This is a genomic window from Kitasatospora sp. NPDC090091 (genome assembly GCF_044747365.1).
Lineage (GTDB): Bacteria > Actinomycetota > Actinomycetes > Streptomycetales > Streptomycetaceae > Kitasatospora.
The window spans coordinates 402,128-456,444 of sequence record NZ_JBIVDY010000003.1; the positions used below are offsets into that span (position 1 = coordinate 402,128).

A 54,317-nucleotide genomic window follows, 5' to 3' on the forward strand; every position below is an offset into this window, starting at 1 on the left:
GAAGGCCGGCATCTTCCTGTCGCACCGCACCTGGGAGTCGACGATCGTCGAGCAGGTGCCCGACGAGCTGATCGTCTGGCGTTCCAAGGGTGCGAAGGGCCACGTCGACGGCTCGGTCACCTTCCACGAGCTGGCCCCGAACCTCACCAAGATCCTGCTGTGCCTGGAGTACCACCCGCAGGGCCTGTTCGAACGGACCGGCAACCTGTGGCGTGCCCAGGGCCGCCGGACCCGGCTGGAACTCAAGCACTTCCGGCGGCATGTGATGACCCGCACGATCCTGGACCAGGACGGCGTGGAGGGCTGGCGCGGCGAGATCCGCGACGGCGACGTCGTGAAGACGCACGAGGACGCCCTCGAAGAGGAGGAGCAGGCGGACGAGGAGCAGCCCGAGTCCCCGGAGGACGGGGAACCCGACGACGGCGAGGAGGACGACCGCGCGGCCGACGACGAGGCGGAGGACTACGACGACGAGGCGGAGGAGGACTACGACGACGAGCCCTACGACGAGGACCGCCCCGTGGAGTCCTACGACGAGGACGAGGAGGAGTACGACGAGGGCGACGAGTACGACGACGAGGGCTACGCGGACGAGCAGGACGAGCAGAACGAACGCCCCGCCCGCCGTAGGCAACTCGCGCGGAGCAGGTAGTCGGAGGAGCGGGACGGGCACAGGCCGCGGAGCGGCCCGACCTGAGGAGGAGCCCTCATGACCGATCCCTCGTGGGGCGGACCGTACCCGCCGGCCCGCCGTCCCCCGGACGCCCCGCAGCCGGCGAACCTCGCCGATCTGCTGGAGCGCGTGCTGGACAAGGGCATCGTGATCGCCGGGGACATCCGGGTGGATCTTCTGGACATCGAGCTGCTCACCATTCGGATCCGCCTGCTGGTGGCATCCGTGGACCGGGCCCGCGAGATGGGCATCGACTGGTGGGAGCACGATCCGAGCCTCTCCTCCGGGGCCCGTGACCTGGCCGCCGAGAACCGCCGGCTGCGCCGTCGGATCGGCGAGCTGCAGGCGGCGGACGGCGGCGGGCCGGACGGCGGGCCGGCCGAGGATCTCCCGGCGGAAGAACCCCGGGACCGCTCAGCGGCACCCCGACGAACGGCTTCGGCCGCCCCGCGGCGGACCCGTAGCGCCCCCGCCGGGCCGGCCGAGAAACGAACCCGGGGAGCCGACCCGCCATGACCCCGACCCCCAGCACCGACGCCACCTGGCTGTACGCGGTGGCTCCCGGCGGCGTCGCCGTGCCCGCCGGCCTCACCGGGGTGGCCGGCGAGCTGCCGCACACCGTCACCGTTCCCGGCCTCGCCGCGGTCGTCGGAGCCGTTCCCCGGGCCGACTTCGACGAGGAGCCGCTGCGCGCCCGGCTGGGCGACGCGTCCTGGCTCGAACCGGCCGTGCTCCGCCACCACCACGTCGTCGAGGTGCTGAGCAGCACGTCGGCGACGCTGCCCGCGCGCTTCGCCACCCTCCACCGGGACGACCGGCGGACCGCCGTGGTACTGCGCGAACACCGGGTGGAGCTGCTCGACGCCCTGCGGCGGATCACCGGACGCGCCGAGTGGGGGGTCAAGGCCCACCTCGGCACCACGGAGGCCCCGGACGAGCCCGCGGCCGGCGGTGCCGACCAGGAGCGCCCCGGCACCGCGTACCTGCTGCGGCGCCGCGACCGGCGCCGCGACCGGGAGGCGGAGCTGCAGCGCGGCTACGAGGCCGCCGAGGCCGTGCACCGCGTGCTGGCCGAAGCCGCGGACGAGGCGGTCTCCCACCCCCCGCAGCCCGCGGAGGCGTCGGCCGGACGCGGGCCGGCCGTGCTCAACGGGGCCTACCTGGTCGACGGCGAACGGCGGGCCGCGTTCGAGGCCGCGCTCGACGACTGCGCCGGGCGGTTTCCCGGGCTCCGCCTGGAGTTGAGCGGCCCGTGGCCGCCGTACTCCTTCGCCGGCCCGCCCGGAGCCTGGAGCCGGCCGTGATCCCGCCGCCGCCACCGGCCGGCCGGTCCGTCGTCCGCAACGAGAACGTGGCCCTGGTCGACCTGCTCGACCGCGTGCTGGCCGGCGGCGTGGTGATCGCCGGCGAGATCACCCTCTCGATCGCCGACGTCGACCTGGTGCGGATCAGCCTGCGGGCCCTGATCTCCTCCGTCCGGGCGGCCGCCCGCCCCGCGGAACCGGACCGGGAGCCGTCGTGACCGCGCCGCGCCGCCGGGGCCGCGAACCGTCCACCACCCGCGGCGACCGCTCGGTGGCCCGCCGGGTGGCGGTCGACCCCGAGGGCGTCGGCCGGGACCTGGCCTGCCTGGTGCTCACCGTGGTCGAGCTGCTCCGCGAACTCATGGAGCGCCAGGCGATCCGGCGGGTGGACGAGGGCGGGCTCGACGAGGAGCAGGTCGAGGCGATCGGGCTCACCCTGATGGCGCTGGAGGAGCGGATGGCCGAGCTGCGCGACCACTTCGGCCTCGAACCCGGCGACCTCAACCTCGATCTCGGCCCCCTGGGCCCGCTGCTGGCACCGGAGCATCCGGGCTGAGTCGGGTGTGTGAATTCCGCCGTCCGGGGCAGACGCTCGGGACGGAAAGGCAGTCCCGAAGTGGGAGGAGTCCGCAGTGAGCACCGCCAAGAAGATGCGCAACATGGGCGAGAAGGCCAAGGGCAAGGCCCAGGAGACCACCGGCCGAGCGATCGGCGACCCGGTCGCGACCGCGAGCGGCAAGGGCAAACAGATCAAGAGCGACCTGAAGCAGGCCGGCGAGAAGGTCAAGGACGCGACCAAGCACTGAACCCCTCGCCCCCGCCCGCCGGCCGTCACGGCCGGCGGGCGGTTTCGCGGTTTCGGAGGCTTCGAGAGGCTTCGGGTACCGTCCGGCTTCCGGCCTCAGCGCGCGGGCCCGCCGCCCGGGCCGGGCCCGGCGTCCGGTGCGGGGAGGGTAGGCGCGGCCCGGGGCACAGCAGCAGCGGCCGGTGCCATCGTGGCCGGAGCGGGCGCCGACGGGGCGGGCGCCGCCGCTGCGCCTTGGACCACCGCCGGGGTGGCGGCCGGGGCCCGGCCGGGCAGGGCCAGGCGGGCGACGACCGCACCGAGGAGGCAGACGCCCGCGCCGACCAGGCAGGCGAGGTGGAAGGCGTCCATGAAGGAGGTCTGGACGGCCGCCAGCAGGTCCCCTCGGCCGAGGGAGGCCGCCGTGCCGAGCGCGGAGGCGACCGAGCCCTCGGCCGCGTCGGCGGTGTGGGACGGCAGGGCGGCGAAGGGGCCGTCGGCGAGCCGGCTCGCGTAGAGGGAGGTGAAGACGGAGCCGAGCACCGCGACGCCGAGCGTGCCGCCGGCCTCACGGGTGGCGTCGTTGACCGCCGAGCCGACACCCGCCTTGGCCGGTGGCAGCACGCTCAGGATCGACTCGGTGGCCGGGGCGGTGGTGAGCCCGAGGCCCAGGCCGAGCAGCACCATCTGGCCGACGACCTGCGGGTACGGGGCGAAGGTCGACGAGGCGGCGATCCACGCGAACGAGGTGCCGAGCAGGGCGAGGCCGGCCGTGACCACGGCGCGGGTGCCCACCCTGGTCGCCAGGGCGACGCCGCCGAGCGAGCCGAGCGCGATGGTCAGCGCGACCGGCAGCACGCGGACGCCGGTGGAGAGCGTGCCGTAGCCGCGGATGAACTGGAAGTACTGGGTCACCAGGAAGATGAACCCGAAGAGGGCGAAGAAGGCGAGGGTGACCGAGCCGCTGGCGGCCGAGAAGGCCGGGGTGCGGAAGAGCGTCACGTCGATCATCGGATGGGCCCGGCCCCGCTCGATGACGATGAACGCGGCGGTGAGCGCGACCGCTGCCGCGAAGCCCGCCACCGTCGCCGGGGCGCCCCAGCCGCGGCTGGGCGCCTCGATGATCGTGTAGACCAGGACGCCGACGGCGGCCGAGGACGTCACCAGCCCGGGGACGTCCAGCCGCGCCGAGCTCGGGCTGCTCGACTCGGGCACCCAGGCCCAGGCCGCCACCAGGGCGACGAGGGTCACCGGCACCAGGGCGAGGAAGACCGAGGGCCAGCCGAAGTGGGCGAGCAGCAGGCCGCCGGCGACCGGGCCCACCGCGACGCCGAGTCCGGTGACGGCACCCCACACCCCGACCGCCTTCGCGCGGGAGCGGCGGTCGGGGAAGGTGTTGCTGATCACCGACAGGGTGGTCGGGAAGATGGCCGCCGCGCACGCGCCCATCGCGAAGCGCACCGCCACCAGCGCGGCGGGCGAACCGACAGCGGCGCCCACCGCGCTGGTGGCGGCGAAGCCGGCCAGCCCCAGCAGCAGGGCGGGCCGGCGGCCGAACCGGTCGCCGAGCGAGCCCGCCGTCAGCACCAGCGCGGCGAAGGCCAGGTTGTAACCGTCGACGACCCACTGCAGGTCACGGGTGGTGGCGTCGAGCTGCCGGCTCAGGTCGGGCAGTGCGACGTTGACGATCGTCGTGTCCAGGTTGATCGCGAACGCCGCCAGGCAGACCGTGGCCAGGACGAGAAGGCGTCGGCGAGGGGTGAGGGCGGGCATGAGGGGCTCCATCCGCCAGGCATGTTGACAGTGGGAACATGCTGTGGTTGACACGCTTCCACCCGAAGTGGACACTGTCAACACACGGTAGGAAATGCGGTGAAACCTTGGAGAATCGGACATATCACCACGGCAACCTCCGCGCGGCCCTGGTCACCGCCGGCGTCGCCCTCGCCCGCACGGGCGGGCCGGACGCGGTCGTGCTGCGCGCCGCGAGCCGCGAGGCGGGCGTCTCCCACAACGCCGCCTACCGGCACTTCGCCAACCACGAGGACCTGCTCGCCGCCGTCGCCGCCCGCTGCATGGAGCAGCTCGGCCGACTGATGCTCGAACGCACCGCCGAGGCCACCGCGGCCGAACCCGAGGCCGGACCCGACGCCCGCGCCTGGGCCCGGCTCGAAGCCATCGGCCGCGCCTACGTCGACTTCGCCCTCGCCGAGCACGGCTGGTTCCGCACCGCCTTCTGCGGCGCCGCCCCCGACCCCGAGCGCCTCCCCCCGGCGCGCCCCGAGCCAGGCACCGACCCGTACCTTCTTCTCTCCGCCCGGCTCGACGAACTCGTCGACACCGGCGCCCTCCCGCCCGAGCGGCGGCCCGGTGCGGAGTACGCCGCCTGGTCCGCCGTCCACGGGCTCGCCCACCTGCTCACCGACGGGCCGCTGCACGACCTGCCCCCCGAGGAGGTCCGGCGCGCCGTGGACACCGTCCTCGCGAGCATCGCCCGCGGCCTCTGACCGGGCAGCCGGCGCCCTGCCGAGCGGTGCGTCCGCGCCGTCCGGAGCCGATCCTGCCGGGCCGGCGCACACAGTCGGCCGGGCCCGCCTTGTTCTTGAATGATCATTCATGTACGTTGTCCGCATGCCACGACCGCGGGAGTTCGAACCGGAGCAGGTCCTGGAGGCAGCCATGCGGCGCTTCTGGGAGCGCGGCTATCGGGCCACGTCCATCGAGGACCTGGTGAAGGCCACCGGAGTCAAACCGGGGAGCATCTACAGCGCCTTCCCCGGCGGCAAGCGCACGCTGTTCCTGAAGTCGCTGGAGCGCTACTCCAAGCTCGTCGTACCGCAGAAGCTCGGCGAGCTGGACGCCCCCGGCGCCTCGGTGGCCGAGGTCCGCGGCTACTTCGACGGACTGGTCCGCGACCTGCTGAGCCCCGAGGGTCGACAGGGCTGCCTGCTCGTCAACACCGCGATCGAGAACGCCGCCGAGGACGACGAGGCAGCCGCGGTGGTGCGCGGCCACCTGGCCCGACTGGAGCACTGCATGACGCGCGCGCTGGAGACCGCGGCGCGGCGCGGCGAGGTGCGGACCGGGCTGGACCCGGCCGGCGCCGCCCGGCTGCTGGTCGCCACCGCCCAGGGGCTGATGGTCGTGGGGAAGGCCAACCCGGACGAGGCGGTACTGCGGGCCATCGTCGACAACGCCTTCACCAGCCTGGCCTGACCCCGCACCCACCACCGCAGACCTCAGCACCGACCCGGTCGACCGGGCCCTCGGCCCGATCGTCGACCCCTGCGGCCGCCCCACCCCGTGGCGGCCGCTTCTTCGGCCCAATAGATGAATCACCATTCAAGAACGGAGACCGATCATGCGCGCCATCGTCATCTCGACCTACGGCGACCCCGAGGTGCTCACCCTCACAGAGCTCCCCGACCCCCGACCCGCCGACGGCGAAGTACTGGTGCGGGTTCGGGCGTTCGGCCTCAACCACGCCGAGACCTACATGCGCAGCGGCGCCTGGGGCGCGGTCGCCCCGGTCACCGGGATCGAGTGCGCCGGCACCGTCGAACACGACCCCAGTGGACGGCTCGCCCCCGGGACGGCGGTGGTCGCCCTCCTCGGCGGTATGGGCCGCACGCGCAACGGCAGCTACGCCGAGCTCGTCACCGTCCCCGCGAGCAACGTGGTGCCGGTCCGCACCTCGCTGCCGTGGTCGGACCTGGCCGCCGTCCCCGAGGTCTACGCCACCGCGTGGAGCGCCCTGCACGGCAACCTCGCCCTGCGCCCCGGCGAGACGCTCCTGGTCCGCGGGGCGACGTCCTCGCTGGGCCAGGCCGCCGTCAACCTGGCGCGCGAGCACGGCGCGACGGTCGTCGCCACCACCCGCGACGCGGGACGGGCCGACCTGCTGCGGGAGATCGGGGCGTCGGAGGTGCTGGTCGACGACGGCCGGCTGGCGCCACAGGTCGGGGCCCGGGGGATCGCGGTGGACGCGGTCCTGGACATCGTCGGCAACAGCGTGCTGCGAGACTCCCTGACGGTGGTGCGCCCCCGCGGGCGGGTCTGCCAGCTCGGGTTCCTCGGCGGGCTCGACCCGGTCCAGGACTTCGCTCCGCTCACCGACCTGCCCTCCGGCGTCCAACTGAGTTTCTTCGGTAGCGCGTTCGTCCTGGGCACGGAGGAGTTCCCGCTCTCCGCGGTGCCGTTCGACGCGATCCTGGCGAAGGTCGCGGACGGCACCCACCGGGCGCGTCCCGTGCGGGTGTTCGGGTTCGACGAGATCATCGAGGCACACCGATTGATGGCCTCCGGCACGGCGCTGGGCAAGCTGGTGGTGACCGTGGACTGAGCACCGCCCCGGCGCGTCCGCCCCCGCCGGTCATCCGGACGCGGCGCCGGCTCCGGTCACCGAAGCCGTGAACTCGGCGAGCCCGGCGCGCAGTTCCTCGCGGGGCACGCCCTGCTCGCCGGCCAGGTACCCGATCAGGTCGGCCCGGGTGGCGGCGAGCAGGGCGTGCGCGGCAAAGTCCGCCGGGCCGGCGCCGGCCCGCCCGGGCAGCTGCTCCAGGAGGTCCCGGAGCAGGGCGTGCCACTGCGCGTAGTGCTCGGTGCGGTAGGGGCTGTCCGCGCCGTCCTGCTCCAGGGCCAGCGCGAGGTGACGGTTGTCCAGCTTGAAGCAGAGCAGCGCGTCGAGCAGGGCCGGCACCCGCACCGGTGGCGGGGTGCCGGGCCCCAGCGGCGGCGGGCCCTCCGCGACCGCCGTCGCGAGCGGTTCGAGCCGCGCGGCGTACAGCGCGCGGATCAGCCCCGTGCGGTCGCCGAAGGCGCGGAAGAGCGTCCCCTTCCCCACCCCGGCCGCCGCCGCGATGTCGGCCATGGTGACCTCCTCGGGGCACGCGCAGTCGGTGAAGAGGGCGTCGGCGGCCGCGAAGACGGCCTCCCGGTTGCGGGTCGCGTCCTTCCGCGGCTTGCGCTCGGTCATGGGGCACCTCCGGTTGCGATACGGACCGGCGGTCCGTATCGTTCGAGAAGCGGACCGCTGGTCCGCATCTTACGGGGCGGAGGACCCCCATGCCCGAACACGCCTCCCCTGCGGAGCTCTACCGCCACAGCCTGCGCCTGCTCCTGGCCAAGGACATCCCCGGCTGGGTCGGCCTGTGGGCCGAGCACGGCGTCATGGAGTTCCCCTTCGCACCCCCGGGCCGGCCCCGGCGGCTGGAGGGGCGCGCGGCCGTCGCCGACTACATGCGCGACTACCCCGACCACATCGACCTGCACGACTTCCCCGACCTGCGGATCCACGAGACCACCGACCACGCGACCATCGTGGTCGAGATGCGCGGTGTGGGCCGCGTGGTGGCGACCGGCGCCCCCTTCGACATGACGTACATCGCCGTGGTCACCGTCGAGGACGGCCGCTTCACCTCCTACCGCGACTACTGGAACCCGCTCGCCGTCCAGCAGCCCGGCCTGGACTTCACCGGGAGCAGCACGCGATGACCGACACCACCGACTCCCCCGCCGGCACCGCCCCGGCTGCCACCGCCCTGGTGGTCGGGGCCACCGGGACCACCGGCCGCCGCACCGCCGCCGGGCTGGTCGCCGCCGGGTGCCGCGTCCGGGCCGCCGGCCGGAACGCGACCCCGCTCCCGGGCACCGAGCCGGTCCGCTTCGACTGGTACGACCCCGCCACCCACGCCGGCGCCCTCGACGGCGCCGACCGCGTCTACCTCGTCCCGCCGGTCGGCGATCCGGACCCGGCCGCGGTCATGCTGCCGTTCCTGCAGCGGGCCCGCACCGCCGGCGTGCGGCGCGCGGTGCTGCTCAGCTCCTCGGCCGTCCCCGAAGGGGGCCCCGCGGTGGGCCTGGTCCACGCGGCGCTGCCCGGCCTGTTCGACGCCTGGGCGGTGCTGCGGCCGTCCTGGTTCATGCAGAACTTCACCGGCACGCACGCCCACGCCGAGAGCGTCCGCTCCCACGGCACCTTCCTGACCGCCGCCGGGGACGGCCGGATCGGGTTCGTCGATGCGGAGGACATCGCCGCCGTCGCGGTCCGGGCACTGCTCGACGACCGGGCACCCGACACCGACCTGGTGCTGACCGGGCCGCAGGCGCTCAGCCACGACGAGATCGCCGCCGTGCTCACCGAGGTCACCGGCCGCCCGGTCGCCCACCACCGCCTGTCGTACGCGCAGTTGCGGGACCGCCTGGCCGGGCAGGTGGCACCGGAGTTCGCCGCGATGCTGGCCGGCATGGACCTCGCCATCGCCGAGGGCGCCGAGGACCGCACCACCGACACCGTCCTCCGCCTCACCGGCCGCCCGCCGACGGGCTTTCGCGCCGTCGCCGAACGGGAGTTGGCCGCCCGCAGCTGACCCGGTCGGCGGGCCCGGTCGGCGGGCCCGCCGTCCGCCTCGGCCCGCGGAGGGGGACGGCGGCGTGACCGGCCGTCAGTCCCGGTAGGCCGCCGCGGCGATCCGGACGAAGGAGCGGACCAGCGGGTTCGGGTCACTCCGGTTCCACGCCACGACCACCCGGCTCGGCGGCATGTCGACGACCGGCACCACGGCCAGCTCCCCGGGCGGGCGGTGCCCGAGCGGGGTCATCCCGACGGTGCCGTTCCAGAGCACCGCCTGAAGGCACTCCTGGACGGCGTGCACCACCGGACCCTGCCGGGGCGCTCCGCCGTGCCAGTACGCCTGCCAGAGCGGATCGGTGCCGTCCGGGAACCGGAACCAGCGCCGGTCGGCCAGGTCAGCCAGGTCCAGGCGGGGACGGCGGGCCAGCGGATCGTCGGCCCGCAGCACCGCGCCGACCGGGTCGGCCCGCAGCTCGTGCACCTCCAGGCCGGTCCCGTCGAACGGAGCCCGGGTGAGCGCCACGTCGACCGGGCCGGCGCGCAGCCCGCAGGTCGGATCGGTCAGGTCGGTCTCGCGGATGCGGACCTCCACGCCCGGGTGCCGCCGGCGGAACGCGGCGGCCAGCCTGGCCACGCCCGTGTCGGAACTGTCGCCCAGGATGCCGATGGTGAGGGTCGCGGGCCCGGCCACCGCGGCGATCCTGGCGCGCACCCGCTCGGCCCGGTCGAGCAGCTCCCGCGCCTCCTCCAACAGCGCCGCGCCGGCCGGGGTGAGCGTGACGCCCGTGGTGGAGCGGTGCAGCAGGACGGCGCCGAGCCCGGTCTCCAACTGCTTGATCGCCCGGCTCAGCGGGGGCTGGCTCATGTGCAGCCGGGCGGCGGCGCGGCCGAAGTGGAGTTCCTCGGCCACCGCCACGAAGTACCGCAGCGTACGTAGCTCCATGCTGCGACGATACCCGTACGGTATCGGCGGCCGCGGAACAGGTCTTGGACGGCCCCCGCGCCCCGGCGGTGCAATCGACCCATGACCGACGAACCGAACACCAGCGCACCGCCGCCCGCCCCCGCCGTCTCCGTGGTGGGCCCGGACGAGGGCGAGACGATCCTCCTCGGCACCACCCGGATGCGGATCCTGGAGGACGGCAGCACCACCGGGCACCGCCTCGGGATCGCCGAGTCCGTCCTCGCCCCGCACACCCCCGGACCGCCGCAGCACCGCCACGCCGCACACGACGAGGGCTTCTACATCGTCTCCGGCGCGGTGCGGTTCACCGTCGGGGACGAGGACCACGACGCGACCCCCGGCACCCTGGTCATGGTCCCGCCGGGGGCTCCGCACACCTTCGCCAACCCGGGCGACGAACCGGCCGTCATGCTCAGCACGTTCACGCCGGACCTGTACGTGCAGTACTTCCGGGACCTGCGGGACCTCTACGCGGGCGACGGCGGGGTGACGCCGCAGGCGCACCTGCGGGTGATGGGCCAGTACGCCACCGAGCCCGCCGCCGGCGCGGACCGGACGTCGTCGTGACCGCCGCGTACTGGGTCCTCGTCACGCCGCTCGCCCTCTTCTACCTCTACGCGGGCGGGTTGAAGGCGCTGCGGAGCCGTGAGCAGCTGCTGCCGATGATGGCCTGGGTGGGCAGCACGCCGATGCCGGTCGTCAGGGCGCTCGGGGCGATCGAGGTGCTCGGCGCGGCCGGCCTGGTCCTCCCGCCGCTGACCGGGATCGCCCCGGCGGCCGCCCCGGCCGCGGCCGTCGGCTTCGTGCTCCTGCAGGTCGCCGCGACCGGCGTCCACCTGCGCCGCGGGGACCGCCGGATCGGCCTCAACGCCGCCCTGCTGCTCGTAGCCGTCGCGACCGCCGCGTTGGCGACCACCTGGCTCTGATCCCGGGCGCGGTTCCGGGCGCGGTTCCGGGCGCGGTTCCGGGCGCGGTTCCGGCCGGCGGCCCGGCGCCTCAGACGGTGGCGCGGGCCGGGAGGTGGTCGAGGGCGAGGGCGATCGCGCCGTGCAGGGAGGCGTCGGCGGAGAAGCGGGCCGGCCGGACGGCCGGCGGGAAAGGCACGGCCCGGGCGAGACGCCCGGTCAGGGCCCGGAGGATCACCGGCCCGGCGGCCATCATGCCGCCGCCGACCACGACCCGCTCCGGGTCCACCAGGACGGCCATGTTGGCGACGGCCGTCGCGAGGGTGTCCAGCGCCTCGTGGGCGATCCGCCGGGCGACCGGGTCCTCGCTGGTGAACAGCCGGTCCGCGGTCAGCTCCTCGCCGAGCTCGGCGGTGCAGCGCTCGGCGAGCGCCTTGCCGCCGACCAGCTCCTCCAGCGGCGCGTGGCCGTCCGCGAAGGTGGCGGCCGGGGTGCCGGCCGGGTGTCCGGGGTCCAGGTAGGCGATCTCGCCGGCCGCCTGGTGGGCACCGCCGAGCACCCGGCCGCCGATGGTGAGCGCGGCGGCGATGCCGGTGCCGAGACTGAGGTAGACGCCGGGGTCGGCGCCGCGCAGGGCGCCGAGGCGCAGCTCCGCGAGGGCGCCGGCGCGGACGTCGTTGGCCACGGCGACGCTGTCGACGCCGAGTTCGAGCGCCAGGCGGTCGGCGAGGGCCAGGGTCTCCCAGCCGGGCAGATTCGGGGTGAGAAGTATCCGGTCCGGCTGGATCACACCGGGGCTGACCGCCGCGTGGGCGGCGACCGGCACGCCGAGGGCGGTCCGGGCGTGGTCGGCGAGCTCGCGGGCCGCCGCACCGGCGCGGGCGAGGACCTGGTCGGGACCGTGCTCGGCCCGGGTGGCGAACCGGATCCGCCGCACCGGGGTGCCGGCGGAGTCGGCAAGCGCGACCTCGGTCTTGGTGCCGCCGAAGTCGATGCCGATGACGGCGGCCTCCGGGCGGGCGGGCGAGCGGGTGTCGGCGGTGTCCGGGATCAAGGAGTGGTCCTCACATGGTTGCCGGCCGGCGGGTGGTGGCGGTGCGACGCCACCGCCCGCCGGCCGGGGGTCGGGCGTGAACGGGCGGCCGGCTACCCGGCCTGCGTGCTCACGGTGTCGGCGGGCTGGACTTCCAGGAAGGCCTCGCGGATCTCCTTCGGGCCGAACGGCCAGGCGCCCTCGACCTTGGACCAGATCAGGTAGGCGGCACAGCCGAGGGCGACCCAGGCCAGCGACCATTCGATCGGGTGGACGCCGGGGTTGGCCTTGTCCGCGTAGCCGTAGATGACCAGCCAGCCGATGGCGGCGACGATGCCGGGCAGCGGGTAGAGCCACATCCCGTACGGGCGGGCGAGGCCGGGCTGGCGCTTGCGGAGCACGGTGACGGCCGCGATCTGGGCGAGCGCCTGGACGATCACCATCACGCTGGTGAGCAGGGTGATCAGGACGGTCAGCGGCGGGTGCTCGGCGGCGTTGCCGATGTGGCGGGCGAACAGGAAGCCCGCGGCGGTGATGGCGCCCATGGAGACCAGGCCGACCACCGGGAACCCGTGCCTGGGGTGCAGCTTGCCGAACGAGCGGAAGAACATGCCGTCCCGGGCCGCGTCGTAGGGGACGCGGGAGCCGCCGAGCAGGCCGGCGTAGACGGAGGCGAAGGCGGTGACCAGGATCAGGACCGTCACCGTCCGGGCCGCCCCCTTGCCCCAGGTCTGCTCCAGCACCGCGGAGGCGACCGACTTGGCGGCGATGTTGTCGGGGTCGAGCATGTCCTGCCAGGGGATCACGCCGAGGACGCCGATCTGCATCAGCAGGTAGACGGCCATGATGGCGATGATCGAGAAGATGATGGCGCGCGGCATCACCCGGCCCGGGTTCTTGACCTCGGCGCCGAGGTAGGCGGCGGTGTTGTAGCCGAGGTAGTCGTAGATGCCGATGGTCAGGCCGGCGGCGAAGCCGATCCAGAACTGGCCGTGGGTCAGCTCGATCGCGTGGTCGGGCCAGGTGAAGGCCATCGAGGGGTGGAAGTCGGTGAAGGAAGCGAGGATCACCGCGGTGACCGAGACGATCATCACGCCCCACATCACGACGGTGATCTTCCCGATGTTCTCGACCTTGCGCCACAGCAGCAGCACGACCAGCGCGAGGACCGCCACGCCGACGATGTCGCCCTGCCCGGTGGTCATGTCCGGCCACAGGTAGGCCAGGTACTGCACCAGGCCCTGGACGCCGGTGGACATGATCAGGGGGATGAAGAGCATCGCCGTCCAGACGAACAGGAACGGCATCAGCCGTCCGCTGCGGTACTGGAAGGCCTCGCGCAGGTAGACGTAGGTGCCGCCGGCGCCGGGGAGCGAGGCGCCGAGCTCGGCCCAGACCAGGCCGTCGACGAGGGCGAGCACCGCGCCGGCTATCCAGCCGACGACGGCCTGCGGGCCGCCGAAGGCGCCGACCATCAGCGGGATGGTGACGAACGGGCCGATCCCGCACATCTGGCTCATGTTGATCGCGGTGGCCTGGAAGAGGCCGATTCTTCGGGCGAAGCCTGCGGACACAGGTGGCTCCAGGGGGGTGGGGACGAACCGGGGAGGAAGGACGCGGGGATCAAGTTAAGGACCATTACTAACTACGTCAAGGGACTGCGCGGGAGTGCGACCCCCGAACGCGCGACGAGCCCGGGGCCGACCACCACCTCCGGAACGGCCCGGCCGAGCGTCCCCATCGAGCCGGCGACACAACTTCGTACCCGATCCGGTGGTTTGGATCCCGGATCCGGACGATCACGCCCGGGGCGCCGACAGAATGGATGCATCGGGCCCGAACCGACCATGAACCGCCTTACTCGCCAATGGAGTTCGCTGATGCGTTTCCGGACCACCGCCCTCGCCGTCGGCGCGGCCGCCCTGCTCACTGCCGGCCTCGCAGCCGCACCCGCCACCGCGACGACGCCGCGCTCCGCCACGGCCGTGCGCCAGTTCGACGGCGGCAACTGCCCTGCCCAGAGCCTCTGCCTCTACCGCGACTACAACTACACGGGCGGCGGCATCGCCCTGCAGGCCGGGGACGAGATCCCCTGGCTCGGCGACTACGGCTTCAACGACCGGATGTCCTCCTGGTCCAACGACACCGGTGTCACCTGCTACTGGTACACGGACGCCTACTTCAGCGGCGACGAGCACGACATGAAGAACCGTTACCGGGTGAACGTCCTCCCGTCGGAGAACGACATGGCCTCCGCGGTGACCTGCGCCTACTGAACCACCTGGTGGTGAGACAGGCCCCCGGGTCCGCCGGCCAGCGGCCGGCGGACCCGGGCGAGCGGCTCCGTGCGGTACGACCCCCGCGGCCGGTCCGGCGCCCGCCCGTGGGAGGGTGTTCCCGGGCGGCGGCGGGCGGTTGCACGGGCCGTGCCGCGGGGAGGACGTCGGAGACGGCCGGGAAGGCCAAGGGGAACGCCGATGATGTTCGGGTAATCGGACGAATGGCTGGTGCTGCTCTTCGTCCCGGTGTTGCTGTGGGTGCCGACCGGCCCCTTCGCGATGGCCGCCATGGGGGCGTGGTGCGCCCGCCGACCGGGGTGGCGGCCACGACTCTGGTCCCTGCTGCTCCCCGCGGTACCGGTCGCGGTCTCGGCCACCAACGCGATCCTGCCCACGGACACCTGGGACGAACCGACCTGGCTGGGCGACTTCCTCGGCTACCTCGGCTTCTACGTCGGCGCGATCACGCTCCTGCCCTGGTTGCTCGGCTACGGCATCACCCGCGCACGACACACCCTGCGCACCCGCCGGAGCCGGGCCTGAAGGCCCGAGTCTGCGGACTCCCGCCGGGCACGGGCCGGTTCAGCCGCTGCCGATGCGGCGGCCGGTGATCTCGTCCGGGCGGATGCGCACCCACTGGGCACGGCCGCCGCCCGCCCACGGGGCGGTACCGGGCAGCAGGGAGAGCCGTTCCTGCTCGTCGGGGTCCTCGACGTGGTGGGCCTCGCCGAGGATCAGCACACTCCAGCCCTGGCTCATCCGGTCGTCGATGTGGTCCACCTGGAAGGAGACCGGCGAGCCGTCGGGCGGCGAGGCGGCTCCGCGGGCGGACGTGCGGTAGACGATCGTCCCGGCGTCCACCGCGTAGTTGACCGGGAAGACGGCCGGCGCGGGCTGGACCGGCAGGCCGACCCGGCCGATGCCGTGGGTGCCGACCAGGTCCCAGCACTCGGGCTCGGTCAGGTGCAGGAGCAGCGGCCGCGGGCCGGGGTCGCCCTGCCCCGGCGGGGCGTCGGCGCGGCCTTCGAGCAGTTCCGCCCAGGTCATCCGGAGCGCGGCGGCGATCCGGACGAAGCCGGCCGAATCGAACGCCGGACCGACGTCCAGGAGGTGCCGCAGGTAGCGGGGCGCCATGGCCGCCTGGTAGGCCAGCATCTCGTCGGTCAGACCGAGTTGGTCGCGACGCTCGCGGACGCGGCGGGCGACGGCGGCCGGCTCGGCCCGCTGGACGGCTTCGGGGTCTGGGGTGTTCATCCTCTGCTCCTCGGATCGCCGGTGCCCGCGGGCGCCGTCCGGCCTCGCTCGGCATCGTCCGGCCTGTTCTGGTCTGATCTGGTCTGATCTGGTCTCGTTCGGCGTCATTTCGGCATCGCCGGTGGTCGTCCGTTCTGGTGCTCCGTCGTACCGACGCCGCTCTGCCCGTCCGGGTCAGGCGGTCCGGAAGAGTGCGACCTTGAGGGCGCTGTTCGCGCCGGCGTCGGCGAACACGTCGTAGGCCTCCTGCATCTCGTCGAGGCCGAAGCGGTGGGTGACCAGCCCGGCGACGTCCAGCCGGCCGGCCGCCAGCATGTCGAGCAGCAGCGGGGTGCTGTGCGTGTCGACCAGGCCGGTGGTGATGGTGACGTTGCGGATCCAGAGCTCCTCCAGGTGCAGCAGCGCCGGCCTGCCGTGCACGCCGACGTTGGCGACCCGGCCGCCGGGGCGCACCAGACGCGTGCAGAGCTCGAAGGACTCCGGGACGCCGACCGCCTCGATCGCGACGTCCGCGCCGAGCCCGTCCCGGGTCAGCTCGCGCACCGCGTCCACGGTGGCTTCGGCGGCGGTGAGCACGGTGTCGGCACCGAACCGCTTGGCGGCGTCGAGCCGGCTCGGTGCGAGGTCGACGGCGACGATGCGGGACGGGCTGTACAGCCGGGCGGTGAGGATCGCGGCGAGGCCGATCGGCCCCGCGCCGACGACCACCACCGTGTCGCCCGGCCCGACCCGGCCGTTGCGGATCCCCACCTCGTAGGAGGTGGGCAGGATGTCCGCGAGCAGGAGCGCGTCCTCGTCGGTGACGCCGTCGGGCAGCCGGTGGAGCGAGGTGTCCGCGAAGGGGGTGCGGACGTACTCGGCCTGGCAGCCGTCGATCAGGTGGCCGAGGATCCAGCCGCCCCCGCCGGTGCACTGGCCGTAGCTCGCGCCGCGGCAGTAGGCGCAGCGGCCGCAGGCGGAGATGCAGGAGACCACGACGCGGTCGCCGACGCGGACGGTGCGGACGCCCGGTCCGGTCGCGGTGACGGTGCCGACGGCCTCGTGGCCGAGGATCCGGCCCTCGGTGACCTCGGGGACGTCGCCCTTGAGGATGTGCAGGTCGGTGCCGCAGATGGTGACGGCGTCCACCCGGACGACGGCGTCCTCGGGGTCGCGGACGACCGGGTCGGGAACCTCGCCCCAGGTGCGACGGCCCGGTCCGTGGAACGTCAGTGCCTTCATGCCCTGCTCACTCCTCTCGGGCACCTCGGGGGCACCCGCCATGTGCGCCGCACGGGCGGTCACCCGGGTGCCGCTCCGGCGCGTCGCAGACGCCTCGCAAGCCTCTCCCGGGCGCGCCTCGGGCGCCTCCCGGACGCGCCCTCCCGGATCTGCCTGTCGGACGTGTGTCCCGGATCCGCCTCCCGGACGTGTGCCCCGGTCGGTGGGGCGGCGATACCGGAAGGCGTGGGTCCGGTTCCGCCCGCCCTTCCACTGTTCCGCCGGGTGACGGGCCCCGCCAGGGGCCGCGCGGCCCTGCGCCCGGGCCGACCGGCCCTGCGCGCCGCCGGACGCACGCCCGGCGCCGCGGGCCGCCGGTCTCTACGCTGGTCAGTGGCGGGCACGTCGGTGGCATCGGGCGAGCCACGGAGGATTCCCTTGGGCAGCGCATCACAGCATCCGGAGACTTCGGAGCGTTCGGAAGGGCCGGAGCGTCCGGAGGGACCCGAGAACCCCGCCCCCGTACCGAAGCTACGCCTGGACGAGCTGCTGGACGAGCTCCAGGCCCGGCTGGACGCGGCCCGGGGCACCCGCGACCGGGTGCACAGCCTGCTGGAGGCGGTGCTGGCCGTCGGGCGCGACCTGGAGCTCGAACAGGCGCTGCGCCACATCGTCGAGGCGGCGGTGACCCTCGTCGACGCCGAGTACGGCGCACTCGGCGTGATCGGCGAGGACCAGCGGCTCTCCCAGTTCATCCCGGTGGGGGTCTCCGACGACCAGGTCCGGATGATCGGATCCCTGCCGTCCGGGCACGGGGTGCTGGGCGAGCTGATCCGCCGCCCGGAGCCGCTGCGGCTGGCACGGCTCTCCGACCACCCGGCCTCCTACGGCTTCCCGGCCCACCACCCGCCGATGCAGTCGTTCCTGGGCGTGCCGATCAGGGTCCGGGAGAAGGTGTTCGGCAATCTCTACCTCACCGAGAAGCGGGGCGGCGGCGAGTTCGACGCCGAGGACGAGTCGGTGCTCGCCACCCTCGCCGTCGCCGCCGGGGTCGCCATCGACAACGCCCGCCTGTACGCCCGGGCGCGGCTGCGCGAGCGGTGGCTGCAGGCGAGCGCGGAGGTCACCAACGGCCTGCTGTCCGGGCAGGCGGAGCAGGACGTCCTCGACCTGCTCGTCACCCGGGCGGCCGAGGTCGCCGGCGCGGACCTGGCGGTGGTCGCCCTCCCCCTCCCGGAGACCGAGGAGCTGGAGGTGCGGATCGCCTCCGGCCTCGGCGAGCTGCAGCACCGCGGCCTGGTCGTCCCCGTCGACGGGTCCTTCGTCGGCGCCGCCGTGCGCACCGGCGGGCTCGTGGTCAGCACCGACGTCCGCAAGGACCCGCGGATCACCGCCGGCCCGCCCCGCTGGGAGGGCCTCGGCCCGGCCGTCGCGGTGCCGATCGGCACCCCCGAGCACGGGGTGCGCGGCGTCCTGATGCTGGCCCGGGCGGCCGGCGCCGCACTGTTCGGCGAGGACGAGTCCGCTCCGCTGCTGGGCTTCGCCGGCCAGGCGGCAGTGGCCATGGAGCTGGCCGAACGCCGCCGCGACTCCGAGCGGGTCGCGCTGCTGCAGGAGCGCGACCGGATCGCCCGCGACCTGCACGACCTGGCGATCCAGCGGCTCTTCGCCACCGGCATGACCCTCCAGGGCGCCACCCGCTTCATCGAGCACCCGGAGGCTGCCGACCGCGTACTGCGGGCCATCGACGACCTGGACGACACGGCCAAGACGATCCGCGCCACCATCTTCGGCCTGCGCCTGCGGGAGACCGGTCCGGCCGCCACCGGCCTGCGGACCCGGGTCGTCGAGGTGGTCGAGCGGGCCGCCCGGACGCTCGGCTTCACCCCGTCCGTCCGAATGACCGGCCTGCTCGACGTCACCGTGCCCGCCGAGACCGCCGACGCCGCGATCGCCGTGCTGGAGGAGGCACTCTCCAACGCCGCCCGGCACGCCGAAGCCCGCTCGGTCGAGATCACGATCGGCGCGGGGTCGGAGCTGTCACTGACCGTGACGGACGACGGCATCGGCCTCCCGGCCGGTGGCCGGCGCAGCGGCCTGGCCAACCTGGCCGACCGGGCCGCCGCCCTCGGCGGCAGCTTCACCGCCCGCGGCCGCCCCGAGGGCGGCACCGAACTCCTGTGGCGGGTCCCGCTGCCGGCCGGCTGAGACGGTCGCGTCCTGGCGGGCGCCGGCATCGCCGCCGGCCCGCGGCCCTTCAGCCCTCCGGGTCCAGCACGTCCCCGGGTGCGAGGCGGGGCGTGGCGGCGCCCTCCGGACCGTATCCGAGGCGGATCAGCATCTGGACGTGGCCCGGCCGCTGGTGCGGCTCGCGGGTGGCCCAGCGCAGGTAGGGCCACTCCATCGCCTGGTGGAACAGCGAGGCCCGGACGCCGTGGACGGTGGCCGCGAGAAGGACGTGCTCCAGGGCGATCCCGGCGCGCAGCCAGTCCACGGGCCGGTCGTGCGCGGTGGAGAGCACCGCGATCCGGGGCTCGCGCTCGAAGGTGGCGGGGGTCCGGTGCTCGGTGGCCCGGATCGCGGCGAAGTCGCGCATCGGCACGTTCCCGGTGCGGTCCTGCGGGCCCAGCGCGCGGGCCGGGATGCCGTAGGGCGGCAGGTCGCCGCCGTGGACCCACCTGCGGCTCTCGTCGTGCGCGGCGGCGTCGGTGGTGTTGCGCCGCTCGGCCTCGGCGGTGATCTCCAGCAGCCGGGCGGTCTCCTCCCGGTCGGGCAGGCCCAGCGACGCGTCCTCCGTGCGGGCGGCGGTCACCAGCTCGTCCAGGACCGCCGGCGGGACGGGGTCCCCGGTGAACGGGGTGCGGATGGTGTGGCGGTGCCAGATCGCCTCGTACAGGTCGTCGGTGCCGGGGGCCCGGGCCGGGGCGGAAACGTCCAGCTCGACGGCGGCGAAGAGGTCCGGTTCGGCCGGGTCGGGCAGCAGCCGCACCTGCGGCGCCCAGCCGAGGTACCGGGCGGCGACACACAGGTTGAGCACGGCCGCACCGACCGAGATGTGCATCGCTCGGCCCTGCGGGTCGGCGGCCGGGACGGCCCGCTCGCGGGCGGCGCGGACCTCCAGGGTCGAGGTCTCCGGCTGGAGCCGGAAGTGCCAGGGCTGGCTGTTGTGGATCGAGGGGGCGGCGACCGCCGCGGAGACCAGCTTCTCCAACGCGGCGGCGTCGAGGGCGAGGGTGGACATGACCGTCTCCTGATCTCCGGGCTCGGCGTCTGCGCCAATGTCTCCGCCGGCGTCTCCGGCAGTGTCTTCGCCGGCGTCTCCAGCGTCCCGGTCTCCTCGGCCGGGCCTGCGGGGCGTGTCGGCCCCACCACCACCGTGCGGCCGGAGCCGGGGGCACCGCATGGGCCGTTCGGCTCAATCTGCCGGCCCGAGGGGCTCCACACCGGAAGCACACCGCTCAGTGCGGGTGGTGGCGGTGCTGCTCGGGATCGGCGTGCGCAGCGAGGACGGCCGCCTGGAGGCGCCGTTCCACGCCGAGCTTGGCGAGCAGCCGCGAGACGTGGTTCTTCACCGTCTTCTCGGCGAGGTAGAGCTCCTGGCCGATCTGCCGGTTGGTCTTCCCCTCCCCCACCAGGGCCAGGATCTCCCGCTCGCGCGGGGTCAGCTGGGCCAGCGCGGCCTCGGTCTCGCTCTCCTCGTGGTGGCGCAGGCTCTCCATCAGCTTGCGGGTGGTCGCCGGGTCGAGCATGGACTGCCCCGACGCCACTGTGCGCACCGCACTCACCAGGTCGGCGCCCTTGACCTGCTTCAGCACGTACCCGGCCGCACCGGCCATGATCGCGTCGAGCAGGGCGTCGTCGTCGTCGAACGAGGTCAGCATCAGGCAGGCCAGCCCGGGCAGGCGGTCCCGCAGCTCCCGGCAGACGGTGACCCCGTCGCCGTCCGGCAGCCGCACGTCGAGGATGGCGACGTCCGGCCGCAGGGCCGGGATGCGGGCCAGCGCCTGCGCACAGGTGGCCGCCTCACCGGCGACCTCGATGTCTGGCTCCGCCTCCAGCAGGTCCCGCACCCCGCGCCGGACCACCTCGTGGTCGTCCAGCAGGAACACCCGCACCGGCCGAGCCCCCGTCGCCGGCTCACTCGCGTCCATCGCCTGCTCCCTGGGTCGCCGGGGCGGTCACCCCACCGATTCTCCGCGCCGGGCCGGTCGGCCGCACCAGCGGACGCCGACCGGCCGTCCGACCGCCCGTTCGCCGACCGGCGGCGTACCGGGAGCGGGCATAGCCTGGACCCACCGGCCGACCGGCGCTGCGCCGCGAACTGGAGGATGCGCCTTGAACGGACCCGTCACCGTGGGGATCGACGCATCGGAGCCGAGCGAGGCCGCCCTCGACTGGGCCGCCGAGGAGGCGATTCGCCGACAGCTCACGCTGCGCCTCGTGCGCGCCCCCGAACTGCCCTCCGGCCGGGAGGAGGACGGGGCCCTGCTCGCCGTCGAGCGCGCCCGGGTCGCCGCCCTGCACCCGAGGCTCCTGGTCACCGCCGACCTCGTGGACGGCAAGCCGCGCGAAGTCCTCACCGCGGCAGCCGAGCAGGCGACACTGCTGGTGGTCGGCGCCCGCGGCTCGGGCGGATTCCCCAAACTCCTCCTCGGCTCGACCACCCTCCATCTGGCCGCGCAGGCACCCTGCCCGGTCGTCGTGGTCCGCACCGCCGAGCCGGCGGCCGACCCAGCCGTGGTGGTCGGCGTCGAGGGCGAGGAGCACGAGGAACCGGTGCTCGCGTACGCCTTCCTGGCGGCCCGGCGGCTGGGCCTGCCACTGGACGTCGTGCACGCCTGGACCAATCCGCTGCTGATGGGCCCCGGCCACGAAGTCCCCCTGGTGTACGAGGAGTCGCACGTCGAGGCCGAGCACAAACGGATGCTCGCCGAGGTGCTGACGGGCTGGCGGGAACGCTTCCCGGACGTCTCCGTGACCACGACCCTCGCCCGCTCCAGCCCGGCGAAGCAGCTCGTGTCCGCATCGGCCGGCCGCACCCTCCTCGTCGTCGGCCGCCACGGCCGCCCCCGCGGCCCGTTCGGCCGTCTCGGCTCCACCAGCCAGGCCGTCGTCCAGCACGCCGAGTGCCCCGTCGTCGTCGTCCCGACGGGCGTGAACCTCCCCCAGCCGTAGCTACGAGGTGGCCACGCCGCGGCGTCACGCCTCGGGCGGTGCCTCACTCTCCCGGCGCTGCCGCCGGCGGTAGTTGCGCATGGACACCTGGGAGCCGCAGCCGGTACTGCAGTAGAGCCCTGAGCCGTTGCGGGTGCGGTCGAAGAAGCCGAAGTGGCACGGGGGGTTGCGGCACGCCTTGATGCGCCCCCAGTCGCCGGTCTGCGCGAAGGTCGTCACCGCGGCCAGGACGGTCCCGAACACACGCGGCACCCCGGCCTGCGGCGACGCCAGCTCGACGCCACCGGCGGTGACCACCGTCGCCAGCGGGTAGAGCGCACCTGCGCGCCGCAGGTGTTGCTCGGCGTGCCGGAGCGGCTCGCCCAGGCTCTCCTCGTCGCCCGAGTGCGCGAGCAGCAGGGTCACCAGGGCGTCACGCAGCTCGCGCGCGGCCGCGGCATCGGCATCGGTCGCCACCGCCTCGCCGCCGAACTCGTCTCCGAACTCGTCGTGCTCCGCGAGCCATGCCGCGAACGAGTGCCCGTCCCCGAACAGCTCCTGCCGGCCGCCGCCGTCCGCGCGCGTGTTCACGAACGCGAGCACGGTCTCCACCGTCGGCACGACGGTGCGCGGGCTGGGTTTCGCAGATCCGGCTGCAACGCTGCTCATCACCCCATCGTACAGCAGCAGGAAGAGGCACTAAGGCTCCTAACAGGCAACGCGCAGCACCACCCTGCTTGACTCGTTATGAGCTAACCGCTTACGGTCGCAACATGAACGGAACTTCGAACCAGCAGACCACCCCCCGCACCTGGCTCATCACCGGCGCAACCTCCGGCATCGGCCGCGAACTGACCCTCCAGGCACTGGCGAACGGCGACGCCGTCGCGGCGATCGCCCGCGACACTGCTCCCCTGGACGAACTGACCGACGCTCACGGCGACCGCCTGCTCCTCGTCCCCGCCGACGTGCGTGACGAGCAGGCCGTCCGGGACGCGGTGGAGCGCACGCTCTCGCGGTTCGGCCGCATCGACGTGGTGGCCAACAACGCCGGCTACGGCCTCTTCGGAGCCGTCGAGGAAGCCTCCGACGCACAGGCCCGCGCCGTGTTCGACACCAACGTCTTCGGAGTGCTCAACGTGCTCCGCGCGACGCTGCCGGTCCTCCGCTCCCAGCGCTCCGGACACGTCCTCCAGGGCTCGTCCGTCTACGGGCAGTCCGCCCACCCCGGCGTGGGACTGCTGGCCGCGACCAAGTACGCGGTCGAGGGCCTGTCGGACGCACTGGTGGCCGAGGTCGCACCGCTCGGCATCAAGGTGACGATCATCCAGCCCGGGATGACCGCCACCCCCTTCCTGTCCAACCTCGACGTCGCCGCCGGTCTCGACGACTACGACCGGACCGTCCGCGAGGTCCAGAAGGGCATCGGGGAGATGCCCGCATCCGCGTTCTCCTCCGCGGCCCGGATCGCCGAAGGCATCCGCACCGCGGTCGACAGCCCCAACCCCCCGCTGCGCCTGGCCCTCGGCACCTCCAGCGCCACCACCATGCGCACCGCCCTCGAAGCCCGCACCGCAGACCTGGACGACTGGAACCGCGTCACCGACGCCGTCGACAGCTGATCGCAAACCCACAGGGGCCTCGGCGCCGACCGCCGAGGCCCCCCGGCCCCGATCGAGGAGTGTGACTGATCGTCAACTTCCTTGATCAATAGATAGATCGACTTCTGTCGGCGATGCCCGGGGGCTATCCTCTGCCTGCGGCGCGACGCCGCATCGACGTCGGCCTGAGGGTCTGATCGCTGGGGTGGGGGCAATGGCGGACGAGCCGGAGAACACTGAGCTGGACTCCCTCGACTTCTGGGTGACGGAGGACGAGGAGGAGGACGGCGAGACCATGGGCGTCTTCGGGCGCGACCGCGAGGCCGTGCTGCGAAAGGTCCCGCTCGGCGTGCTGCGCAAGAACCTCACGGAGACCGTGGACGCGCTGCAGGCACTGTTCGCGCAGATCGCCGAGCGCGAGGGCCCGATGCTCAAGGAGGTGCAGTTGAGCTTCCAGGTCTCCGCAAGCGGCGGCGTCCAGCTGGTGGGCAGCTCCCAGATCCAGGGCACGCGCGGGATCACCTTCGTCTTCGGCCGCTGACGCCCGACGGGTGGGTTCGCCGCGCTGCTGATCGGTGCCAGCGACTACGAGCTTTGGGCGCTTGCGCGGACAGTTGACGCCCCCGCCACCTGGATACGTCTGAACGACCTCGGCTGGCACGGATACGCAGCCGTGCTGCTCAACCACACCCCACCGGAAACAGCGGTCAGCGCCTGGTACCGGGACCTGTACGGAAGGCTCCCGGCGGCCGTCCGGTCGGCGCTTCTGCGAGCCACCGGAGCGGACCGCCCGGTGCATGAACTCGCCACCATGGCGGGAACCGCCCGGGCGGCTCTGGGGGCAGCGGTCCTGTACCGGTCGTCCCAGGATGTCGTCGACCTGTTGGTCGCGCTGGCCGGCCGGCGGCCCGGGCCGCCGCCACCGCCACCGCCAGACCGGTCGGAGTGCCTGCTACAGCAGACCGAGCTGACTGGAGAATCGCAGCGTACGGAACTGCGAAGGATCATCGCCGCGACCCGGCCGTACGCCGAACTCGTCGTGATCCTTCGAGGGTTGATCCAGCGGGGCGGGTCCGAGGAGGCAGACCGGATCGTCTGCCACATCGTCTCCGACGAACCGGTGGCCAGGGTTGTCGAGCTACTCGAAGCCCCTGCGGGAGAAGACATGCCTCGTGCCGCGGCGCTGCTCGCCGACGCTGCACTGGTACAGGGTACGACGGCTGATCTGATCGGCAGGCTCCTGGAGGCGAGGGAGCGGGGAAGCGCCAAGGTGCTGGTCGACGGACTCGTGAGCTTGATGCGCGGTGGAGCCCCGATGGCGCAACTGGCCGTGAGCCTGTTCGAGGCGGGGGCGACGCCGGCGATCCTCGACCGCCTGATCGAGCCCTACTGTCGGTGCCAGCGACCGGAGGAAGTTGCCAACTTCCTCCACCATCTGAGTCGTCTCGGCCTCCATGTATACCTCGGGCGGGCGATCACGGCGACCACTTCTGCCCGCCGTAACGACCTGGCCGAGATCAGGCGGACCCTGGAGAAGCTGGGGAGCGAAGAGCTGTCGGCCAGTCTGGCCGGCTCCTCCATGACGTTGGGCAGACCAGGGCCGGGCACCGTCTGGGAGCGGCCGTTCTGGCAGAGGAACCGCCCGCGCTGAGGGCGCCCGACAGGACAGCCCGGCCCCCTCGGCCGGGCTGTCCTGTCGGGGGCGCGCGGGGTCAGCCGTTGTCGGCTGCGGCGTCGGCGTCCGCCTGGGCGGCGGCGCTCTCGGCGGCGTCCAGCTTCTGCTGCATGTCGTCGACCTGGGAGCTGTCGGCCCGGCCGGACTTGGCGTCCCCGTTGCCGCCGGCGGGTCCGCAGGCGGTGAGCAGGGCGACCCCGGCGAGGACGACGGCGGCGAGGGCCGCGGCGGGGCGGCGGCTCACTTGCCGGACCCCTCGCCCTGGGCGGCGCACCAGGTCGCCACGGACTTGAGGTCCTTCTGCCGGGTCTGCAGCGTGGTGACCATGGCCTTGCGGGCGGTCAGGCGGTCGTTGAGGTAGGTCTGGATCTCGGCGTGGCCGGCGGACTTGGCGTTCGCGACCCGCTGCTCCAGGCGGGCGACCGAGCCGACCACGGTCGCGTCGCCGTTGAGCCGGTTCAGTGCCTTGGTGACGCGGTCCTCGGTCTTGGGCAGCCGCTTGCAGATGCCCTTGGCCCCGTCGCCCTTCGGGGTGGTCGCGGCCGCCGGGGCGCCCGACGGCGAGCCGTTGCCGCCGTCGGCCTGGGCGGGCGCGGCGACGAGCAGCGAGCCGGCCAGGGCGAGGGCGCCGAGCGCGGCGATCCGGCGACCGGCGGGGAGGAGGTTGGCTGCGGGCATGAGGCGTCGTCCTTTCTCCGTCAAGGGCCCCCGGTCGGCCGGTTACGGGCCCGGCCGACCGGAGGTGGTGACCAGGAGCGTAGGGATGCTTCTTGTGGAATCCCTGTGGAACGGGGACGGCCCCCGGCGCCGGGGGTCAGCGGCCGAGGCGGCGGTGGTCAGCGGCCCCGGGCTGCGATCCAGTCCCGGCGGGCCGGCAGCTCGACGGTCGGCGCGTCCGGGCGCGGGAGCGGCAGCGTCACCTCGATCCGGCAGCCGGTGCCGCCGGGCGGTGCGGTGATGCCGACCGTGCCCCGGTGCAGGGCCGCCTGCTGGGCGACGAGGGTGAGCCCGAGGCCCGAGCCGGGGCTGTCGCGCCGGCGGTGGAACCGCTGGAAGACGGCCTCCCGGTCCTCGGGCCGGACGCCGGGGCCGGTGTCGTCCACGATGAGCCGCGCCGCCGGGCCCTCGGCGGCGAGCCGCACGGTGACGCGCGCCGGGGCCGGGCCGGTGCGGCCGTGCACGGCGGCGTTGCCGAGCAGGTTGGCGAGCATGATCCGCAGGCCGGACTCCCAGCCGAACACCCGCAGTTCGTCCGGGGCCTCCACGGTGAACCCGGCCCCCGGGTGGCGGCGGCGGGCCTCGTCGGCTGCCGCGTCGACGAGTTCCGCGAGGTCGACCGGCTGGAACGCGTCCAGTTGGACGAGGTCGCCCCGGGCCAACGTGCTCAGCGCGGTCAACAGGTCGAGCAGCCGGGTGTGGTCCTCCCGCAGCTCGGCCACGATCTCCGCCCGGTCGGTGGCGGGCAGGTCGGGGTGGGCGGCCAGCACGTCGAGGTTGGTGCGCAGGCTCATCAGCGGGGTGCGCAGCTCGTGCGAGGCGTCGGCGGAGAACGAACGGGCCGTGTCCAGGGCCTGGGCGGTGCGCCGGGCCTGCTCGTCGTAGCGGGTCAGCAGCAGGGCGAGGGCCGCGGAGAGCTCGTCCACCTCGGCGGTCCCGGTCCGCTCGGCGGCGAAGCCGTGACCGCCCGGCCCGTCACCGGTCCCACCAGTGGGGGCGGGGCCGCCGGACGGGGCCGGTGCCGCCGGGTCCAGGACGGCGGCGCGGCGGCTGAGACGGCGCAGCGGGGCGGTGGCCCGCTCGGCGAGCGCGAAGCCGATGAGCGCGGAGACCGGCGCCGACACCAGGGCCACCAGCAGGACGCGTCGCCGCACCACGGCCGCCTCGCGGTCCGCCGGCCCGGTGGGGGTGACCACCCAGAGCAGACCGGATCCGGAGCTCGCGGTGCCGCCATTGCCGGCATTCGCTCCGCCGGCATTCGCTCCGCCGGTGTTCGCTCCGCCGCCGTTCGCTCCGCCGGGGTTGGTGACGGCGACGGTGAGCACCCGCCAGGCGGTGCCGTGCTCCCGCACCGTGACCGGGCCGCCGGGCGCGGCCGGGAAGGCCCCGGGGCCCTCGGGCTGCGGACCGACGGAGAGCAGGACCGTGCCGTCCGCGCCCGTCACCCGCACGCCGAGATCGAGCGCGGCGTCCACCACCTTGCGCTGCTGGTTCTGTTCGGCCTTGGGGCGGCCCTTGCTGTCGGCGGCCACCAGCGCCCGTACGCCGGGCAGGAGGGCGGCCGCGCGGTCGTTGAGCCGGGCGTCCTGCTGGTGCCGCAGGTCGCGGGCGACCAGGGGCAGGAGCAGCAGGCCGGCGAGCACCACCAGGAGTGGCACCACGGCGGCGGCCCAGAGCGCGATCCGGGTGGAGAGCCTCACCGCGGACCGGGCCCGCTCGGGCCGGACATCCGGCCGGCTGCCCCGTCGGACGCGTGGCCGGCGCCGTCCGGCAGCCGCAGCACGAAGCCGACGCCCCGGACGGTGTGGATGAGCCGGGGCCGCCCGCCGGCCTCGGTCTTGCGCCTCAGGTAGCTGACGAATGTGTCGACGGCGTCGCTGCGGACGTCGAAGTCGTAGCCCCAGACGCGTTCCAGCAGCTGGTCGCGGGAGAGGACCAGGCCGGTGTTCCGGGCGAGGTGGGTGAGCAGCTCGAACTCCCGCCGGGTGAGCCTGAGTTCCTCGCCGTCCAGGCGGGCCTGGCGGGTGCCGGGGTCGATGGTGAGGGGGCCGGCGACGACGCGGTCGTCCGGCTGCGGCGGGCGGCGGCGCAGCAGGGCCCGCAGCCGCAGTACCAGTTCTTCCAGCGCGAACGGCTTGACGAGGTAGTCGTCGGCGCCGGCCTGCAGTCCGGCGACCCGGTCGGCGGGCTCGTCCAGCGCCGAGAGCATCAGGACGGGGATGTCGTCACCGCGGGCACGCAGGCTGCGGCAGACCTCGGCGCCGCTGATGCCGGGCATCGACACGTCGAGGACCAGGACGTCCGGCGTGTCGACGGGCATCCGGGCGAGCGCCGTCTCGCCGTCCTCGGCGAGGGCCACCGAGAAGCCGCTCAGGCGGAGGCCGCGCTCCAGGCTGCGCCGGATCGCCGCGTCGTCGTCCACCACCAGGACCCGCCCGCCCGGCGCAGACCCGCTCCCCGGCAGTGCCCCGCTCCCCGGCCCGGAGGCAGCCCCCGGGCCCGACCCGCTACCGGGGCCGCCCACGGCCCCGGACCCGCTCCCCTGCATCGGCGCCTCCTCGTGTCCGGGCGCCGACCCTCTCACACCGGTGTGCCGGGGCGATCCCGAGGGTGTCCGCAGGGGGTCACACGGCTCTCGGTGGAGGGGGACGGCCGGCCGAGATCCGGTGGCGGCGCCGGGTCAGCGCACGGAGCGGGTGGTGCCGAGGATCTCCTTGAGGATCTGTTCGGTGTCGGAGGCGATGTGGTAGACGAGGCTCCCGGCGAGGACCATCGCGCCGAAGAGGATCCACCCGCTGCGTCCGCTCACCGGGAGCGGCGCCGCCCCGCCCGGGGGTACCGAGCCGCCGGCCGGCTGAGGTCGCATCATGTCCCGGGCGATGTTGGCCGCGCCCGCGACGGCGTGTGCCGCCCCGGCCGCCGTCAAGGTGACGACACCGAGCGCGAACCATTCCGTTCGTGTGATCTCTTTCATCGCTCCTCCCCCGCCGCTTCGGGTGAGGGCACTCGCGCGCTCCCACGTGTGCTTCGACCATCCTCGGCGCGCGGGCGGACCGCCAGGGCCGACCGGGCCGGCAGACAGGGCCGTTCGGCCCCATCCGGCCGCTCGGCAGCAGCAGCCGCAACGGCGCGAAAAAGCAGGTGCACGGCGCCGCGGCCGTTTGTTACCGTGACCGCATGTCTACGCCCCGAATCTCCTAGCCGAGGACCCGCTTCCACGCCAGAAGTGTGTCCTCCTGCTGATTCGGAGCGTTACCCCATGCTTACCGTTCGCGGTGTCGAGCTGCGCGCCGGCGCGCGCCTGCTGCTGTCCGACATCTCCTTCACCGTCTCCCCCGGCGACCGCATCGGCCTGGTCGGCCGCAACGGCGCGGGCAAGACCACCCTGATCACCGCCCTCGCCGGCCACACCACGCCCGCCGCGGGGGCGATCACCCGGACCGGGCCGGTCGGATTCCTCCCCCAGGATTCGCACGCCGCCGATCCGTCCGTCACCGTCCTCGACCGGATCCTGTCCGCGCGCGGGCTCGACGAGAGCCTGCGCACACTCCGCGCCGCCGAGGCCGCGATGGCCGACGCCCGCGGCGCGGCGGCGCTGGAGCGGGCGATGGACGCCTACACCCGTGCCGAGGCCGCGTTCCAGGCCGGCGGCGGCTACGCCGCCCAGGCCGAGGCGGCCCGGGTCGCCGCCGGCCTCGGGCTGCCGGAGCACGCCCTGGCCGAACCGGTCGGTGCCCTCTCCGGCGGGCAGAAGCGCCGGGCGGAGCTCGCCCGGATCCTCTTCGCCGGCGAGGGCGGGACCCTGCTGCTGGACGAGCCGACCAACCACCTGGACGCCGATTCGCTCACCTGGCTGCGCACCTTCCTGCTGCGCCACCGGGGCGGCCTGGTGGTGATCAGCCACGACACCGGGCTGCTCGCCGACCTCACCAACCGGGTCTTCCACCTGGACGCCACCCGGGCGGCGATCGACATCCACAACACCGGCTGGTCCGGCTACCTGGCGCAGCGGGACGCCGACGCCCGCCGCCGGGCCAGGGAGCGGGCCAACGCCGAGCGCAAGGCCGCCGCGCTGCACACCCAGGCGGACCGGATGAAGGCGCGCTCGGCCACCGCCGTCACGGCCAGGAGCATGGCCCGCCGCGCGGACCGGATGCTCGCCGAGCTGGAACCGGTGCGGCGCACCGAGAAGGTGGCCCGGATCCGGCTCCCCGAGCCCGCCCCGTGCGGCCGGACGCCACTGGGCGCGATCAGCCTGGCGAAGTCCTACGGCGGCCGCCCGGTCCTCACCGGGGTCGACCTGGCTGTGGACCGCGGCAGCCGGCTGGTGGTGCTGGGGCTCAACGGCGCAGGCAAGACCACGCTGCTGCGCCTGCTGGCCGGTGCCGAACGGCCGGACAGCGGACGGGTGGTCCACGGGCACGGTCTGCGCCTGGGCTACTTCGCCCAGGAGCACGACACGCTCGACCGGGAGCGCACCGTCCGGCAGAACCTCGCCGCCGCCGCGCCGCACCTGAGCGACGGTGAGGCCCGGCACGTGCTGGGCGCGTTCCTGTTCTCCGGGGACGACGCCGACAAGCCGACCGGTGTCCTCTCCGGCGGGGAGCGGACCCGGCTGGCCCTGGCGGGGCTGGTCCACTCCGGGGCGAACGTCCTGCTGCTGGACGAGCCGACCAACAACCTCGACCCCGCCTCCCGGGGCGAGGTGCTGGCCGCGGTCGGCACCTACCCGGGGGCGATCGTGATGGTCACCCACGACGCGGGGGCGGTCGACGCGCTGCGGCCGGACCGCGTCCTGCTGCTGCCCGACGCGGACGAGGACCTGTGGAGCGAGGAGTACCGCGGCCTGGTCGACCTCGCCTGAGGGCGCGCGCAGCGGGCGGTGCACCGCAGCCCCTGGTCCGGCACGGCATGACGCCGGCCGGGCCGGGGGGCGGGTGAGGCGGGGGCGGGTGAAGCGGTTCGGGTGAGGCGGGGTCGGGTGAGGCGGGGCGCCGGTCCGCTCGCCGGGGACCGGCCGCCCCGCCGCTCGCGCGCGTGCCGGCTCACCCCAGCCGCGCGTCGAAGGCCAGCTCGCCCACCAGCTCGTCGACACGCCGCCCGGCCAGGCCCCGGGAGACGAACCAGGCGCCGACGTTGCGCACGTCCCGCTCCAGGAACGAGCGCCCGCGCGGGTTGGCGATGACGTCCACGATCTGCGGGACGTCGATGATCACCAGCCGGCCCTCGTGGACCAGGATGTTGTACGCGGAGAGGTCGCCGTGGGCGTAGCCGTCGGCGGCGAGCACCGAGAGGCTGCGGCCGAGCTGCTCCCAGAGGTCCTCGACGTCCGCCTCCTCGGCGCGCAACTGCGCGAGCCGGGGCGCGGCCGTGCCGTCGGCGGTGCCGACGAACTCCATCAGGATCTCCGTGCCGGTGATCTGCACCGGGTAGGGGACGGCCACGCCGGCCGACCAGAGCCGGCACAGCGCGCCGAACTCGGCCGCCGCCCACTGGCCGGCGATGGCTTCGCGGCCGAAGGCGGTGCGCTTGGCCATCGCCCGGCTGACCCGGGACTCCTTGTGCTGGCGGCCCTCCAGGTAGCCGGAGTCGCGGTGGAACATCCGGTGGGCGGCGTCGCGGTAGCGCTTGGCGGCCATCAGCGTGCGCCGCTCGGTGCCCGGGACGCCGCGCTCCAGCAGGAAGACGTCGGCCTCCTTGCCGGTCTTGACGATCCCGAGCTCGGTGTCGACGGCGGCCAGCTCGGTCACCACCCAGTCGGGGCGCGGTTCCGGCCCCTTCTCGGTGGGGGTGGACTGGTCCCAGGTGGACCAGCGGTCGCCCTCGCCCGGACCGTCGGCGGCGGGGGCCGGAAGGACGCCGGCGTCCTCGAAGTACTCGGCGTACCCGGAGTACTCGGCGTACCCGGGGTGCTCGGAGTACCCGGGGTGCTCGGAGTACTCGACGTACTCGTGGAATTCGGTGGCCCCGGTGGCCTCCGCGTGATCGTCGAACTGCGTGAACTCGGCCTCGAAGGAGGCGAATTCGGGGTGCTGGTATTCGGCGTCGTCGAACCGGTCGGACCGGCGGCCGCGCCGAGGACCGCCCTTGGGGCGGATACGGGAGAAGGAATCGCTGTCGGTGTAACGCTCGCGCACTGCGGTGGCTCCAGAGGAACGGCCCACCGTGGCGCCGATCTTGGCGCGTCGTCAGCCGGTGGGCGAATGACGGAAGAGAGTGGCGTAGGGCGCGCACACGAAGGCGCGCCGCGACAGGGCGGCAACCATTCGGACACACCTCCTCTTCGTCAAAACCTCGCCCGGCACCGCGTGGAGAGATGCTCCGACCGCGGCAATCACGAGGACGGGCACAGCATATCCGGTCCCCAGCCGGACGCAAGCGAATTATCGGCGGCCGCCGCGGAGAAGCCCTCAAGCCTTCCGTACCCGCCCCCCCGGCTCACACGTCGATGCCCTCCCAGCCGCGGCGCGGCGCCCGCTCGGCGGCCCGGCCGGCGGGACGGCTCCGGTAGACGATGTACGGGCGGAACAGGTAGAACCACGGCGCGCTGAACATGTGCACGAGCCGGGTGAACGGGACGACCGCGATCAGCAGCATGCCGACGACCGCGTGCGCCTGGTAGGTGGCGGGCACGGCCGCCCAGAGGTCGACGTCGGGGCGGAGCGTGAAGAGGCTGCGGGCCCACGGGGCGATGGTGCTGCGGTAGTCGTAGCCCGCGTCCAGCCCCGAGTTGGTGAGCTTGGCGTACAGGCCGAGGCAGATCTCGCCGAACAGCAGGACGTACATGGCCTTGTCGTTGCGGGTGGTCGCACGGAAGACGGGGGTGTTGGTGCGCCGCCGGTAGAGCAGCACGGCGAGGCCGAGGACGGCCAGCACGCCGGCGAGCGTGCCGCCGATCAGCGAGAACAGGTGGTACGCGTGCTCGCTGATGCCGAGCGCGTCGGTCCAGCCCGCGGGGACGAACAGGCCGATCAGGTGTCCGGCGAGGACGAAGAGGATGCCGTAGTGGAAGGCGGGGGAAGCCCAGTTGAGGAGCCGGGACTCGTAGACCTCGCTGGAGTGGGTGGTCCAGCCGAACCGGTCGTACCGGTGACGCCAGACCAGCCCCAGCACCAGGGAGACGAAGGCGAGGTAGGGCAGCGCGCCCCACAGGAAGGTGTCCATCAGCGGCCTCCGAGGTGGACGGGGAGCTGGTCCAGGTGTCCGTAGGGCGGCAGTTCGGCGCCGGTGCCGACGTCCTCGCGCGGCGGCCCGGACCGGGCGAGCGCCATCGCCCGGGCGCGGTCGGCGGGGCCCGGGCCGGGCAGGGTGGCGCAGACGGCTTCGAGCACGCCCGCGTACGGGGTGCCGGCCTCGCGCAGGGCCAGCCGCAGGAGTTCCAGCGCGGGCCGGTACTCGCGCAGCAGGACGTCGGTCCGGGCGGCGGCGCTGAACTCCAGGACCACCGGGAGGAAGTCGGGCAGTTCCCCGCCGGTCGACTCCCGGTCGCTCCACGCCAGGCCGTGCGCGCGGTAGGTGTCCTTGAAGCGGAGCAGGGCGGTGCCGCGGCGCCGGGTGTCGCCGTCGGTCCACCAACTGAGGTGGAGACTGTGCCGGTTCTTGAAGTCGAACACCTCGACGTAGTGGGCTGCCAAGGCCGGGAGGCCGGTGCTCCCGGCGTGCTCCAGGAAGCACTGCAGTCCGGCGCGGACGGGCCGGCCGAGGCCGGCGACGGCCTCGCGCAGGAGCGGCAGCCGCTCGGCGAGGCCGTCGTCGGGGTAGCCGAGGCAGAGGGCGGCGGCCTGACGGGCGACGGCGTCGTGGTGGGAGCGGGCGCGGCTGCGGGGGCGGGTGGCCTTCCGGACGGTGCCGGTCATCGCGCGTCCTCCTCGCGGTCGGCGCGCTGGCGGCGGCGCAGCGCGTGGAAGGACTCCAGGGAGACCATGGGCAGGGCCTTGCGGCCGGAGTTCTCGCCGAACGGGCCACTGCCGTCGGCGCCGTGGCCGTCCTGGTGGTCGAGGGAGCACCCGGCGGGGACGGCCGACTCCTCCAGGGCGCGGGCGTCGCCGACGGCCGCGGTGGGAATGACGTACCGGTCCTCGTACTTGGCGACGGCCAGCAGCCGGTACATCTCCTCGATGCCGTCCGCGGTCATGCCGACCGCCCCGGGGACGGCGGGGTCGGGCCGGTCGCCGAGGTTGCGGGCGCGCATGTGGGCGCGCATCGCGGCGAGCCTGCCGAGGGCGGCGCGGACGGGGGCCGGGTCGCCGGCGGTGAACAGGCCGGCGAGGTACTCGACGGGGATGCGCAGGGCCTCGATGGCGCCGAAGAGGTTGCCGGCGTCCTCGCCGTCGAACCCGGTCCCGGTGAGCGCCTCGACCACCGGGGAGAGCGGCGGGACGTACCAGACCATGGGGAGGGTGCGGAACTCCGGGTGCAGCGGCAGCGCCACCCGGTACCGGGAGACCAGCGCGTGGACGGGCGAGTGCCGGGCGGCCTCGATCCAGTCGTGGGCGATGCCGTCGCGCTCGGCGGCGGCTCGTACGGCGGGGTCGGCCGGGTCGAGCAGGACGTCCAACTGGGCCCGGTAGAGCTCGCGTTCGTCGGGGACGGAGGCCGCGGCGGCCACCCGGTCGGCGTCGTAGAGCAGGACGCCGAGGTAGCGCAGCCGGCCCACGCAGGTCTCGGAGCAGACGGTGGGCAGGCCGACCTCGATGCGCGGGTAGCAGAGCGTGCACTTCTCGGCCTTGCCGGTGCGGTGGTTGAAGTAGACCTTCTTGTAGGGGCAGGCGGTGACGCACTGGCGCCAGCCGCGGCACTGGTCCTGGTCGACCAGGACGATGCCGTCCTCCTCGCGCTTGTACATCGCGCCGGAGGGGCAGGAGGCGACGCAGGCGGGGTTGAGGCAGTGCTCGCAGATCCGGGGGAGGTAGAACATGAAGCTCTCCTCGAAGGCGAACCGGACCTTCTCCTCGGCGTTCCGGCGGACCTGCGCGACGAGCGGATCGGCGTCGGCGTGCTCGGGGAGGCCGCCGAGGTTGTCGTCCCAGTTGGCGCTCCACTCGATCGCCATCGGCCGGGCGGAGAGCAGCGAGCGCGGTGCGGCCACCGGGTAGTCGTCGCCGAGCGGGGCGTCGGTGAGGGTGTTGTAGTCGTACGTCCAGGGCTCGTAGTAGTCCTTGATGGTGGGCAGCACCGGGTTGGCGAAGATGCGGGCCAGCCGGCCCACCCGGCTGCCGGAGTTGAGGGTGAGCCGGCCGCGGCGGTCGAGCCGCCAGCCGCCCTTCCAGCGGTCCTGGTCCTGCCAGCGGCGCGGATAGCCCTGGCCGGGCCTGGTCTCGACGTTGTTGAACCAGACGTACTCGACGCCGGCGCGGTTGGTCCAGGTCTGCTTGCAGGTGACCGAGCAGGTGTGGCAGCCGATGCACTTGTCGAGGTTCATCACCATCGCGATCTGGGCCTTGACGCGGCCGATCGCCGGCCGGCCCGCCGCCGTCGCGGCCGAGTCCGCAGTCGCGGTCGCGGTCCCCCCGGCCTCCCCGGACTCTCTGGCCTCCCCGGACTCACCGGTCCGCTCGGTCGCCCCGTTCGTCGCGGGCATCAGTACTGCACCTCCTGGGAGCGGCGGCGGATCACCGTGACCTCGTCGCGCTGGTTGCCGGTGGGGCCCAGGTAGTTGAAGCCCCAGCACAGCTGGGCGTAGCCGCCGATCAGGTGGCTGGGTTTGAGGAGGACGCGGGTGAGCGAGTTGTGGATGCCGCCGCGGCGGCCGCCCTGCTCGGTCCTGGGCACGTTGACGGTGCGGTCCTGGGCGTGGTGCATGTAGACGGTGCCGCGCGGCATGCGGTGCGAGACCACGGCGCGGGCGACGACGGTGCCGTTGCGGTTGGCCGCCTCGATCCAGTCGTTGTCCGCGACGCCGATGGCGGCGGCGTCCAGGTCGCTGATCCAGATCAGCTGGCCGCCGCGGGAGAGCGAGAGCATGAACCAGTTGTCCTGGTACTCGGAGTGGATGGACCACTTGTTGTGCGGGGTCAGGTAGCGGACGACCACTTCGTTGCGGCCGTCGGGGCCGAGCCGGGGCTCGCCGAAGAGGCGGTGCAGGTCCAGCGGCGGCCGGTACACCGGCAGGGCCTCGCCGAGTTCGTGGATCCAGTCGTGGTCGAGGAAGAAGTGCTGGCGGCCGGTGAGCGTGTGCCAGGGCTTGAGCTGCTCGGTGTTCTGGGTGAACGCGGTGTAGCGGCGGCCGCCCGACTCGCTGCCCGACCACTCCGGCGAGGTGATCACCGGGACCGGCGCCGCCTGGGTGTCCGCGTAGCCGACCCGCCTGCCCTCGTGCTCGGCCGCCAGGTGCGCCATCGCCTGCCCGGTGCGCTGTTCGAGGGCGCGGAATCCCTGGACGGCCAGGCGGCCGTTGGTGGTCCCGGACAGCGCAAGGACGGTGTCGGCGGCCTTGACGGCGGTGTCCAGCAGCGGGCGGCCGTCGGCCGGGCCGCCGCGGGCGGTGCCGTTGGCGGCGGCGAGCGCGGCCACCTCGGCGTCCGGGTGCAGGGCGATGCCCTTGGCCGGCAGGCCCAGGCGCTCGGCGAGCGGGCCCAGCGCCGCCATCTTGGCCGCGATCGCGGTGTAGTCGCGTTCGACGACCGTGAGGTTCGGCATCGTCCGGCCGGGGGCGGGTTCGCAGTCGCCGGCCCGCCAGTCGGGGGCGGTGCCACCGGGCTGGGCGGTCTCCCCCGGGGTGTCGTGCTGGAGCGCAGTGGCGACGACGTCCCGCCGCGTGCCGAGGTGGGTGGCGGCGAGTTCGCTGAGCCGGCGGGCGATGGCGTGGAAGGCGTCGAAGTCCGTCCGGGCCTGCCAGGGCGGGTCGACGGCCGGCGTGAAGGCGTGGACGAAGGGGTGCATGTCCGTGCTGGACAGGTCGTGCTTCTCGTACCAGGTGGCCGCCGGGAGGGTGACGTCCGAGAGCAGGGTCGAGGACGTCATCCGGAAGTCGAGCGAGAGCAGCAGGTCGAGCTTGCCCTCTGGGGCGCGGTCGTGCCAGCGGACGTCGCGCGGCCGGACCGGTTCGGGGGCCTCGGCGGCCCGCAGGTCGGCATGGGTGCCCAGCAGGTGCCGGGCGAAGTACTCGGCGCCCTTGGCGGAGGAGCCGAGCAGGTTGGACCGCCAGAGGGTGAGCACCCGCGGCCAGTTCTGCGGGGCGTCGGGGTCCTCGCCCGCGAACCGCAGCGTTCCGTCCTTCAGCCCGGCCACGGCTGCGGCGACCGGGTCCTCCGCGTCGCCGAGGTCCAGCGGATTGCGGTCGAAGGTCGGATAGGAGGGCATCCAACCGGTGCGGGCGGCGTGGGCCAGGCAGTCGGCGCCGGTCATGCCGCGGAAGGCGCCGGTGCCGAGCGGCGACGCGAGCACGTCGGCCCGGAAGTGGTCGTAGCGCCACTGGTCGGTGTGGAGGAAGAACCATCCGGTGCCGATCGCCTGCCGGGCCGGGCGGGCCCAGTCCGCGGCGCCGGCCAGGGTGGCCCAGCCGGTCGCCGGCCGGCACTTCTCCTGGCCGACGTAGTGTGCCCAGCCGCCGCCGTTGCGCCCCTGGCACCCGGTCAGCTGCAGCAGCGCCAGGAACGCCCGGTAGATCGTCTCGGAGTGGAACCAGTGGTTGGTGCCCGCGCCCATGAGGATCATGCAGCGGCCCCGGGACTTCTCCGCCGTGGTCGCGAACTCGCGGGCGATCCGCGCGCAGGCGGCGGCCGGCACCGAGGTGTGGGCCTCCTGCCAGCCGGGGGTGCCCGGCTGTCCGGCGTCCTCGTAGCCGGTCGGCCAGGTGCCGGGCAGCCCGGGACGGCCGACGCCGTACTGGGCGAGCAGGAGGTCGAAGACCGTGGTCACCAGCGGTCCGGCGGGCCCGCCGAGGCGGCGGGCCGGCACGCCGCGGCGCAGTACCTCGCCGCGGCCCTGGCCGTGCTCGCCGCCCTCGGTGTCGAAGCGCGGCAGCAGCACCTCCACGGGCCGGGCGGCGGTGGAGTCGTCCCGGTTCAGGGAGGCGTGGAGGGAGAGGAGCGGCCGGATGCCGCCGAGGTCGAGGTTCCAGCGGCCCTTGCCGGACTCCGTCCAGCGGAAGCCGAGCGAGCCGCCCGGGACGGCGGGCCCGCCGGTGGCCTCGTCCAGCACCACCGTCTTCCAGTCGGCCCCCTCGACGGCCTCGGCGCCCTCCGCGCGGGCGCCGGCCGCACCGAGGTCGGCGGCGTCGAGATCGGCCACGTCGAGATCGGCGGCGTCGAGATCGGCGGCGTCGAGGTCGGCGGCGCGCAGGAACTTGTGCGGCACGTACGCGCCGTCGCGCTCGGCCAGCGTGACCAGGAACGGCAGGTCGGTGAACCGCCGGACGTAATCGGTGAAGAACGGCACCTGCCGGTCGACGAAGAACTCCTTGAGCACCACGTGCCCCATGCCGATCGCCAGCGCCGCGTCGGTGCCCGGGTGCGGGTGCAGCCACTCGTCGGCGAACTTGGCGTTGTCCGCGTAGTCGGGCGCCACCACGACGACCTTCTGCCCCCGGTAGCGGGCCTCGGCCATCCAGTGCGCGTCCGGCGTCCGGGTCACCGGCACGTTGGAGCCCCACATCACCAGGTACGCCGCGTCCCACCAGTCCCCCGACTCCGGGACGTCGGTCTGGTCGCCGAAGACCTGCGGGGACGCCACCGGCAGGTCGGCGTACCAGTCGTAGAAGGAGAGCATCGGCGCACCGATCAGTGCGTGGTAGCGGGCGCCCGCGGCGTGCGAGACCATCGACATCGCCGGGATCGGGGAGAACCCTGCGATCCGGTCCGGCCCGTACGCCTTGATGGTGTGCACCTGGGCCGCGGCCACGATCTCCACCGCCTCGTCCCAGCCCGCCCGCACCAGGCCGCCCTTGCCACGGGCCTGCTGGTAGCGGCGCCGGCGCTCCGGATCGGCCTGGATGTCCGCCCAGGCCAGCACCGGATCGCCCAGCCGGTCCTTCGCCTCGCGGAACATCTCCAGCAGCACACCGCGCACGTACGGGTAGCGGACCCGGGTCGGCGAATAGGTGTACCAGGAGAAGGCCGCACCGCGGGGGCACCCGCGCGGTTCGTACTCGGGCCGGTCCGGGCCGACCGACGGATAGTCCGTCGCCTGGGTCTCCCAGGTGATGACGCCGTCCTTGACGAACACCTTCCAGCGACAGGAACCGGTGCAGTTCACCCCGTGGGTCGAATACACGACTTTGTCGTGGCTCCACCGGTCCCGGTAGAAGACGTCGCCGTCCCGGCCGCCTTCCCGCTCCACCCGGTGCAGGTCGTCGGCAGTGCTCCCGCGCTGGAAGAACTTCCCGGCTCGTAGGAGCAGTTCCCCCGGTTCCGACATTCGCTCAGCCACGGCACGCTCCTGGCAGCAGGTCAGTTCGGCAGCAGCCTATTGGTGCGAACAGACGATCCTCGGATTCGCCGCCGGGCCCGCGTGTCGGCGCCGATATCCCGCCGCGGAATCCGCTCGAATTGGCCCGTGAATACCACGGCCGAGAACCCGCCCCCGAATTCCGACGCACCGTCCCGGGGCTGGTGGATCACGGTGCAGCCGGTCGCCGGAGCCGCCGTGATGGCCACCGGGATCGTCTCCGTCGGCCTCCACCTCGTCGGCCGGGACGTGCTGTCCGGGATCCTGCTCGGCCTCGCCGCCGCCCTGTGGCTCCTGCTGGCCGCCGCCTTCGCCCTCACCCTCCTGAACGACCGGAGCCAGTGGACGCTGCGGGCCGCCACCCCGCCCGCCCTCGCCGGTGTGGCCGCCACCTGCGTCCTCGGCACCCGGATCTCGCAGCTCGGCGGCGGGCAGGACCTCGCCACCGCCCTGCTCGCCGTCGCCGCCCTGGTCTGGCCGGTCCTGCTCGTCGACGTCCTCCGGCACTGGAAGCACGGCATGCCCGGCGGCGTCTTCCTGGTCTGCGTCTCCACCCAGGGCCTGGCCGTCCTGGCCGCCACCCTCGCCGCGGCCGGCACCGCCGACTGGCTCGCCCCGGCGGCCCTGGCCGCCTTCTGCCTCGGCCTCGCCCTCTACGTCGCGGCACTGGCCCATTTCGACCTGCGCCAGGTCCTCACCGGCGCGGGCGACCAGTGGGTCGCCGGCGGGGCGCTCGCCATCTCCGCCCTCGCGGCCGCCAAGCTCATCACCTGGCCGGACTGGTCCGCCGGCCTCCAGGACGCGCTCCGCGCCACCACCTGGGTGCTGCTGGCCCTCGCCCTCGCCTGGTACGCCGTCCTGCTGCTCGCCGAGCTGCGCCGCCCCCGGCCCCGCTACGACGTCCGCCGCTGGGCCACCGTCTTCCCGCTCGGGATGACGGCGGTCGCCGCCCTCACCGCGGCCGGCGTCACCCGTACCGCCTGGGTGCACACCCTCGGCGAGGTCCTGCTCTGGATCGCCACCGCCGCCTGGGCCCTGACCACCGCGGCCTTCCTCACCGCCACGGCCCGCAAACGCCGCCCGCACGAGGCCGGCCAACCCGTCCGATGACCGGCGGATCCTGCCCCGCACCGCAGGGCCGCGGGCGAGCGCACTTCGCCCGCCGGGTGGCGGGGGCCGGAGCCGCTGGTCGCGGCTTCGGATCCGGCATAGCCTCGTGGAATGGTGCAGAGCAAGGCAAAGGACGTCGACGGCTACCTGGCCGAAATGCCTGCGGACCGCAGGGAGGCCCTGACCAGGCTGCGGCAGCTGTGCCGGGCGGAGCTGAACGGCTTCGACGAGGTCATGGCGTACGGGATGCCAGCGTACGAGCGGGACGGCGTTGCCGAGATCGCGTTCGCCGGCCAGAAGCAGTACGTCTCCTTCTACCTCATGCGCAGCGACGTCCGTGCGGCGTTCGAGGAGCGGCTGGCCGACCAGGACATGGGCAAGGGCTGCCTGCGGTTCCGCAAACCGGAGAACATCGACTTCGCCCTGGTGCGGGACCTGCTCAAGGCCACCGCGGCCCGGCCCGGCCGGATCTGCTGACGCTGCCGGGCCACCGGCGGTCGCGGTCACCGCATCCCCGGACTACCGCCTCCCGGACGTCGCGGCCGCGGAGCGCTGCGCCTCGGTGCGTCCGGCCGCCAACTCCTCCAGTGCGACCAGCCGGTAGCCGCGCTCGCGCAGGCCCGTGATCACCGCGGGCAGGGCGGCCGCGGTCCGGGACCGGTCGCCGCCGCCGTCGTGCATCAGCACGATCGAGCCGGGCCGGACCTGCTGCAGCACGCGTTCGGCGACGACCTCCGGCCGGGGCCGCGCCCAGTCGTTGGTCTCGACGTCCCACAGCACCGTCGTCAGCCCCGAATCCGCGACCCGCTCCAGCAGCTCGGGGCTGCGCCCGCCGTACGGGGGCCGCAGCCACGGCACCGGGCCGCCGCCGGCCGCCGCCGCGATCGCCTCGGCGGTGAAGGAGAGTTGGCGCTGCAGCTCGATCGGGCCGAGGTCCGGCAGATAGGCGTGCGACCAGGTGTGGTTCCCCAGCGTGTGGCCCTCGGCGGCGATCCGGTGCACCACGCCGGGGTGCGCCAGCGCGTGCAGGCCGATGCAGAAGAAGGCGGCCGGGGCGTCGTGGCGGCGCAGCACGTCCAGGATCCGCGGGGTGTGCTCCGGGTGCGGGCCGTCGTCGAAGGTGAGCGCCACCACCGGCGCCGCCCCCTCCCCGCCGTGCAGGAGTCGTCCCTGCGCGGCGAGCCTCCGCTCGACCGGCGCGGAGGCCGCCTCCGCGGCCCGGATCTCCTCCTCGCGCCCGCTCATCGTCCAGCCGCCGTCCCCCAGCGCCACCAGCGACTTCGGCCGCAGAGCGCCGAGTTCGGCGAGGGCCTCCGCCGTGACACGACCGTCGGCCAGGAGCGGCGGGTCGGCGCGGAGGACGGCGACGCCGGCCGCCGTGAGGGAGCTGTCGAGGATGCCGTTGCCGCTGTCGACCACCACCGCGAAGCCGTCGGGCGCCCGTCGCGCCAGCTCGACCAGCCGGGCCACCGGCCGTTCCACGGCGCAGTGCCGGTACGCCTCGACCGGACCGGCCGGCCGGCCGTCGGCGTCCGCCACGGCGATCCGGTAGCCGTCGCGCGTCAGACCCACTCCGGCGAATCGCACTGCGGCGCCTCCCTCCCATGGCGCGACCGACGAGGCCCGCCTCCCCTGCGCGGCAGGCCCGATCCTACGGACGGCGGGCCGCCGGGGCGACACCCTCGACCAACATCGCACCACCCAACGGGCCGGGCGGAGTTGAGCCCGCCCGGGCCACCCTGGCCGGCCGGTGCGCCCGCGTCACCCCGGTGCGCCCGGCGCCGTCTCGGCGCTGTCGTGGGAAGCGCGGCCGGAGGGCAGGACGGCCAAGGAGGCGATCGCGAGGGCCGCAGCCACCACGCCAACGCCGTAGAAGGCGGTGCGGAGGCTGGTCGCCGACGCGGTGAGCCCGACCGCGGCCGGCCCCAGGACGAACCCGCCGTACCCCAGGGTGGTGACGACCGAGATCGACGACGCCCGGAGCTCGGGCGCGGACCGGTCGCCGGCCAGGGAGAGGATCGTCGGCGCGCACACCGACGTCCCGAGGCCCGCGACGACGACGCCCGCCAGCATCGCCGCAGGCGAGGCGGCCAGGGCGGCCGCCGCGGTGCCCGCGCCGGCGACACAGGCGCCGCCGGCCAGCAGGGTGCGGCGCGGCCGCCCCCGGACCGAGCCGGAAGCCGGAGCGCAGCATGACCGCGCTCCAGCTCTGCCACGCGTTCTCCACGAGGAAGGCCAGTGCGCACAGCACCCCGAGCAGCAGAAGGCGCCGATCGACGACCGGGGCCGTGCGCGGCCCGCGCGGGGAACGGACCGGCGCTGCCCCGCGGTCGAGCGTGTGGATCCCGACGGCCGCGGCGGCGATCAGGGCGGACGCGCCTGCGAGGAGCGCTCCGGCCGGTGCTCCGTGCCCGAGCGCGAGGCCCGCGGCGACCGCCGCGGCCACCACGGCCGCGGAGAAGGACGCGTGGGCGAGGTTCATGAGGGGGCCCGACCGGCGCTCCTCCTCGGCGGCCAGCGCGTTGACCGCGACGTCCATGGCGCCGGAGGCGGCGCCCACCACCGCGAGGCACACGACGAGGAGCGTCTCGCTGCGGGCGAGCACCGGCAGCAGTCCGGCCGCGGCCATGGCCAGGACGCAGAGCGCGGCGGCCGGCCGGCCGTACCGGTCGACGGCGGCTCCGGCCACGCGCATCGAGCAGAGCGCTCCCAGGCCGATCATCAGCACCGCGACGCCCAACTCGCCGTCGCTCGCGCGCGCTTGCTGCTGCACCTCCGGGATGACGGCGCCCCAGGTGCCCCAGAAGGCCCCGAAGGCGGCGAACCCCGGCAACGCTCGCAGTCGCCCCACTGAACGCGCCCTTCGATCGGCCCCGCCGCCGGTGCTGATTCCCCCCTGGCCCGCCCGCGAACCGGGCCGCCCAGCGCCCGACGGATCCGGATCCCGGGTTGACCGTCAGCGTTCGACGGATCATCAGGCAACTTTCACCGGAACGCCGTTCGGCCGGAGCACGGTGATCTGCTCCGGCTTGCACGACATGTCAGCGCTGGGCCCTAAGGTGAGGGTGAACGTTCTCGTTACCGCTGTGATTTCGACCATTTCGACATCGGGGGAGACAACGCATGTCCGTTGACGGGTTCAAGCTGTTGGCCGAGGCGCACGAGTACCTGCTGGCCGCGGTGCGCGGCGTGCCCGAGCAGGCGTGGGGCGCGAAGACGCCGTGCAGCGAGTGGACGGTCCGCCAGATCCTGCACCACGCGCGGCTCGACCAGCAGGCGCTGGTCATGCAGATCACCGGGGAGCCGCCCGCGGGCGACCCGTTCGAGCCCGAGGACGCGCTGGCGTCCGACGGCCGGGACGCCACTGCCCAGCTGGAGACGGTGCTGAGGGCCGCGATGAAGGCCTGGGAGTCGGTACGGGAGGCCGAGAGCGTGCCGACGCCGATGGGCCCCATGCCCGCGAACGCCGGCACCGCGGTCGCCGCGCTCGACGCCGCCGTCCACGCGTGGGACATCGCGCGGGCCACCGGCCAGGACCTCCCGCTCACCGAGTCCATGGCCGAGCGCCTGGATGCTCCGGCCGAGCAGACCGTCGACTTCGTCCGCGACAACTTCGGCAAGTACGGCCCCGCGGTCGACGTCCCCGCCGGGGCCGGCCGGGCCGACCGGCTGCTCGCCTTCACCGGCCGCGACCCGCAGTGGCGTCCCCGGTCGGTGTGAAGCGGCGCTGCGCCCGGAGGCGGGCGCCGGCCCGGGCCGGCGCCCGCCTCCGGGGCCGGGAGCGGCGCCAGGACAGGGCCGAGGGGGCGAAGGACGGAAATCCGGTGGCTCCGGGTTCCTCCGTCGTGTCGATCCGCGGCCGCGCCGTTCGACCTGGGATAGAGAGGGTCGGACAGCGCCCCTCCGGACGAAGGAGAACAGCCATGGCGAAGTACATGTTGATCATGCGTGGCAATGACGAGTCGATCGCGAAGATGACGGAGACGCCCTTCGAGGAGATGCTCGCGACGATGGGCCGCTACAACGACGAGCTGATCCGCGCGGGCGTGCTCGTCGCCGCCGAGGGCCTGGACGACGCCGCGCAGGGCGTGGTGGTCGACCTCAGCGGGGAGGCCCCGGTCGTCACCGACGGCCCGTACGGTGAGACCAAGGAGCTGTTCGGCGGCTTCTACATCCTCGACGTGGCGTCCAAGGACGAGGCGGTCGAGTGGGCCAAGCGGCTGCCGCCCTTCCCCGGCACCAAGATCGAGATCCGGCGCGTGCCGGGGATCGACGAGTTCCCGCAGGACAACGAGTGGATCGTCAGGGAGCGGGCATGGCGCGAGCGGACCGGCCAGCTCTGACACCCGTGACGGCGGACGGCACGCCGGGCGACGGCACGCCGGACGACCGCCCGCAGGGCCCCGGCACGCCGGACGACCGCCCGCCCGGTGCCGAATCGGCCCGGCGGGCGGTCGACGCCCTCTGGCGCATCGAATCCGCGCGGATCATCGGCGCCCTCACCCGCTACACCGGGGACTTCGACCTCGCCGAGGACGTCGCGCAGGAGGCCGTGGCCCAGGCCCTGGTGGCCTGGGCCCGCGACGGCCGGCCCGCCAACCCGGTGGGCTGGCTGCTGGCCACCGCCCGGCGCCGCGCCGTCGACCACTTCCGCCGCCGTGCCGCCCTCGACGACCGGTACGCCGCCCTCGCGGGCCGGCTCGTCGAGGGCGGGGCGAGCTCCGGCGCGGAGCCCGCAGCGGACCGGTCGGACGACCTGCCCTGGGACCCGGACCGGATCGAGGACGACGTCCTCGCGCTGATCTTCGTGTCCTGCCACCCCGTGCTCTCGCCCGAGGCGCGCGCGGCGCTGACCCTGCGCGTGGTCGCCGGCCTGTCCAGCGCAGAGATCGCCCGCGCGTTCCTGGTGCCCGTGCCGACCGTCCAGGCCCGGATCACCCGGGCGAAGCGGACCATCTCGGCAGCCGGCGTGCCCTTCGAGCTGCCGCCGCAGGCAGAACGGCGCGAGCGGCTCGGCGGCGTCCTGGGCGTGCTGTACGTGATCTTCACCGAGGGCTCGACGGCGACGACGGGCGACCGGCTGCTGCGAGCCGATCTCGCCTACGAGGCGATCCGGCTGGCCCGGACGCTGGCCTCGCTCCTGCCCGACGAGCCGGAGGTGTTCGGGCTGCTCGCGCTGTTCGAGCTCACCGCCGCACGCTTCCCCGCGCGCACCGGTCCCGACGGCGAGGCCGTCCTGCTGGAGGACCAGGACCGGCGGCTCTGGGACCGTTCCGCGGTGCGGCGCGGCCTGGCGGCGATCGACCGGGCGACAGCCGCCGGGCGGGGCCTCGGCCCCTACGGCCTCCAGGCGGCCATCGCAGCCTGCCACGCCAAGGCCCCGTCGGTCGCGGAGACCGACTGGGAGCGGATCGTGCTCCTCTACGAGGCGCTCGGCCGGGTCGCCCCCTCCCCCGTCGTCGAACTCAACCGGGCGGTCGCCGTCGCCATGGCGACGGGCCCGCAGGAGGCACTGGACATCGTCGACGAGCTGGTCGCCGCCGGCCGTCTGTCCGGCTCCCACCTCCTCCCGAGCGTGCGCGGCGAGCTCCTCGCCCGGCTCGGCCGGACCACCGAGGCCAGGGCGGAGCTGGAGCTCGCCGCCCGCCTGTGCGGCAACACCCGCGAGCGCGCCGTCCTCCTCCGCAAGGCCGCCGCCCTCGGCCGGTAGCGCCCTGCAGAACGACCACGTGCCCGGAACACCGGCCGCCCCCGGCCCGCCGAGCGGCTATCGCCGATGCGTGCCCGGTCGGTGGGCATCGCACAGCCAACCGGCCGGGTAGAGCCGGGCCTCGGCCCCGCAATGGGTCCGGCCCGCCGAACAGACCCCTTCGCGGACCGAGACCAGGGGCGGTCGGGGGATCGGCACCGGAATGCCGGCCGCGGGGAGCCAGAGGGCATCGCCCCCGTCCCGCGGCGGCAGGTGCTCGAAACGCCGCTTGCGTCGCACGGCCCGGTCCACCACGCACTGCGCGTCCCGCGGCCGCCCCCTGCGGGTGGCACTCCGGGTCGCCGGCGCCTGTCTCGTGTGGTCGTCCTCGGCGAGGGTGCCGCCGCTGTCGAGGTACGTCTCCAGGTCCGGGGCGGGGGCCCAGAACCGGTGCAGCGCACGGCCGGCCTGCACCGTGAGGGGGACGTAGGAGCCGTCCGCGATGTCCCGGACGAGCGCGTCGAACTGCCGCGGCCTCGGATTCCACCGCGGGTGGCGGCGTCCACAGCTCCCCTGCCGGCGCTCGGGGCACGGCGCGGGCATGCGCTCGCAGAGCTGCAGGTCGAGGGTGCGCACCCCACCGCGGACCAGCAGGTCGCGGTCGTCCCGTATCGCGGCCGCCGGCAGGTCGTCCGCGCGGGTCCAGCGGACGACGTCGATCAGCGGGGCCTTCGCGTCCACGGTGTGCCAGACCGTGGTGATCCCGTCGGCGCTCGCGACGGCGTCACGGCTGCGCACGGTGGCGGCGGTGATGTAGGAGAGCTGTGCCTCGAATCCGTACTGCTTTCCGCCGGCGCCCGTGACGAGGACATCGGTACGCCGCCTGCCGTCTGCGCCGACGGCGTCGACTTCGGCGGTGTGGCCGCCGCTCACGGCCGCGCGGGCGTACCGCTCCTTGTACGCCTTGTGCTCGTCGCTCTCCCGGTGGTGGCTGTCGTGGTGGGGGTTGTGGTGCGCGGCGATGCGCGCGCCCTGGCGTTCGTAGACGTACATCCATGCCGAAACGCCGCGCACGGTCAGGCAGTCCGGGCAGTAGAGCCCGCGCCGGTGAACGGGCCGCCGGTCGGCGAGGAGTCGCTGCCAGAGGTCCGGGTGGTCGGGGTGGCCGAGGTCGTCGCGGTCGAGGTCGAGGGGGGCGTTGACGAGGGTGCAGAAGACGGGGTTGCGCTTGGAGGTTTCGCCGTCGAAATCGTCCATGGCATCTCTTTTCTGCCTTCGGCCACCGAGGTAGGGTCGGCGGGCAGGGACCGCAGGAGAGCATTCAATATTCACACTGCCGAAGTCCCCCTGGATCCAAACAGCCGGCGGCGGATTGTCCGAATTCCGTCGGCCCCCCGCCGCCCGGTTCCTGGAATTCCGGAGATTTCCACCCGCTGCGGAGTGTTTGCAAGCGGCCGCCGGGCCCCGGACCGTCGAGAACCGGCCAACACGCGGCACGGCGGGGGAGGAAATCCCGCCGGTCACGCCTGCCGGAGCAGTGACTTGTGAACGGGCAAGGGCGCTCTCCGAGCCGTTCCGGTGCCGCTGGATCAACTCCGACACGCACCCGCCCTGCCGACCGGTCATCACCGCAGACGCCGCATACGATCACCGCATCGCACCCTCCCGCCGCCTCGACGAGCGGACCCCGGCCTTCACCTCTCGGCGCCCGGCCTGCTGCCGCCGGCAAGCCGCCCGGCCGGCGATTCGGTCGGCCACCCGCGGCAACGAGAAAGGACCCGCCATGTCCTACACCGTGGATTTCGACACCGTCTCGACCGTCGGCCTGGAGTCGTCGCCCGTCGCGGCCGCGCTCGCCGGTTTGCGGGCGAACGAAGCCCGCTACTTCAAGAACAAGTACGACCACGTCTTCACGGTGGAGCCTGCGAGCGAGGCCGCGACGGTCGTCGACTGGGTACACCGGATCCTCAAGGAGGAACGCGAGATCGTCATCGCGTCCCGGCCCCTCGAAGCCACGGCCTTCCAGGTCGACGACATCCGCATGGCCTACGTCTTCTACGAGAGCGGCCTGTCCGTCAACGTCATGTACACCATCGACGACCCCAAGAAGCGGGCGGTCGGCTTCAAACTCTCGGACGGAATGGAGATTCCCGAGGAGCTCGCCTCGCGATTCAAGTTCGCGCGGCAGCGGTCGAAGCTCGCCGGCACCATCCGCGGTTCGTACTTCGTCCTGAAGAACGAGTACTGACACGCACCTGACGCCCGTCGAAGGCTCCTCCGTTCGGATGGTCGCCCCGCGTGGCGGGCCCACCGCCGAAGCGGCGGCGCGCCGCACCGGGCTAGCGTCGTCGAGTCCGTCCGTCACAGTTCCGGGAGAGCGATGCCGGGTATCCGCGGGTTCCGCTCACGGTGGTTCACCGCCGCTGCGGGCCTGTTCGTGCTCGCGCAGGCCCTGACGGGCTGCGGCAGCAGCGGGCAGGGCGGACCGGTCACGCTGAACTGGTACAACTTCCCGGACGACTCCGGGGCCCTCCAGCAGGCCGCCGACCGCTGCGGTCAGCAGTCCGGCGGCCGGTACACCATCAGCTACAACAAGCTGCCGCGCGGCGCCGACGGGCAGCGCCAGCAGCTGGTGCGCCGGATGGCCGCGCACGACGCCGAGGTGGACATCCTCGGTCTGGACGTGACCTGGCCGGCGGAGTTCGCCCAGGCCGGCTGGATCCGCGAGTGGACCGGGCCGATGAAGGAGCAGGCCACCGCGGACACCTTGGACGCGGCCGTGCGGACCGCGACCTGGCAGGGGCGCCTGTTCGCGGCGCCGTACAACTCCAACACGCAGCTGCTCTGGTACCGGGACGACCTGGTGCCGACCCCGCCGAAGACCTGGGCGGAGATGCTCGCCCAGGCCGGCGCGCTGGCCGAGCAGGGCAAGCCGCACTACGTGGAGATCCAGGGCGCCCAGTACGAGGGCCTGACGGTGTGGTTCAACACCCTGGTCACCAGCGCGGGCGGCTCCATCCTCACGCCGGACGCGCAGGCACCCTCACTCGGTCCGCCGGCGGTGCTGGCCGCGAAGGTGATGCACGACACCGCGACGTCGGCGGCCGCCGATCCTTCGCTGCCCAACCAGATGGAGGACGACAACCGGCTGGCGATGGAGTCGGGGACGGCCGCGTTCGAACTCAACTACCCCTTCGTCTACCCGTCGATGAAGGCCAACCAGCCCGAGCTGTTCCCGCACTTCCGCTGGGCCCCGTACCCGTCGGTGCTGCCCGACCGGCCGGCGACCGTCACCATCGGCGGGATCGACCTGGCCGTCGGCGCGTACAGCCGGCACCCGGACCTCGCGTTCGAGGCCACCCTGTGCCTGCGGGACCGCGAGAACCAGCTCACCAACGCGCTGAAGGGCGGCCTGCCGCCGTCCCTGCGCAGCCTCTACCAGGCGGCCGAGCTCACCCAGAGCTACCCGTTCGCCGCGGACGTGCTGGCCGCGCTCGACAACGCCAGCGTGCGGCCGCAGACCCCCGCGTACCAGAACGTCTCCATCGCGATCTCGCACACCCTCTCGCCGCCCGCCGACATCCATCCGGAGAGCACCGTGGCCGACCTCCGCGGGCAGATCGAGGACGCCCTCGGCTCCAAGGGGCTGATCCCGTGACACCTGCCACCGCACTCGGCGACCGGGCCGGGAAGAAGACCGCGGAACTCTCCGAGGGCGCCCGCCAGGAACGCCGGCTCGGCCTGCTGCTCTGCGCGCCCGCCGCCGTCGTGATGCTGGCCGTCACCGCCTACCCGATCGTCTACGCGATCTACCTCTCGCTGCAACGCTACGACCTGCGGTTCCCGCAGCAGGCGCACTGGGTGGGACTCTCCAACTACGGCGCGGTGCTCACCTCGCCGTTCTGGTGGCAGGCGCTGTGGGTGACCGTGCTGATCACCGTCGTCTCGGTGGCGATCGAGCTGGTGCTCGGCATGGCCCTCGCCCTGGTGATGCACCGCGCGGTGTTCGGCCGCGGCACCGTCCGCACCGCGGTCCTGATCCCGTACGGCATCGTCACCGTGGTCGCCGCCTACTCCTGGCAGTACGCCTGGACGCCCGGCGTCGGCTACCTCGCCGCGCTCCTGCCGGAGGGCAGCGCCCCGCTGACCGACCAGTGGCAGGCGATCGGCCTGATCATCCTGGCCGAGGTGTGGAAGACCACGCCGTTCATGGCGCTGCTGCTGCTCGCGGGCCTCGCCCTGGTGCCGGAGGAGACCGTCCGGGCCGCGATGGTGGACGGCGCGACGTTCTGGCAGCGGCTGCGGCTGGTGATCCTGCCGCTGATGAAGCCGGCGATCCTGGTCGCCCTGCTGTTCCGCACCCTGGACGCGTTCCGCATCTTCGACAACATCTACGTGCTGACCGGCGGTGCCAACGACACCGGATCGGTGTCGATCCTCGGCTACGACAACCTGTTCACCGCCCTGAACCTGGGCATCGGGTCGGCGATCTCGGTGCTGATCTTCCTCTGTGTGGCGGTCATCGCCTTCGTCTTCATCAAGGTCTTCGGCGCCGCCGCGCCGGGTGGCGAGCCGGAGCGCCGATGAGCAGCCGCACCCGTACCCTGACCAGCTGGGGCTTCGCCAACCTGATCGTCATCCTGTACGCACTGTTCCCGGTGTGGTGGATCGTGGCGCTCTCGTTCAAGGACCCGAGCACCCTCACCGACGGCGACTTCATCCCGCGCGAGTGGACCTGGGAGAACTACCGGGGCATCTTCCAGACCTCCGAGTTCACCCGCGCGCTGATCAACTCGATCGGCATCTCGGTGATCGCCACCACCATCGCCGTCGTGCTCGGCACCATGGCCGCCTACGCGGTGGCACGGCTCCGGTTTCCCGGCAAGCGGCTGCTGATCGGCGTATCACTGCTGATCGCCATGTTCCCGCCGATCTCGCTGGTCTCACCGCTGTTCAACATCGAGCGCGCGCTGGGCATCTTCGACACCTGGATCGGTCTGATCATCCCGTACATGACCTTCTCGCTGCCGCTGGCGATCTACACCCTGTCGGCGTTCTTCCGCGAGATCCCGTGGGACCTGGAGAAGGCCGCCAAGGTGGACGGTGCCACCCCGTGGCAGGCCTTCCGCCTGGTCATCGCCCCGCTGGCCGCGCCCGGCGTCTTCACCACGGGCATCCTGGTCTTCATCTTCTGCTGGAACGACTTCCTGTTCGCCATCTCCCTGACCTCGACCACCTCGGCCAGGACCGTACCGGCGGCCATCGCCTTCTTCACCGGCAGCTCGCAGTTCCAGCAGCCGACCGGATCCATCGCCGCGGCGGCGGTGGTCATCACCATCCCCATCGTGATCTTCGTCCTGCTGTTCCAGCGCCGCATCGTCGCCGGCCTCACCGCCGGCGCAGTCAAGGGATGAGACCGCGCCCCACCGGGCGGGACCAGGAAGGCGAACCGTGGCCGAGATCGTCCTCGACGGCATCACCAAGCGCTACCCCGACGGCGCGCTCGCCGTCCGCGACTTCAACCTCACCATCGCCGACGGCGAGTTCGTCATCCTCGTCGGCCCCTCCGGCTGCGGCAAGTCCACCACCCTCAACATGATCGCGGGCCTGGAGGACATCACCGAGGGCACCCTGAGCATCGGCGGACAGGTCGTCAACGACCGCGCCCCCAAGGACCGCGACATCGCCATGGTGTTCCAGAGCTACGCGCTCTACCCGCACATGAGCGTCCGCGACAACATGGGCTTCGCGCTGCGCCTCGCCAAGGTGGACAAGGCCACCATCGCGGCCAAGGTCGAGGAGGCCGCCCGCATCCTCGACCTGACCCAGCACCTCGAACGCCGGCCGGCCAACCTCTCCGGCGGCCAGCGCCAGCGGGTCGCGATGGGCCGCGCCATCGTCCGGGACCCGAAGGCGTTCCTGATGGACGAGCCGCTGTCCAACCTCGACGCCAAGCTCCGGGTCCAGATGCGCACCCAGATCGCCGCGCTCCAGCGGCGCCTGGGCACGACCACCGTCTACGTCACCCACGACCAGGTCGAGGCGATGACCCTCGGCGACCGGGTGGTCGTCATGCGCTCCGGCGTCGTCCAGCAGGTCGGCTCGCCGCAGCACCTCTACGACGCACCGGTGAACCTCTTCGTCGCCGGCTTCATCGGCTCGCCCGGCATGAACTTCCTGGCCGCGACACTGGAGCAGAGCACCCTGCGTACCTCCCTCGGTGACCTTCCCGTCGACGACGGCACGCGCCGCGCGCTGGAGCAGGCGAACGCGCCGCGCGACGTCATCGTGGGCATCCGCCCCGAGGACTTCGAGGACGCCGCGCTCGTCGACGACCGCGGCGGCAGTCCCGTCTGCACCGTCACCGTGGACGTCCGTGAGTCCGTCGGCTCCGACGTGTACGTGCACTTCACCGAGACCGGGGGGCCGGCTCACTCCGAGGAGCTCGCCGAGATCGCCGCGGACTCCGGCCGGGCGGACACCGGCATGGGCGAGCACCGCCTCGTCGCCCGTCTGAACACCGCCACCCGCGCCACCGAGGGCGCCCAGCTGGACCTGTGGATCAACACGTCCCGGATCCACGTCTTCGACCCCCGCAGCGGCGCCAACCTGACCCGGCCGGGTGAGGCGGCGACCTGAGCTCCGCCCGGGTGAGGCGACGACCCGACCTCCACCGACTCCCGAGAATTACGGCGGGGTATGCCTTCGACGAGCGGGCGGCGGGAGCCGGGGCTCGCGGGGGCGGGGCCGGACTCGCGCCACGCCGGAGGATTCCCCGTCCCTGACCGGGAGTTCACGGAGGGACGCTGATGCCGCCGCACGGATCCGACGTACCGGCCGATGCCGTGCCCGACACGCCGGCCGACCGACCGGCCGATGCGCCGCTGCACCGCCGCTGTCGTGGACCGGAAGCGTCTTGACGGGGGGCGGGGGCAATGAAGCGGTTCGCGCGAAGCGTCGCCGGGCAGTTCACCATCTCGGCGGTGGCCTGCGCGGCGCTGTTCGCGACGGTCTGGGTACTGGGGGCACTGGTCCTCGACGCGCTGGTCGGACCGCTCGACGAACCCTAGCGTGCGTGCCGGCCGGCCGAGGCGCTCGGCAGATCGCCGTCGGCCCTACGCACCGGCCTGCCGATAGAGCGTCACCAGGAGGCCGTGCACCGGCTCGCCCTCCGGATCCTCCTCCGTCTCGTCGACCAGTGCCTCCAGCGCCGCGGCGAGCCGTGCCGCCTTGGCCGGGCTGAGCCGGATGTGGCGGACGCTCAGGAGGTGGTCGGCGGGTGAGCGGTCCAACTCCTGGGCCACGGCGCCGAGCAGCGCGGCCGTGCCCTCGGCCTGCGGTTCGGCGACGAGGAGTCGCTCGGCGGACCGCCGGTAGTACTTCTCGGTGCCGCCGCGCACCTGTCGCGTTCCCGCGTCCTGGACCAGCCCCGCCTCGCACAGCACCCTGAGGTGATGGAAGACGCTGCCCTTGTTCGCCCCCAGCTGTGCGGCGAGCCGGCTGATCGTCGACGGCCGGGCGCTCAGGGCGAAGAGCAGGCGCTGGCGCATCGGGTGGGCGAGTGCGGTGTGCTGAAGGGCGGTGCTGATCCGCTGGACGTCTTCACCTGGTTGCCGGCTCACCCGATCAAGCGTTAAGTGTGTTTGACGCTTTGGCAAGTCGCTGGTCTACTCCCTCCCATGACCTCCACCACCTCGTCACCCGCGCTGGACACCGTCGCCGTCGTCGAGTCGATCGCCGACCTTGTCGCCGGGAATTACGTCTTCCCCGATGTCGCCCGGGAACTGGCGTCCCTGCTGCGGAACCGGAGTGCCGAGGGCTCCTACCGGGCCGAGTCCGCCGAGGAGTTGGCCGAAGCTGTCACCGAAGACCTGCGGTCCGTCAACGGCGACCTGCACCTGGCCCTCAAGCACCACGCCGTGCCGGTGCCGCGGGAGCGGGGCGAGGCGGCACTCGCCGCGATGCGGAGAGAATTCGACGCGTCCCTGAGCGGTGTTCCGCGCGTGGAGCTCCTCGACGACGGCGTCGCCGTCCTGGAGATCGCACCCAAGATGTTCCCGCTGGCCTGGGCGGCACAGCCACTGGCCGCGGCACTCTCGCTGGTGGCCCCCGCCCGCGCCCTCATCCTGGACCTGCGCCGCAACACCGGCGGCGATCCGGACACGGTCGCCTTCGTCTGCGGCTACCTGCTCGACGGCCGCACCCACCTCAACACCATGGTCTCGCGGCAGGGGGAG

General features: G+C 73.7%; 57 protein-coding genes and 1 pseudogene (2 of these 58 running past the window's edge). 33 read left to right on the plus strand and 25 right to left on the minus strand.

What is annotated here, in order from left to right:
- The 6 genes from ACIPSC_RS07335 to ACIPSC_RS07360 all read left to right on the plus strand — a co-directional run.
- Positions 1-652, plus strand: the 3' portion of a protein-coding gene (locus tag ACIPSC_RS07335) for an SRPBCC family protein (protein WP_400823925.1). 473 nt of this gene lie to the left of the window's left edge; 652 of the gene's 1,125 nt are visible here — the last part of the coding sequence; its start codon lies off the left edge, out of view; it ends in the stop codon at positions 650-652.
- Positions 653-709: 57 nt separating this feature from the next.
- Complete coding sequence (locus ACIPSC_RS07340) at positions 710-1,189, plus strand: gas vesicle protein (RefSeq protein ID WP_400823927.1); 480 nt, start codon at positions 710-712, stop codon at positions 1,187-1,189.
- Positions 1,186-1,977: a GvpL/GvpF family gas vesicle protein gene (locus ACIPSC_RS07345; RefSeq protein ID WP_400823929.1), complete on the plus strand. Its 792-nt coding sequence runs from the start codon at positions 1,186-1,188 to the stop codon at positions 1,975-1,977. Before ACIPSC_RS07340 ends, ACIPSC_RS07345 begins: the two co-directional genes overlap by 4 nt.
- Positions 1,974-2,195 (plus strand): gas vesicle protein, encoded by a 222-nt coding sequence (locus ACIPSC_RS07350; RefSeq protein ID WP_400823931.1) that lies wholly within the window; start codon positions 1,974-1,976, stop codon positions 2,193-2,195. Before ACIPSC_RS07345 ends, ACIPSC_RS07350 begins: the two co-directional genes overlap by 4 nt.
- A 53-nt stretch (positions 2,196-2,248) precedes the next feature.
- Positions 2,249-2,533, plus strand: coding sequence for a gas vesicle protein K (locus ACIPSC_RS07355; protein ID WP_400824098.1), 285 nt, complete (start codon positions 2,249-2,251; stop codon positions 2,531-2,533).
- Positions 2,534-2,609: 76 nt separating this feature from the next.
- Positions 2,610-2,783: a CsbD family protein gene (locus ACIPSC_RS07360; RefSeq protein WP_400823933.1), complete on the plus strand. Its 174-nt coding sequence runs from the start codon at positions 2,610-2,612 to the stop codon at positions 2,781-2,783.
- 95 nt (positions 2,784-2,878) lie between these two features.
- On the opposite strand, the gene ACIPSC_RS07365 is transcribed toward ACIPSC_RS07360, so the two are convergent.
- On the minus strand, positions 2,879-4,534 hold the full coding sequence (locus tag ACIPSC_RS07365) for an MFS transporter (RefSeq protein WP_400823935.1): 1,656 nt from the start codon (positions 4,532-4,534) through the stop codon (positions 2,879-2,881).
- Positions 4,535-4,641: 107 nt separating this feature from the next.
- On the opposite strand from ACIPSC_RS07365, the gene ACIPSC_RS07370 reads away from it, so the two are divergent.
- The 3 genes from ACIPSC_RS07370 (at position 4,642) to ACIPSC_RS07380 (ending at position 7,103) form a co-directional block, all read left to right on the plus strand.
- A complete protein-coding gene (locus ACIPSC_RS07370) occupies positions 4,642-5,268 on the plus strand; it encodes a TetR/AcrR family transcriptional regulator (protein WP_400823937.1) in 627 nt (208 codons plus the stop codon).
- A gap of 124 nt (positions 5,269-5,392) precedes the next feature.
- The gene (locus tag ACIPSC_RS07375; RefSeq protein ID WP_400823940.1) at positions 5,393-5,977 is read left to right on the plus strand and encodes a TetR/AcrR family transcriptional regulator; all 585 of its coding nucleotides are present in this window, start codon (positions 5,393-5,395) and stop codon (positions 5,975-5,977) included.
- Between the two features lie 145 nt (positions 5,978-6,122).
- Positions 6,123-7,103, plus strand: a complete 981-nt coding sequence (locus ACIPSC_RS07380; protein WP_400823942.1) for a zinc-binding dehydrogenase — start codon at positions 6,123-6,125, stop codon at positions 7,101-7,103.
- Positions 7,104-7,133: 30 nt separating this feature from the next.
- Here ACIPSC_RS07380 and ACIPSC_RS07385 read toward each other — a convergent pair whose 3' ends face one another.
- Positions 7,134-7,736 carry a TetR/AcrR family transcriptional regulator gene (locus ACIPSC_RS07385; RefSeq protein ID WP_400823944.1) on the minus strand — a complete coding sequence of 201 codons (603 nt, stop codon included), beginning with the start codon at positions 7,734-7,736 and terminating at the stop codon, positions 7,134-7,136.
- Between the two features lie 89 nt (positions 7,737-7,825).
- Between ACIPSC_RS07385 and ACIPSC_RS07390 the strand changes: the two genes are divergently transcribed.
- A complete protein-coding gene (locus ACIPSC_RS07390; protein ID WP_400823946.1) occupies positions 7,826-8,254 on the plus strand; it encodes a nuclear transport factor 2 family protein in 429 nt (142 codons plus the stop codon).
- Positions 8,251-9,129, plus strand: a complete 879-nt coding sequence (locus tag ACIPSC_RS07395; RefSeq protein WP_400823949.1) for an NAD(P)H-binding protein — start codon at positions 8,251-8,253, stop codon at positions 9,127-9,129. Before ACIPSC_RS07390 ends, ACIPSC_RS07395 begins: the two co-directional genes overlap by 4 nt.
- Positions 9,130-9,204: 75 nt before the next feature.
- On the opposite strand, the gene ACIPSC_RS07400 is transcribed toward ACIPSC_RS07395, so the two are convergent.
- Positions 9,205-10,056, minus strand: a complete 852-nt coding sequence (locus tag ACIPSC_RS07400; protein ID WP_400823951.1) for a LysR family transcriptional regulator — start codon at positions 10,054-10,056, stop codon at positions 9,205-9,207.
- Between the two features lie 81 nt (positions 10,057-10,137).
- Here ACIPSC_RS07400 and ACIPSC_RS07405 point away from each other — a divergent pair, with 81 nt between their 5' ends.
- Positions 10,138-10,644 (plus strand): cupin domain-containing protein, encoded by a 507-nt coding sequence (locus ACIPSC_RS07405; protein ID WP_400823954.1) that lies wholly within the window; start codon positions 10,138-10,140, stop codon positions 10,642-10,644.
- Complete coding sequence (locus tag ACIPSC_RS07410; protein ID WP_400823957.1) at positions 10,641-11,003, plus strand: DoxX family protein; 363 nt, start codon at positions 10,641-10,643, stop codon at positions 11,001-11,003. Before ACIPSC_RS07405 ends, ACIPSC_RS07410 begins: the two co-directional genes overlap by 4 nt.
- A gap of 70 nt (positions 11,004-11,073) precedes the next feature.
- Here the strand turns inward: ACIPSC_RS07410 and ACIPSC_RS07415 are convergent, their stop codons facing one another.
- On the minus strand, positions 11,074-12,036 hold the full coding sequence (locus tag ACIPSC_RS07415; protein WP_400823959.1) for an ROK family protein: 963 nt from the start codon (positions 12,034-12,036) through the stop codon (positions 11,074-11,076).
- 92 nt (positions 12,037-12,128) lie between these two features.
- Positions 12,129-13,535 carry an APC family permease gene (locus ACIPSC_RS07420; protein WP_400824099.1) on the minus strand — a complete coding sequence of 469 codons (1,407 nt, stop codon included), beginning with the start codon at positions 13,533-13,535 and terminating at the stop codon, positions 12,129-12,131.
- A gap of 360 nt (positions 13,536-13,895) precedes the next feature.
- On the opposite strand from ACIPSC_RS07420, the gene ACIPSC_RS07425 reads away from it, so the two are divergent.
- Together ACIPSC_RS07425 and ACIPSC_RS07430 are read left to right on the plus strand one after the other, a co-directional pair.
- The gene (locus ACIPSC_RS07425; protein ID WP_400823961.1) at positions 13,896-14,291 is read left to right on the plus strand and encodes a peptidase inhibitor family I36 protein; all 396 of its coding nucleotides are present in this window, start codon (positions 13,896-13,898) and stop codon (positions 14,289-14,291) included.
- Between the two features lie 231 nt (positions 14,292-14,522).
- Complete coding sequence (locus ACIPSC_RS07430) at positions 14,523-14,837, plus strand: hypothetical protein (protein WP_400823964.1); 315 nt, start codon at positions 14,523-14,525, stop codon at positions 14,835-14,837.
- Positions 14,838-14,876: 39 nt separating this feature from the next.
- Here the strand turns inward: ACIPSC_RS07430 and ACIPSC_RS07435 are convergent, their stop codons facing one another.
- Together ACIPSC_RS07435 and ACIPSC_RS07440 are read right to left on the minus strand one after the other, a co-directional pair.
- A complete protein-coding gene (locus ACIPSC_RS07435; RefSeq protein WP_400823966.1) occupies positions 14,877-15,548 on the minus strand; it encodes a pyridoxamine 5'-phosphate oxidase family protein in 672 nt (223 codons plus the stop codon).
- A gap of 174 nt (positions 15,549-15,722) precedes the next feature.
- Entirely contained in the window at positions 15,723-16,769 is a 1,047-nt protein-coding gene (locus tag ACIPSC_RS07440) for a zinc-dependent alcohol dehydrogenase family protein (protein ID WP_400823968.1), read from the minus strand.
- Positions 16,770-17,186: 417 nt separating this feature from the next.
- Here ACIPSC_RS07440 and ACIPSC_RS07445 point away from each other — a divergent pair, with 417 nt between their 5' ends.
- Positions 17,187-18,956, plus strand: a complete 1,770-nt coding sequence (locus ACIPSC_RS07445) for a GAF domain-containing protein (protein ID WP_400823970.1) — start codon at positions 17,187-17,189, stop codon at positions 18,954-18,956.
- A gap of 49 nt (positions 18,957-19,005) precedes the next feature.
- Here the strand turns inward: ACIPSC_RS07445 and ACIPSC_RS07450 are convergent, their stop codons facing one another.
- Positions 19,006-19,989, minus strand: a complete 984-nt coding sequence (locus tag ACIPSC_RS07450) for an Acg family FMN-binding oxidoreductase (RefSeq protein ID WP_400823972.1) — start codon at positions 19,987-19,989, stop codon at positions 19,006-19,008.
- Between the two features lie 217 nt (positions 19,990-20,206).
- Positions 20,207-20,899 carry a response regulator gene (locus ACIPSC_RS07455; protein WP_400823974.1) on the minus strand — a complete coding sequence of 231 codons (693 nt, stop codon included), beginning with the start codon at positions 20,897-20,899 and terminating at the stop codon, positions 20,207-20,209.
- A 184-nt stretch (positions 20,900-21,083) separates the two neighbouring features.
- Between ACIPSC_RS07455 and ACIPSC_RS07460 the strand changes: the two genes are divergently transcribed.
- Positions 21,084-21,923 carry a universal stress protein gene (locus tag ACIPSC_RS07460; protein WP_400823976.1) on the plus strand — a complete coding sequence of 280 codons (840 nt, stop codon included), beginning with the start codon at positions 21,084-21,086 and terminating at the stop codon, positions 21,921-21,923.
- 24 nt (positions 21,924-21,947) lie between these two features.
- Here the strand turns inward: ACIPSC_RS07460 and ACIPSC_RS07465 are convergent, their stop codons facing one another.
- Complete coding sequence (locus ACIPSC_RS07465) at positions 21,948-22,571, minus strand: CGNR zinc finger domain-containing protein (RefSeq protein ID WP_400823978.1); 624 nt, start codon at positions 22,569-22,571, stop codon at positions 21,948-21,950.
- Positions 22,572-22,675: 104 nt separating this feature from the next.
- Between ACIPSC_RS07465 and ACIPSC_RS07470 the strand changes: the two genes are divergently transcribed.
- The 3 genes from ACIPSC_RS07470 to ACIPSC_RS07480 all read left to right on the plus strand — a co-directional run bounded on the left by ACIPSC_RS07470 (position 22,676) and on the right by ACIPSC_RS07480 (position 25,154).
- A complete protein-coding gene (locus ACIPSC_RS07470; RefSeq protein WP_400823980.1) occupies positions 22,676-23,524 on the plus strand; it encodes an SDR family NAD(P)-dependent oxidoreductase in 849 nt (282 codons plus the stop codon).
- Between the two features lie 193 nt (positions 23,525-23,717).
- Positions 23,718-24,044: a hypothetical protein gene (locus ACIPSC_RS07475; protein WP_400823982.1), complete on the plus strand. Its 327-nt coding sequence runs from the start codon at positions 23,718-23,720 to the stop codon at positions 24,042-24,044.
- A gap of 132 nt (positions 24,045-24,176) precedes the next feature.
- Positions 24,177-25,154 (plus strand): hypothetical protein, encoded by a 978-nt coding sequence (locus ACIPSC_RS07480; RefSeq protein ID WP_400823984.1) that lies wholly within the window; start codon positions 24,177-24,179, stop codon positions 25,152-25,154.
- Between the two features lie 61 nt (positions 25,155-25,215).
- Here ACIPSC_RS07480 and ACIPSC_RS07485 read toward each other — a convergent pair whose 3' ends face one another.
- From ACIPSC_RS07485 to ACIPSC_RS07505, 5 genes are all read right to left on the minus strand, one after another.
- Complete coding sequence (locus ACIPSC_RS07485) at positions 25,216-25,422, minus strand: hypothetical protein (RefSeq protein WP_400823985.1); 207 nt, start codon at positions 25,420-25,422, stop codon at positions 25,216-25,218.
- Positions 25,419-25,856: a hypothetical protein gene (locus ACIPSC_RS07490; protein WP_400823986.1), complete on the minus strand. Its 438-nt coding sequence runs from the start codon at positions 25,854-25,856 to the stop codon at positions 25,419-25,421. The genes ACIPSC_RS07485 and ACIPSC_RS07490 overlap by 4 nt, the downstream gene beginning before the upstream one ends.
- Positions 25,857-26,014: 158 nt before the next feature.
- Complete coding sequence (locus ACIPSC_RS07495; RefSeq protein WP_400823987.1) at positions 26,015-27,595, minus strand: sensor histidine kinase; 1,581 nt, start codon at positions 27,593-27,595, stop codon at positions 26,015-26,017.
- Positions 27,592-28,320 carry a response regulator transcription factor gene (locus ACIPSC_RS07500; protein WP_400823989.1) on the minus strand — a complete coding sequence of 243 codons (729 nt, stop codon included), beginning with the start codon at positions 28,318-28,320 and terminating at the stop codon, positions 27,592-27,594. Before ACIPSC_RS07500 ends, ACIPSC_RS07495 begins: the two co-directional genes overlap by 4 nt.
- Before the next feature lie 255 nt (positions 28,321-28,575).
- Complete coding sequence (locus ACIPSC_RS07505) at positions 28,576-28,869, minus strand: hypothetical protein (protein ID WP_400823991.1); 294 nt, start codon at positions 28,867-28,869, stop codon at positions 28,576-28,578.
- 285 nt (positions 28,870-29,154) lie between these two features.
- Here ACIPSC_RS07505 and ACIPSC_RS07510 point away from each other — a divergent pair, with 285 nt between their 5' ends.
- Complete coding sequence (locus tag ACIPSC_RS07510) at positions 29,155-30,759, plus strand: ABC-F family ATP-binding cassette domain-containing protein (protein WP_400823993.1); 1,605 nt, start codon at positions 29,155-29,157, stop codon at positions 30,757-30,759.
- Between the two features lie 181 nt (positions 30,760-30,940).
- On the opposite strand, the gene ACIPSC_RS07515 is transcribed toward ACIPSC_RS07510, so the two are convergent.
- The 5 genes from ACIPSC_RS07515 to ACIPSC_RS07535 all read right to left on the minus strand — a co-directional run bounded on the left by ACIPSC_RS07515 (position 30,941) and on the right by ACIPSC_RS07535 (position 39,251).
- A complete protein-coding gene (locus tag ACIPSC_RS07515; RefSeq protein WP_400823995.1) occupies positions 30,941-32,032 on the minus strand; it encodes a serine protein kinase RIO in 1,092 nt (363 codons plus the stop codon).
- Positions 32,033-32,333: 301 nt separating this feature from the next.
- The gene (narI, locus tag ACIPSC_RS07520) at positions 32,334-33,059 is read right to left on the minus strand and encodes a respiratory nitrate reductase subunit gamma (protein WP_400823997.1); all 726 of its coding nucleotides are present in this window, start codon (positions 33,057-33,059) and stop codon (positions 32,334-32,336) included.
- Complete coding sequence (narJ, locus tag ACIPSC_RS07525) at positions 33,059-33,751, minus strand: nitrate reductase molybdenum cofactor assembly chaperone (RefSeq protein WP_400823999.1); 693 nt, start codon at positions 33,749-33,751, stop codon at positions 33,059-33,061. The genes narI and narJ overlap by 1 nt, the downstream gene beginning before the upstream one ends.
- Positions 33,748-35,475, minus strand: a complete 1,728-nt coding sequence (gene narH / locus ACIPSC_RS07530; RefSeq protein WP_400824001.1) for a nitrate reductase subunit beta — start codon at positions 35,473-35,475, stop codon at positions 33,748-33,750. Before narH ends, narJ begins: the two co-directional genes overlap by 4 nt.
- Positions 35,475-39,251: a nitrate reductase subunit alpha gene (locus ACIPSC_RS07535; protein WP_400824100.1), complete on the minus strand. Its 3,777-nt coding sequence runs from the start codon at positions 39,249-39,251 to the stop codon at positions 35,475-35,477. The genes narH and ACIPSC_RS07535 overlap by 1 nt, the downstream gene beginning before the upstream one ends.
- A 138-nt stretch (positions 39,252-39,389) precedes the next feature.
- Here ACIPSC_RS07535 and ACIPSC_RS07540 point away from each other — a divergent pair, with 138 nt between their 5' ends.
- A complete protein-coding gene (locus ACIPSC_RS07540) occupies positions 39,390-40,391 on the plus strand; it encodes a hypothetical protein (protein WP_400824004.1) in 1,002 nt (333 codons plus the stop codon).
- 111 nt (positions 40,392-40,502) lie between these two features.
- Positions 40,503-40,868 carry an iron chaperone gene (locus tag ACIPSC_RS07545; RefSeq protein ID WP_400824006.1) on the plus strand — a complete coding sequence of 122 codons (366 nt, stop codon included), beginning with the start codon at positions 40,503-40,505 and terminating at the stop codon, positions 40,866-40,868.
- A gap of 42 nt (positions 40,869-40,910) precedes the next feature.
- Here the strand turns inward: ACIPSC_RS07545 and ACIPSC_RS07550 are convergent, their stop codons facing one another.
- The 3 genes and pseudogenes from ACIPSC_RS07550 to ACIPSC_RS07560 all read right to left on the minus strand — a co-directional run.
- Positions 40,911-41,978 (minus strand): polysaccharide deacetylase family protein, encoded by a 1,068-nt coding sequence (locus ACIPSC_RS07550; RefSeq protein WP_400824008.1) that lies wholly within the window; start codon positions 41,976-41,978, stop codon positions 40,911-40,913.
- A gap of 174 nt (positions 41,979-42,152) precedes the next feature.
- Entirely contained in the window at positions 42,153-42,665 is a 513-nt protein-coding gene (locus ACIPSC_RS07555) for an MFS transporter (protein WP_400824101.1), read from the minus strand.
- A pseudogene (locus ACIPSC_RS07560) lies at positions 42,574-43,242 on the minus strand (MFS transporter); the annotation flags it as partial. The gene ACIPSC_RS07555 and the pseudogene ACIPSC_RS07560, both read right to left, overlap by 92 nt.
- Positions 43,243-43,514: 272 nt before the next feature.
- Here ACIPSC_RS07560 and ACIPSC_RS07565 point away from each other — a divergent pair.
- From ACIPSC_RS07565 to ACIPSC_RS07575, 3 genes are all read left to right on the plus strand, one after another.
- A complete protein-coding gene (locus tag ACIPSC_RS07565) occupies positions 43,515-44,111 on the plus strand; it encodes a TIGR03086 family metal-binding protein (RefSeq protein ID WP_400824011.1) in 597 nt (198 codons plus the stop codon).
- 203 nt (positions 44,112-44,314) lie between these two features.
- A complete protein-coding gene (locus ACIPSC_RS07570) occupies positions 44,315-44,734 on the plus strand; it encodes a YciI family protein (RefSeq protein ID WP_400824012.1) in 420 nt (139 codons plus the stop codon).
- A complete protein-coding gene (locus ACIPSC_RS07575; RefSeq protein WP_400824013.1) occupies positions 44,707-46,101 on the plus strand; it encodes an RNA polymerase sigma factor in 1,395 nt (464 codons plus the stop codon). The genes ACIPSC_RS07570 and ACIPSC_RS07575 overlap by 28 nt, the downstream gene beginning before the upstream one ends.
- Positions 46,102-46,158: 57 nt before the next feature.
- On the opposite strand, the gene ACIPSC_RS07580 is transcribed toward ACIPSC_RS07575, so the two are convergent.
- Positions 46,159-47,337, minus strand: a complete 1,179-nt coding sequence (locus ACIPSC_RS07580) for a hypothetical protein (protein ID WP_400824015.1) — start codon at positions 47,335-47,337, stop codon at positions 46,159-46,161.
- Between the two features lie 526 nt (positions 47,338-47,863).
- Between ACIPSC_RS07580 and ACIPSC_RS07585 the strand changes: the two genes are divergently transcribed.
- From ACIPSC_RS07585 to ACIPSC_RS07610, 6 genes are all read left to right on the plus strand, one after another.
- Complete coding sequence (locus ACIPSC_RS07585; RefSeq protein WP_400824017.1) at positions 47,864-48,328, plus strand: phage tail protein; 465 nt, start codon at positions 47,864-47,866, stop codon at positions 48,326-48,328.
- A gap of 132 nt (positions 48,329-48,460) precedes the next feature.
- The gene (locus ACIPSC_RS07590; RefSeq protein ID WP_400824019.1) at positions 48,461-49,738 is read left to right on the plus strand and encodes an ABC transporter substrate-binding protein; all 1,278 of its coding nucleotides are present in this window, start codon (positions 48,461-48,463) and stop codon (positions 49,736-49,738) included.
- Positions 49,735-50,667, plus strand: a complete 933-nt coding sequence (locus tag ACIPSC_RS07595) for a carbohydrate ABC transporter permease (RefSeq protein WP_400824021.1) — start codon at positions 49,735-49,737, stop codon at positions 50,665-50,667. The genes ACIPSC_RS07590 and ACIPSC_RS07595 overlap by 4 nt, the downstream gene beginning before the upstream one ends.
- Entirely contained in the window at positions 50,664-51,494 is an 831-nt protein-coding gene (locus ACIPSC_RS07600; protein WP_400824023.1) for a carbohydrate ABC transporter permease, read from the plus strand. Before ACIPSC_RS07595 ends, ACIPSC_RS07600 begins: the two co-directional genes overlap by 4 nt.
- A gap of 37 nt (positions 51,495-51,531) precedes the next feature.
- Positions 51,532-52,719, plus strand: a complete 1,188-nt coding sequence (locus ACIPSC_RS07605) for an ABC transporter ATP-binding protein (protein WP_400824025.1) — start codon at positions 51,532-51,534, stop codon at positions 52,717-52,719.
- Between the two features lie 296 nt (positions 52,720-53,015).
- Complete coding sequence (locus tag ACIPSC_RS07610; protein ID WP_400824028.1) at positions 53,016-53,150, plus strand: hypothetical protein; 135 nt, start codon at positions 53,016-53,018, stop codon at positions 53,148-53,150.
- Between the two features lie 45 nt (positions 53,151-53,195).
- Here ACIPSC_RS07610 and ACIPSC_RS07615 read toward each other — a convergent pair whose 3' ends face one another.
- Positions 53,196-53,702: an ArsR/SmtB family transcription factor gene (locus ACIPSC_RS07615; RefSeq protein WP_400824031.1), complete on the minus strand. Its 507-nt coding sequence runs from the start codon at positions 53,700-53,702 to the stop codon at positions 53,196-53,198.
- 57 nt (positions 53,703-53,759) lie between these two features.
- On the opposite strand from ACIPSC_RS07615, the gene ACIPSC_RS07620 reads away from it, so the two are divergent.
- Positions 53,760-54,317: the 5' portion of a S41 family peptidase gene (locus ACIPSC_RS07620; protein WP_400824033.1), read on the plus strand. 375 nt of this gene lie beyond the right edge of the window; 558 of the gene's 933 nt are visible here — the first part of the coding sequence; it begins with the start codon at positions 53,760-53,762; its stop codon lies off the right edge, out of view.

What these genes read in the sequence shown, in the direction of transcription:
- ACIPSC_RS07340 (WP_400823927.1), top strand. Translation starts at nt 710, where the DNA reads ATGACCGATCCCTCGTGGGGCGGACCGTACCCGCCGGCCCGCCGTCCC.
- ACIPSC_RS07345 (WP_400823929.1), top strand. Translation starts at nt 1,186, where the DNA reads ATGACCCCGACCCCCAGCACCGACGCCACCTGGCTGTACGCGGTGGCT.
- ACIPSC_RS07365 (WP_400823935.1), bottom strand. Translation starts at nt 4,534, where the DNA reads ATGCCCGCCCTCACCCCTCGCCGACGCCTTCTCGTCCTGGCCACGGTC.
- ACIPSC_RS07375 (WP_400823940.1), top strand. Translation starts at nt 5,393, where the DNA reads ATGCCACGACCGCGGGAGTTCGAACCGGAGCAGGTCCTGGAGGCAGCC.
- ACIPSC_RS07380 (WP_400823942.1), top strand. Translation starts at nt 6,123, where the DNA reads ATGCGCGCCATCGTCATCTCGACCTACGGCGACCCCGAGGTGCTCACC.
- ACIPSC_RS07385 (WP_400823944.1), bottom strand. Translation starts at nt 7,736, where the DNA reads ATGACCGAGCGCAAGCCGCGGAAGGACGCGACCCGCAACCGGGAGGCC.
- ACIPSC_RS07390 (WP_400823946.1), top strand. Translation starts at nt 7,826, where the DNA reads ATGCCCGAACACGCCTCCCCTGCGGAGCTCTACCGCCACAGCCTGCGC.
- ACIPSC_RS07395 (WP_400823949.1), top strand. Translation starts at nt 8,251, where the DNA reads ATGACCGACACCACCGACTCCCCCGCCGGCACCGCCCCGGCTGCCACC.
- ACIPSC_RS07400 (WP_400823951.1), bottom strand. Translation starts at nt 10,056, where the DNA reads ATGGAGCTACGTACGCTGCGGTACTTCGTGGCGGTGGCCGAGGAACTC.
- ACIPSC_RS07405 (WP_400823954.1), top strand. Translation starts at nt 10,138, where the DNA reads ATGACCGACGAACCGAACACCAGCGCACCGCCGCCCGCCCCCGCCGTC.
- ACIPSC_RS07420 (WP_400824099.1), bottom strand. Translation starts at nt 13,535, where the DNA reads ATGAGCCAGATGTGCGGGATCGGCCCGTTCGTCACCATCCCGCTGATG.
- ACIPSC_RS07425 (WP_400823961.1), top strand. Translation starts at nt 13,896, where the DNA reads ATGCGTTTCCGGACCACCGCCCTCGCCGTCGGCGCGGCCGCCCTGCTC.
- ACIPSC_RS07435 (WP_400823966.1), bottom strand. Translation starts at nt 15,548, where the DNA reads ATGAACACCCCAGACCCCGAAGCCGTCCAGCGGGCCGAGCCGGCCGCC.
- ACIPSC_RS07440 (WP_400823968.1), bottom strand. Translation starts at nt 16,769, where the DNA reads ATGAAGGCACTGACGTTCCACGGACCGGGCCGTCGCACCTGGGGCGAG.
- ACIPSC_RS07450 (WP_400823972.1), bottom strand. Translation starts at nt 19,989, where the DNA reads ATGTCCACCCTCGCCCTCGACGCCGCCGCGTTGGAGAAGCTGGTCTCC.
- ACIPSC_RS07455 (WP_400823974.1), bottom strand. Translation starts at nt 20,899, where the DNA reads ATGGACGCGAGTGAGCCGGCGACGGGGGCTCGGCCGGTGCGGGTGTTC.
- ACIPSC_RS07465 (WP_400823978.1), bottom strand. Translation starts at nt 22,571, where the DNA reads ATGAGCAGCGTTGCAGCCGGATCTGCGAAACCCAGCCCGCGCACCGTC.
- ACIPSC_RS07470 (WP_400823980.1), top strand. Translation starts at nt 22,676, where the DNA reads ATGAACGGAACTTCGAACCAGCAGACCACCCCCCGCACCTGGCTCATC.
- ACIPSC_RS07475 (WP_400823982.1), top strand. Translation starts at nt 23,718, where the DNA reads ATGGCGGACGAGCCGGAGAACACTGAGCTGGACTCCCTCGACTTCTGG.
- ACIPSC_RS07490 (WP_400823986.1), bottom strand. Translation starts at nt 25,856, where the DNA reads ATGCCCGCAGCCAACCTCCTCCCCGCCGGTCGCCGGATCGCCGCGCTC.
- ACIPSC_RS07505 (WP_400823991.1), bottom strand. Translation starts at nt 28,869, where the DNA reads ATGAAAGAGATCACACGAACGGAATGGTTCGCGCTCGGTGTCGTCACC.
- ACIPSC_RS07510 (WP_400823993.1), top strand. Translation starts at nt 29,155, where the DNA reads ATGCTTACCGTTCGCGGTGTCGAGCTGCGCGCCGGCGCGCGCCTGCTG.
- narI (WP_400823997.1), bottom strand. Translation starts at nt 33,059, where the DNA reads ATGGACACCTTCCTGTGGGGCGCGCTGCCCTACCTCGCCTTCGTCTCC.
- narJ (WP_400823999.1), bottom strand. Translation starts at nt 33,751, where the DNA reads ATGACCGGCACCGTCCGGAAGGCCACCCGCCCCCGCAGCCGCGCCCGC.
- narH (WP_400824001.1), bottom strand. Translation starts at nt 35,475, where the DNA reads ATGCCCGCGACGAACGGGGCGACCGAGCGGACCGGTGAGTCCGGGGAG.
- ACIPSC_RS07535 (WP_400824100.1), bottom strand. Translation starts at nt 39,251, where the DNA reads ATGTCGGAACCGGGGGAACTGCTCCTACGAGCCGGGAAGTTCTTCCAG.
- ACIPSC_RS07545 (WP_400824006.1), top strand. Translation starts at nt 40,503, where the DNA reads ATGGTGCAGAGCAAGGCAAAGGACGTCGACGGCTACCTGGCCGAAATG.
- ACIPSC_RS07565 (WP_400824011.1), top strand. Translation starts at nt 43,515, where the DNA reads ATGTCCGTTGACGGGTTCAAGCTGTTGGCCGAGGCGCACGAGTACCTG.
- ACIPSC_RS07570 (WP_400824012.1), top strand. Translation starts at nt 44,315, where the DNA reads ATGGCGAAGTACATGTTGATCATGCGTGGCAATGACGAGTCGATCGCG.
- ACIPSC_RS07575 (WP_400824013.1), top strand. Translation starts at nt 44,707, where the DNA reads ATGGCGCGAGCGGACCGGCCAGCTCTGACACCCGTGACGGCGGACGGC.
- ACIPSC_RS07580 (WP_400824015.1), bottom strand. Translation starts at nt 47,337, where the DNA reads ATGGACGATTTCGACGGCGAAACCTCCAAGCGCAACCCCGTCTTCTGC.
- ACIPSC_RS07585 (WP_400824017.1), top strand. Translation starts at nt 47,864, where the DNA reads ATGTCCTACACCGTGGATTTCGACACCGTCTCGACCGTCGGCCTGGAG.
- ACIPSC_RS07590 (WP_400824019.1), top strand. Translation starts at nt 48,461, where the DNA reads ATGCCGGGTATCCGCGGGTTCCGCTCACGGTGGTTCACCGCCGCTGCG.
- ACIPSC_RS07600 (WP_400824023.1), top strand. Translation starts at nt 50,664, where the DNA reads ATGAGCAGCCGCACCCGTACCCTGACCAGCTGGGGCTTCGCCAACCTG.
- ACIPSC_RS07610 (WP_400824028.1), top strand. Translation starts at nt 53,016, where the DNA reads ATGAAGCGGTTCGCGCGAAGCGTCGCCGGGCAGTTCACCATCTCGGCG.